The sequence below is a fragment of the Roseateles cavernae genome (assembly GCF_040187885.1).
Classification (GTDB): domain Bacteria; phylum Pseudomonadota; class Gammaproteobacteria; order Burkholderiales; family Burkholderiaceae_C; genus Roseateles_E; species Roseateles_E cavernae.
Genome location: NZ_JBDPLH010000015.1, coordinates 1 through 55,174, shown reverse-complemented (window position 1 = coordinate 55,174; position 55,174 = coordinate 1). Strand labels below are relative to the sequence as shown.

Here is a 55,174-nt window from a genome sequence, read left to right as displayed (position 1 = left end):
GCTCCCATTTGGGCTCGGCGCTGCAGACCCGCACGCCCTGGATCTGCGGGAACAGCCAGCGGGCATACCAGGGCAGCAACTCGCTGCGCAGGGTGCGGGCGATGCCCATGATGCGGCGCACCGTGGCCATGCTCAGCTGCTCGGGCGGCGTGGTCAGGCGGATGCGGCCCTGCATCTCGGCGGCGCCGCGCGGGATATTGCTGGCCAGCTCGGCCCCCTTGGCCTGTTCGGGCGGCAGCAAGGGCAGCTCGAAGCGGCCCTCGGCGTCGACCTTGATCGGCAGATAGCCCTCCTCATGGGCCACCGCCAGCTTGGGCGCGGGCTGGGCCGCGAAGGTCTTGGGCCCCAGCTTGAAGTCCATCACGATCAGGCCCTGGCCGTATTTTCTCAGCCCCTGCAGCATGGTGTTCATGCGCTCGTAAGGCATCGCGGCGGGGTCGCGCACCAGGCCGACCTGGACGGTGTCGAGCTGGGCGGGTGGCGGCGTCTGCGCCAGTGCAGCGGGCAGGGCGATGAAGTACAGCAGCCAGATCGGCTTGGTCATGGGGGACTCCCTGGTTGATCGGATGGTTTGTTGGCTCAGCGTCTGCACTTGCCACGCGCCTCGGCCAGCAGCCAGAAGGGCGCGCTCAGCAAGCCCATGCCGGCGCCGGCGAACTCGCCCTTCAGGCAGTCGCCGTCGGCGCTTTTCGCGATGTCCTGGCCCAGGCGCTGCTGGGTGGTCTCGGGCAGGGATTTCGCCCGCGCCGCCTCCGGTGCGCTCAGCGCGGCCTGGCGCACCGCGCGGCGGGTGCCCTCGCTGTCAAGCAGCGAGGGCAAGGGAGCGGAGGCGGGCGACGCGGCGGAGGGGCTGGCGGCGAGCGCGGGCGCTGGGGTGTCGGGGACCGGCGGCGCGCTGATCGTGTGGGGGGGCGTCCGTGCTACGGCGCGTGGCTGTGGGCTGCCAGTCGGTCTGCGCGCGGCCGGTGCCGGCTGTGGGCGGGTTACTGGTCTAGACAGGGGCTGCAGGCGCAGGCTGATCAGCTGCCGCTCGGGTTTGTGCACCGGTGCGGGCGAGTTCCCCTGCGTCAGCAGCAGCCACAGCAGGCCGTGGATCAGCACGACCAGCAGCAGCGCCAGCCGGGCCCGCATCGTCTTTACCCTCATGCGTCCGGCCCCTCGCCGGGCGCTTCCGGCCCGGCCTCGTAGCCCAGCAGATCGCCGGGCTGGCAGTCCAGCACCGCGCAGATGCGCGCCAGCGTCTCGAAGCGCACGCCGCGCACCTTGCCGGATTTCAGCAGCGAGAGATTGGCCTCGGTGATGCCGATGCGCTCGGCCAGCTCGCGCGAGCGCATCTTGCGCCGCGCCAGCATCAGGTCCAGGGTCACGAGAATGGGCATGCCGCTTGCCATGCTCAGATGAATTCGGCGTTTTCGTCCGCCACCCGCACCGCCTCGCGCATCACCGCAGCAATGGCCAGCAGCATCAGGCCGAACAGCAGGCACAGATAGTGTTCGGACGACAGCGTCAGCGCCAGCTGGCGCTCGCCGGGCGGGTTGCCCAGGGTCAGAGCCAGCAGGGCCAGGGTCTGGCCCAGCGGCATCGCCAGCGCCAGGCCGACCAGTGCCAGGCCCAGGCGGTGCAGATGACGCACCGGCGCCAGCGCCAGCAGCTCGCCGCGCGCATAGCAGCCGAACAGGCACCAGACCTGCCACATCGCCCAGGCGCCTACCAGGGCCGGCAGGGCCGAGGCCGCGAGTCCGGCCAGGCGGGAGCCTCCGTCCAGTTGCAGGTTGGCGGCGCTGGAGCCCCATTCCTGGCGTGCCACCCGGGCCACCCACTCCGGCTGGCTCCAGAACAGCAGGGGCAGCAGCAGCTGGGCCGCACCGCCCACCAGGGCCAGCAGGCGCACCAGCCGTATCAGGCCCTGGATGCGGCGCTGGCCGCCGAAATGGCTGGTGTGGGTGCTCATGGTGGCCATTTGTTGACAAGAAATTTACTGTAAAACAATAAAAAATAGATGTAAAGCAAAAAGTATCCGGGCGCATAGCGATCGGGGATGGCCGACCGCGACTTGCGGCACACTGCCGCCTGATCAGGCCTGCATGCCGCAGGAGCCAGGAGTAAAGAAAGATGGAATTCACCACATTGGGCCGCTCGGACTTGCGCGTCAGCCGGCTCTGCCTGGGCACGATGACCTTCGGCGAGCAGGTCGACGAGGCCGCCAGCCATGCCTTGCTGGACAGCGCCGTGGCCCAGGGCATCAACTTCATCGACATGGCCGAGATGTACCCGGTGCCGGCCCGCGCCGAGACCTTTGCCGATACCGAACGCATCATCGGCCGCTGGCTCAGCAGCCGGCCGGGCCTGCGCGAGAAGCTGGTGATCGCGACCAAGGTCAGCGGCCCCTCGCGCGGCTATGGCTGGATACGCCAGGGCTCGCCCGATCTGACGGCCGCCGACATCATCAGCGCCTGCGAGGCCAGCCTGCAGCGCCTGCAGATCGACCATATCGACCTCTACCAGATCCACTGGCCGGCCCGCCATGTGCCGATGTTCGGCGGCCAGTTCTTCGAGCCTGCCAAGGACCAGCCGGTCACGCCCATCCTGGCCCAGCTCGAAGCGCTGGGCCAGCTGGTCAAGGCCGGCAAGGTGCGCCACATCGGGCTGTCCAACGAGACGCCGTATGGGGTGGCCGAGTTCGTCCATCTGGCCGAGCAGCAGGGCCTGCCGCGCGTGGTCTCGGTGCAGAACGCCTACAGCCTGGTCAACCGCGTGCCCGAGAACGGGCTGGACGAGGCGCTGTACCGTCACCAGGTGTCGCTGCTGGCCTACTCGCCGCTGGCCTTCGGTACGCTGACCGGCAAGTACGACGCCAGCGGCCTGGCCGACCCGGCGGCCGGCCGGCTGGCCTTGTTCGAGAGCATGAAGAAGCAGCGCTGGGCCCGGCCCGAGACGCTGGCGGCCGCGCGGCGCTACAACGCGCTGGCCCTTGACCATGGGCTGACGCCCACCCGCATGGCGCTGGCCTGGTGCTATGGCCGCTGGCAGACCGCCAGCACCATCATCGGCGTCACCAGCCAGGCCCAGCTCGACGAGGACATCGCCGCCTGGGGCACGGTGCTGGCACCCGAGCTGCTGGCCGAGATCGACAAGGTCCGCTGGGAGATTCGTGACCCGGCGCAATAAGGCGGATCGCGGCGGCGCCTAGAATCCGCATCCGATGCCCAAGCGCAAGCCCTCCCTCACCCACCGCTGCACGGCCTTGCTGGCCGTGCTGGCGTTGCTGTGGGCGGCCCTGGTGCCGGGTCTTGCCCACGCGCTGCAGACCCGCTCCGACAGCGTCTGGGTCGAGGTCTGCACCGTGCAAGGCCCCGGCTTTGTGCGCCTGGACACGGCGGCCCTGGCCGAGGATCCGCTGGCGCCGCTGGAGCTGGGCAAGAAGAGCAGCGCCTGGGGCGAGCACTGCCCGCTGTGCACGCTGCCCATCGATCACGCGGCCCCGCCGCCGACCCTGCCCGCCGGCGCCTCGCCGGTGCTCGGCTTCGAGCGCCCGCTCGCTTTCTGGCGCGCCCCGCGCCTGCTCGCCGTCTGGGCCACAGCCCAGGCGCGCGCGCCCCCGCTGACGACCTGACAGTCCCTTCTTCGCTCCCACCGATTTCGCCGGCCCTGCCTTCTTGATGGCAGCGGCCGGCCTCACTGTCATGTCCGTCAATGAAAAAACATCTGATCAGCGTGCTGGCCATGCTGGCCTGCGCCCACGCCCGTGCCCATCAACATGAACAACTGCAGCCGGTCCTGGTCACCGGCAGCGCCCAGCGCAGCGACCTCGACGAGGCCGCCGGCAGCAGCTCCCGCCTGGGCCTGAGCCTGCGCGAGACCCCGGCCAGCGTGACCGTGGTCTCGCGCGACGAGATCGAGCGGCGCGCCTATGCCAACACCCAGGAGGTGCTCAAGAGCGTGCCCGGCGTGGTCTTCGCCGACCCGCCGGGTTCGGCCGGCACGGTGTTCTACCGCGGCTTCGGCTCGGGCTCGCTGTCCCAGCTCTATAACGGCATCAGCGTGCAGTACGACGCGATCGCCGCGCGGCCGCTGGACAGCTGGATGGTCGAGCGGGTCGAGGCCATCGGCGGCGCCTCGAGCTTTCTGAACGGCTCCGGCGCGGTCGGCGGCACGATCAATGTGATCAGCAAGATCGCGGACCGCAGCGGCGACATCAGCCGCCTGCGCCTGGGTCTGGGCGACCGCGGTGCCCAGGGCTCGGCCAGCCTGCAGCGCGGCGTCGGGGGCCAGGTCTTGCGTGTCGAGCTGAACCGCAACGAAGGCGCGCTGTGGACCCAGGGCCGCGAGCGCACGTCCTGGCAGGCCAGCGCCTCCTGGCTGGCGCCGCTGAGCGCCGGCCTGACCCACACCCTGGCCGTCGAGCGCCAGCATGAGAAGGTCATGCAACCCTACTGGGGCACGCCGATGCTGCGCGCGGCCGACGGCACGGTGCCTGCCGGGCAACTGAAGTTCGATGCCGCCACCTTGGGCGTCAATTACAACGCGCTCGACGGCCGCTATCAGCAGGACGTGACCTGGGCCCGCTCGATCCTGGAATGGCGCCTCAGCGAACGCACGCGGCTGAGCCACACGCTCTACCTCTACGACGCGCTGCGCGACTATGAGAACGTCGAGACCTATGTCTTCAAGAACGGCAATAGCGCGGTCGAGCGCCGCGATGCGCTGCTGCAGCGCCATGACCAGCGCGTCTGGGGCAGCCGCACCGAGCTGAGCCACGGCAGCGAGATCGCGGGCCTGCGCTCGGACTTCGCGGCCGGCATCGATTGGAGCTTCAACCGCCAGACCCGCTTCCCGCTGTCGGTGGCCGGGCCCTTCGGCAGCACCGATCCCTACCAGCCCGCCGCCAGCTACTTCTACAGCACCCCGGGCATCAAGCCCGGCTACAGCCCTGGCGCCAGCAATCTGCTGCGCACGCTGGCGCTGTTCGTCGAGAACCGCACCGTGCTGGGCGGCGGCTATGCCCTGGTCAGCGCCTTGCGCTGGGACCGCATCGCGCTGGATGTGCGCAACTACCGCACCGTGACAGCCACCAATCCGGCCCTGTTCACGACCGACTTCAAGCCGCTGACCGGCCGGCTGGGCCTGGTCAAGGACCTCAGCAAGGATTGGCAGGTCTATGCCCAGGCCAGCAGCGCCGCCGACCCGCCGTCCGGCGTGCTGGCCACGGCCGGCGCCAGTGCGCTGCGCAGCTTCGAGCTGACGCGCGGCCGCCAGGTCGAGATCGGCAGCAAGCTCGCCTTCGACCAGGGACGCGGCCAGGCCACGCTGGCGTTCTACGACCTGCGCCGCAAGAACTTCTCCATCACCGACCCGAACGACAGCACGAACGCGCTGCCGGTCGGTGCGCAGAGCAGCCGCGGCCTTGAGCTCAGCGCGCAGTGGCGGCCCAGCGCCCAGCTGCGCCTGAGCGGTCAGCTGAGCCACACCCGTGCGCGCTACAAAGCCTTCACCGAAGGCACGGTCTCGCGCGCCGGCCAGACCCCCGCCAATGTGCCGAGCTGGGTGGCCGGCGCCGCGCTGGACTGGCAGCCGCTGCAGAGCCTGGGCCTGGGCCTGGACTGGCGCCATGTCGGCAAGCGCTATGCCAATGTCGCCAACACGGTCTGGGACGGCGCCTACAACCTGGTCGGCGCCAGCGCCACGCTGAAGATTGACCGCCAGACCACGTTGCAGGCCCGCGTCGACAACCTCGGCGATGAACGCTATGTGGCCAGTCTTGGCAGCAGCCTGCCCTATCTGGGCGCGCCGCGCAGCCTCAGCCTGGCCATCGACTGGAAGTTCTGAGCATGAGACTCAAGCGTTGGCTCTATCTGCTGCATCGCTGGGCCGGTATCGCGCTGTGCCTGGTGATGGCGCTGTGGTTCCTGTCCGGCATGGTGATGATGTATGTCGGCTATCCCAAACTGACCCCCGCCGAGCAGCTGCAGGGGCTGGCGCCGCTGCCGGCCCAGGGCTGCTGCGTGCCGCTGGAACAGGCGCTGCAGGCCGCTGGTCTGGACAAGGCGCCGACGCAGTGGCGGCTGGCCACGGTGGCCGGCCAGCCGCGCTATCTGTTCAGCGACGCTCGCGGCAAGAGCGTGGCCGCAGTCGATGCGCGCAGCGGCGCGCGCATCACCGGCGTGGACGAGGCCCAGGCCGTGGCGGCGGCCGCGCACTTCGCCGGTGGCGCTGCGGCGCGCAGCCTGGGCCCGGTGCAGGAAGACGCCTGGACCCATTCGCGCGCGCTCGATGCCCACCGGCCGCTGCACCGGGTCGCGGTCGATGACGGCCGCTGGCTCTATATCAGCGGCGTCAGCGGCGAGGTGGTGCGCGATGCCAGCCTGAGCGAGCGGACCTGGGGCTGGCTGGGCGCCTGGCTGCACTGGCTCTACCTCTTTCGCGGCGGGGCGCTGAATGCCTGGTGGACCGATATCGTGATCTGGCTGTCGCTGGCCGGCGGCGTGCTGGGGCTCAGCGGCCTGGTGGTCGGCCTCTGGCGCTGGCGCTTCAAGGGCCGCTACAAGAGCGGCTCGCGCTCGCCTTATCGCGGCCGGATGGCGCGCTGGCACCACATCCTTGGCCTGCTCGGCGGCACGCTGGCGCTAAGCTGGGTGATCAGCGGCCTGCTGTCGATGAATCCCTGGAAGGTCTTCGAGGCGCAAGGGCTGAAGCCCGATCGCCAGGCCTATGCCGGCGGCCCGCTGCAGGCCGGCGCGGCGCCGCCGGCCGATCTGGTGCTGGCCCGTCTGGCCGCGCAGGGCTTCGAGGCGCGGCTGCTGGAGTGGCGCCGCATCGGTGGCTCGCACTACGTCTGGGCCCAGAGCGCCAGCGGCGCGTGGCTGCTCGATGCGCGAGGCGAGGTGGTGCCAGGTCTTGACGAAGCGAGCCTGGTGGTGGCGGCCCGCGCCATGCTGCCCGGCGCGCCGCTGCTGCAGCGCCAGTGGCTGCGCGGCTACGATGCCCACTACTACGCCCGCGAGGCCCACACGATGACCGGGCAGCGCGAGCGCCCGCTGCCGGCGCTGCGCCTGGTCTTCGGCGATGCGCTGGCCCACCACATCGTGCTGGACCCGGCCAGCGGCGCGGTGCTGCAGGTCAGCAACAGCCGCCAGCGGGCCGAGCGCTGGCTGTTCGCCTTTGCGCACAGCTTCGATCTGCCGCAGCTGCTGGCGCTGCGTCCGCTATGGGACGGCTGGATGCTGGTCTTCAGCCTGGCCGGCCTGGGCCTGAGCCTGACGGGCGTGGTGATGGGCTGGCGCCGGCTGCTTCGCCCGCCGGCGCATGCGCCAGGCCAGCAGGCCTAGACCCGCGCCCAGCAGGCCCAGGCTGCCTGGTTCGGGCACCGCAGAGACGGCGGAGAAGCTGAAGTCGTCCAGCGCGTAATAGCCTTGCACGCCGTGCACCGCCACCGCGTCCACGCGGCCGGCGTAGCCGCTGGCCAGAAAGGCGTGGCTGCCGTCGGCGCCTGGCGCCAGCGGCAGCGTGGCCGAGCGATGCACCTCGACGCCGTCGAGAAACAGCACGAAGCTGACCGGCGAGTAGCCCGACACATGGGCGCCGTCGAACACGAAGTCCTCTGCGGCGCTGATCAGCGGTCCGAGCGTCGCGAACTGGGTTGCCGGGTCGGACGGGTCGGCAAAGTCGGTGAAGATATTGCGCATGCCCGACGCGGGCTGGTAGGGGCTCCAGGGCGTGCTCGGGTCGCCGTCCGGGTACTCGTAGTCACTGTGGAACCAGCCGCTGAAGCCAAAGCCCTGGTAGCTGGCCGGCATGGCCCGGGTGCTGCCGGGCGGCAGATCGTCGAAGCTCAGTACGCCGGCATGGGCGGTGGATGCGCCCAGCAGCGCAAGGGATAGCAGCAGAGTTTTCATCGCAGCGCTCCTGATCAATCGAAGAGCACGATGCCCTGGTCGGACAGCAGCACCGGGTAGTCCGCCACCGGCAGCGCCTTGATCTGCAGCTTGTTGCCGACCGCGTCGTTGAGCGCGACCGTGTCGGAGGTGTTCAGCGCATAGACCCGGCCGTCGACCATGTCGACCAGTCGCGGGCGCAGCGTCGGGTTGCCGGCAAAACGGGGAAAGTGGAATTTGCTGCATGTGATGTCGATAGAGGCTTCGGTGGTGGGGCGCGGCAGGGCATCGACCTTGCGCCAGACCGCGATCAGATTGCGCACCACGCCACCGGGCTCGTTGCGCGTGTAGGCCTGAACGGTGTAGCCATAGGGCTTGCTGCAGCCGGCGTCCGGCACGAGCTTGAGGCGGTTGTCGAAGATGGCGGTGACGTGCTGGTAGGCACGGTAGGCCACCTTCTGGCGCTTGACGGTCTGGTCGCCGTTCAAGTAGGGGGTGTCCACATTGCCGTCCCAGGTGCCGGTCTCCAGCAGGCCTTTGACGTTCTTGGTCGCGTCGTAGTGCAGGTCGACCAGGGTGAAGATGCTGGACTCGACGCCCCGCGAGAAGTCTCCCAGCAGTCGCCGCAGCAGGTATTTGGCCTGATCTTCCTCGGTCCAGGCCAGGCCGCACAGCGCGTAGTACAGGCAGGGTCCGGACGGTGCGCCGTTCTCGTTCTGGCGGATGCGGAAACCATGCACTTCGACCATGTCCTTGAACCACTGGTACTTGGCCAATTCGCTGGGGAAGTTGTCATGGTCGACCGACGCGTAGTACGGGTGATAGGCGACCGCCACATCGGCGGCCGGCACGCCGGGGCCGCGGTTGGCGGCGAAGTAGTCGACAGCCGTCTTTGCATAAATGGAGCTCGATGTGGTCGAGCCACCCATGACGCCAGCGGTGAAGGAGCCAATGGTCAGCTTGGCCTGGGGCTGGATGCTCTTGATCAACTGGGCCACCTCGACGATCAGCTGCGCATACTGATCGACGGGCACATGTCCGTCCGGCTCGTTCCAGATCTCCCAGTCGGTGACGCGAGCGGTCGGCTGGCTGTAGCGTGTCACGGTGGCGCGCACATAGTCGAGGAACTTCTGCTTGCCGGTGCCGGTGGGCAGCGCGCCGGCCAGATTGCGGGTGCCGCAGTTCAGGCAGCCCGGGCGCTCGTTGCCATAGCCCAAGAAAACATAGGGCTCAACACCCCGGGCGAGCGCGCCATCGACGATCTTGTCGAGCTTGGCGAAGTCGTAGCTGGCAGGCTGGGTGATGACTTTCTCGATGTCGTGCCAGCCCGATTGCACGCGTACCTTCAGCGCGCCGGTGGGGCCCAGATAGCTCTTCCACAGATCGAAGCTGCTGTAGTCGCGGTCGGTGGTCTCGCCGCCGATGCCAAAGGGGTGACTCAGCCCGGCGGCGCGGATCTCGGCGGCGCTGCGCGTGCGGACCAGGCCGAGGTAGCCGAAACGGGCCGCATCCTTCGCATGGATGGGCCCGTTGGAGAGCACCTGCGGCGCCAGCGGCACGCGCGGCGGCGGCGCGGTCTGGGCCTGAGCGAGCGTCGTCAGCAGCAGGGCTGCCATTGCGGCGATTGTCGATGCCGCAAGCGCGGCGTTCTTCTTGATCATGGCTTGTCTCCAGGATTGAGTGCGAGGCAATCAGGGCGCGCTCGGCGCCCGTGGCTCAGAAGTTGTGCTTGAGCCCGAAGTCCACGACGGTGCTGCGGGTCAGCGCCTTGCCGGCGACCGTGCCTTGTTGCTTGGAGCTGCCCAGATCGCTGTAGACCGAGGTGCGCTTGCTGAGGAAGTGCTCGTAGCCGACGCCCAGCTTGGTGGTGTTGTTATTGCCGCCCTCGGGGTCCAGCCGCGCCACGGCGAACCGGGCCAGATGGTTGCCCACCGGCATGCTGGCGGCCAGCGTCAGGTTCTTCGCGGCCCGGCCGCTCACCTCGGCGCTGGTGAAGGAGACGCGGGGGCGGATGAAGCCGAAGTCATAGGCGCCGCCGATCAGTGCAACGCGGTTGTTGCTGGCCTGGCGGTCGAAGCCGGCGGCCAGATAGAGCGCACCGGCCGTGTACTCGATATTGGCGCCCACCGATCGATCGCGCACCCCTTCGCCGGCTGAAACGGCCACATTGCTGCTGAAGCCATGCAGCGTGGGCGAGCGGTAGCCGACCGAGTTGTTCGCGCGCGCATGGCCGTCGATGCGATAGGTCGCCAGCTGATGGTTCAGACTGGGCGAGCCCACGGTGTCCCAGCCCCAGGGGTCGAGCTTGAGCGCGGGCCAGAAGATCGGCACATACTCGCGGCCCAGATACACGCTGCCCAGCTCCTTGCTGTCCAGATGCACGAAGGAGCGAGCCTTCCAGAACACCGGATCGGCCACGCCGGTGTCGCCGAGAAAGCGATGCTCGATCTGGAAGCCGGCCTGCAGCCCGCCGCCCAGATCCTCGATGCCGCGAAAACCGAGCCGGTTCTCCGAGCCATGGCGCAGGTCCCAGCGATTGCCGGCCGGGCCGCTGCGGCCGTTGTTGGCCGTCAGCGCCGAAGTGCCGCTGTTCTGCTTGGTGATGCTCAGGTCCAGACGGCCGTAGATCGTCACACCGGACTGCGCCTGCGCGGCGCCGATCAGGGCCAGCAAGGCCAGCGGCAAGAGTTGTTTTGTTTGCTTCATGCTTGTCTCCTTCTATGAGGGTAGTGATAGGAAAGTGGGGCCGTCTTGGTGCGGCGAATTGAAATTCAGGGGCGGATGTAGCTGGTCTTCGTCTGCGTGAAAAATTGCCGGGCCTGTGGGCCCTGCTCACGGGGACCGAAGCTCGAGGCCTTGCTGCCGCCGAAGGGCACGTGGTGGTCGACGCCGGCGGTCGGCGCGTTGACCATCACCATGCCGGCCTGTAGCCGGCGCTGGAAGTGATGGGCCAGCTTCAGCGAGCCGGTGCAGACACCGGCCGAGAGGCCGAAGGGCGTGTCATTGGCCAGGGCCAGCGCATGCTCGGCATCGTCGGCCGCGATCAGCACCGCCACCGGGCCGAAGATCTCCTCCTGGCTGATGCGCATCGTGTTGTCGGCATCGACGAACAGGGCCGGCGCCAGGTAGTGGCCGGGCCGGCGGCGGTGCAACAGCTCGCCGCCCGCCGCCAGGCGTGCGCCTTCCTCACGGCCCAGCGCGATATAGCGCAGGTCCTGGGCCAGCTGCGCCTCGTCGACCACCGGACCGATCTGGGTGTCCGGGTCCAACGCATGGCCGACGCGCAGCGCGGCCACCCGCGCTATCAACGCATCGCGGAACTTGGTGTAGATGCCCTTGGTGACGATCAGCCGCGAGCTGGCGGTGCAGCGCTGGCCGGTCGAATAGAACGCGCCCTGGACTGCGCAGTCCAGCGCGATCTCCAGATCGGCATCGTCCAGCACCACCAGCGGGTTCTTGCCGCCCATCTCGAGCTGGTAGCGCGCCTGGCGGGCGCTACAGGCTGCGGCCACATGCTGGCCGGTGGCCACCGAGCCGGTGAAGCTGATGGCGCGCACGCGCGCGTCGTCCAGCAGGGTCTGGCCGACCTCGCGGCCGCTGCCAGGGACGAAGTTCAGCACCCCCGGCGGCAGGCCGGCGCGCTGCAGGATGTCCACCAGGGCCCAGGCGCTGGCCGGCACGCTTTCGGCCGGCTTGAGCACCACCGTGTTGCCATGGGCGAGGGCGGGCGCGATCTTCCAGGCGGGAATGGCAATGGGAAAGTTCCAGGGCGTGATGATGCCCACCACGCCCACCGGTTCGTGCCGCACCTCCACGCGCAGCCCGGCGCGGGTCGAGGCATAGAGCTCGCCCTCGGCCTGCAGCGCCTGCTGGGCCTGGAACTTGAAGATCTGCGCGGCGCGCTGCACCTCGCCCATGGCCTCGGGCAGGGTCTTGCCCTCTTCACGGGCCAGCAGCTCGCCGAGCTCGGCGCGCCGTGCCAGCAGCTCGCTGCCGGCACGGTCAAGCACCTCGGCGCGCAGCTGCGGTGACTGGTCGGCCCAGCCCGGCTGCGCGAGCGTCGCGGCGGCGACGGCGCGGCGCGCCAGTGCCGCATCGGCCAGATGAAAGCGCCCGACCCGCTCCTCGGTGTCGGAGGGGTTGATGTTCTCGTAAACCCGGTCGGTGGCGAGCCATTCGCCGTCGATCAGCAGAGGGCTGAGTGCGATGTCTGATGTCATGAATAAAGCATACGATGGATTTTATAAAATGTATAGCCTATACTTTCCAGCATGCGATGAAGTGGCCGAGAGGGCGCCGGATCGCATACCCTTCAGACAAGACATTGGAGACAAGATGAAGCGATCGATGGTGCTCAATACGGTGTTGCTCGCGGCGCTCGCCACAGCGAGCGTGCTTGGCGGCGTGGCACAGGCCTACCCGGACAAGCCCGTCACCCTGGTGGTGGGATTTGCCCCAGGCGGCGCAGCCGACACGGTGGCGCGCCAGCTGGCCGAGGAGCTCAGCAAGCAGCTGGGGCAGCGCGTCAATATCGACAACAAGAGCGGTGCAGGCGGCAATATCGCCACCCAGTCGGTGCTGGGTGCGCCGGCCGATGGCTACACGCTGCTGTTCGCCGCCATCCATCTCGCCACCAACCCCTGGCTGGCCGGCGTCAAGTACGAGCCCAGGTCGGACCTCACCATGGTCAGCCAGATCACCAGCGTGCCGGTGGTGATGTTGACGCCGGGCAGCGGCAGCTTCCAGCAGCCGGTGGACATCGTGCGTGCGGCCCACAAGACCAGCGGCGGACTCAAGGCTGGCTCGGGTGGCATCGGCACCTCCTCGCATCTGGCGCTGGAGCTGTTCTCGCGCAGCCAGAACGTGCCTTTCCTGCATGTGCCCTACCGCGGCGGCGCGCCGGCCAACCAGGCCTTGCTGGCCGGCGAGATCGATGTGATGTTCGACCTGATGTCGGGCGGGCTCAAGCAGATGGTGGACTCGGGCCGCATGCGCGCGGTGGCGGTGATGCAGGACAAGCGCGTCGCCGCGCTGCCCCAGGTCAGGAGCGCGGCCGAGCTGGGCCTGGCGCCCGAGACCTTCATCCGCAGCTGGCAGGGCATTGCCGTCAAGGCCGGCACGCCGCCCGAGGTGCTGGCCAAGCTGCACAAGGCCGTGGTCGCCGCCGCCGCCAGCCCGAGCTTCACCGGCCGCGTCGGCGACCAGCTGGGCTACACCGTGGTCACCAGCAAGACGCCGGACGAGTTCCAGAAGCACTACCTGGCCGAGCTGGGCCGCTGGGGAGCCTTGATCAAGGCCGCCAACATCAAGCCGGAGTGAAGACGATGCCTCCATGCATCACCGCGATTCATACCCATCTGATGCAGGCCGGCGGGCCGCCGCAGACCGGCTGGTCGGCCACCGGCAAGAGCGCGCTGGCCAGCAGCCGCAACTGGCTGTTCGTCACCGTGCAAACCGACGACGGCCGTGTCGGCTGCGGTGAGGGCTCGGGCTGGCCGCGCGTGGTCGCGGCGGCGGTCGAGGGCCTGGGCGACTTCCTGGTCGGCGAACCCGTGCTGTCGATCGAGCGCCTGCATCAGCGCATGCGCACCGCGCTGATGGGCCATGGTCAGGTCGGCACGGTGGGCGGCGGCGCGATCGCCGCGATCGACATGGCGCTGTGGGATCTGCGCGCCCAGACCCTGGGTGTGCCGGTCTGCCAGCTGCTGGGCGGCCCGCTGCGCGAGCGTGTGCCTTACTACACCCATGCCTCCAGCGTTGCGGCGGCGCAGGCGGCCGTGGCGCGCGGCGTGCAGGCGATCAAGGTCGGCGGCATCGCGGGCGTGGTCGAGCGAGCCCATGCGATCCGGGCCGCTGTCGGCCCCGACATCGATCTGATGGTGGACCTGCACGGCCCGCCGTGGCTCAATGCGGCCGACGCCATCGCCATCGGCCGCGAACTGGAGCCGCTGGGTCTGCTGTTCCTGGAGGAGCCGGTGGCCTCGGACGATCTGCCCGGCTGGCGCCGGGTGCGCGACAAGCTGGCGCTGCCCCTGGCCACCGGCGAGCGCCTGTCGACCCTGGCCGAGATGCTGCCCTTCATCACCGAAGGCCTGGTCGATGTGGTGCAGCCCGATACCGGTCGCTTCGGTGGCCTGACCCAGATGCGCAAGCTCGCCGCCATCGCCGAAGCGCATTCGCTGCAGTTCGCGCCGCACAGCGGCTCGCTGGGCCCGCTGGCCGAGTTCGCCGCCGTCCATCTGCTTGGCGCCTTGCCCAATGGCCTGGTGCTGGAGCGCATGGACCCCGACTGGTCCGAGCGCGACACGGTGATCACGCAAGCCCTGTCCATCGCCGACGGCCATATCGCCGTGCCCACGGCGCCGGGCCTGGGCACCGCCATTGCCGCCGAGCGCATCGCCCGGTTTCCCAGCCAGCGCAATCTGGCCATCGCCACCGGTGGCTACAACCCCGGCACCGAGGCCGAGAGCCTGACCCTCCAAGCCCGCCGCCAACGGCTGCAACTGTTCAGAAAGAACGCCTGATGAGCACCACCCACGAGTCCGCACTCGACCCCAAGACCCATGCCCGCCTGCTGGCCGCGTCCACCGCGACCCTGACCACGGTGATGTTCAAGCGTGGCTTTCGCAATGTCTTCATGCAGAACGTGCATCCGCTGAACCCGGCCAGCGCGCGCTTTGTCGCGCCGGCCTTCACCTTGCGCTACATCCCGGCGCGCGAGGACCTCGATCCGCTGAACGCCTTCGAGGACCGCGCCCATCCGCAGCGCGTCGCGGTCGAGGAGTGCCCGGCCGGCCATGTGCTGGTGATGGACAGCCGCGGCGACGCGCAGGCCGCGTCCAGCGGCAACCTGCTGGTCACCCGCCTGATGAAGCGCGGCTGCGCCGCCGTGATCACAGACGGGGGCTTCCGCGACAGCCCCGAGATCGCGGCCCTGCCTTTTCCGGCCTATCACCAGCGTGCCTCGGCACCGACCAATCTGATCCGCCACCATGCCGTCGACCTGCAGCGGCCGATTGCCTGCGGCGGTGTGTCGGTCTACCCCGGCGATGTGCTGATGGGTGACGCCGAGGGCGTGGTCGTGATCCCGCGCCATCTGGCGGATGTGGTGGCCGAGGAGGCCTATCGCCAGACCATGTACGAGGACTGGGTCAACGAGCGCATCATCGCCGGCGACGGCCTATTCGGCCTGTATCCGCTGCTGGACGAGGACAAGAAGACGGCCTACGCGGCCTGGAGCCTGGCGCAGCAGTCCCGCTATCCTCATCTCTGACATGAGCACAAAAAAACCTGTTGTCCTGCTGACCGGCGCGGCCGGTCGCCTGGCCCGCAGCATCCGCGCGCCGCTGCGCGAGGCTTGCGCCGAGCTGCGTCTGAGCGACCGTGTGGCTTTCGAGGCGCCGGGCTGTCCAGTCCATATCGGCGAGCTGGTCAATATCGGCGAGCAGCCGGAGCTGCTGGCCGGTGTCGATGCCATCGTGCATTTCGCCGGCTATCCGCGCGAGGCCGACTGGGAGACCCTGCTGCCGTCCAATGTCATCGGCACCACGCGCTTGTGGGAGGCGGCGCGCCAGCACGGAGTGAAGCGCATCATCTACGCCAGCTCCAATCATGCGGTGGGTTTCTACCCGCGCGGCCAGCGCCTGGACGAGACGGTGCCGCCTCGGCCCGATTCGCGCTACGGCCTCAGCAAGGTCTTCATGGAGGGGCTGGCCAGTCTCTATGCCGACAAGCACGGGCTGCGCGGCTTCGGTCTGCGCATCGGCCATTGCGCGCCCGAACCCAGCGACGAGCGCATGCTCTCGCACTGGATCCACCCGGAGGACCTGGCGGCCTTGGTGGGTATCGGCCTGACGGCCGACTACCTCTGCGAGATCGTCTACGGCGCCTCGGCCAACAGCCGCAGCTGGTGGGACAACCGGCGCGCCGAGGCGCTGGGCTACCGGCCGCGTCACAGCGCCGATGCCTTCGCCGAGCGGCTGCTGGGGCGGCGCAGCGACAGCCCGGTCGGCGAGATCTATCAGGGCGGCCACTTTGCCGCCGCGGAGTACGACGGTGATCCTGAACGAGCGCGCCGCGGGCGTTGAACATCGGCCGCTGGGCGAGCGGCTGAGCGTCTACCGGGTCGACAACCGGGTCGGCGAGTCGCCGCTGTGGGACGCTGCGCGCGGCTGCCTGTGGTGGATCGATGTACGCGCGCCCGAGCTGCTGAGGCTGGTGCCCGACACTGCACAGCTCTCACGCTGGACGCTGCCCGAGCCGGTCGGTGCGCTGGCGCTGCGCCAGGACGGGCGGCTGCTGCTGGCTCTGCGCAGCCAGGCCTGGCTGTTCGACCCGGCATGCCACACGCTGAGTGCCTTTGCCGATGTCGAGACCGACCGCCCACGCAACCGTCTCAATGACGGCAAGGTCTCGCCCAGCGGGCGCTGGTGGCTGGTCGGCTCGATGGACGACAGCGTGGCCGACAAGCAGCCGCATGGCGCGCTCTACCGTGTCGACGCGCAGGGGCAGGTCTTGCGCCTGCACGAGGGCCTGACGGTGGCCAACGGCCTGGCCTGGAGCCGCGACGGGCACCGGCTCTACTTCTCCGACAGTTTCAGCGGCCAGATCTGGTGGGCGCCCTGGGACGAGGGTCAGGGTCTTATGGGTGAGTCGGTCGCGTTCGCGTGCTCGCTGGAGGCCGATGGCCGGCCCGATGGGGCGCTGGTCGACGCACAGGACAACTACCTGTCGGCCGGTGTGTCGGCCGGTTGCCTGAACCGATTCGACGCAGCGGGACGGCGTCTGGGCGCCGTCCCGCTGCCCTGCCGTGCGCCGACCATGCCCTGCCATGGCGGTCCCGACGGGCAGGACCTGTTCATCACCTCGCTGCAGCGGCCGGGCTGGGCGCCGGGTGGTGCTGACGGCCAGCTCTACCGTATCGCGGGTTTTGGCGACGGGCTGCCAGCTGCGCTGATGCAGACCGGCTGAAGTAGTAAAGTGCATTTAATAAAATCAACTCCGAGTCTCGAAGACAGAGAGCAGGGACAGGAACAACAATGGCAGTCCGGCAAGCGATCAACACCCCGACCTATCTGCGGCTGCGCGAGCAGATCCGCGATGACATCGTCGCCGGTGTCTGGGCCCTGGGCTCCCACATCACGCTGGCCGAGCTGGGCGCGCATTACCAGGTCAGCAACATCCCGGTGCGCGAGGCGCTGCTGCAGCTGCAGGGCGAGGGCGTGATCGAGATGCGCATGAACCGCGGTGCGGTGATCCCCAGCGTGGATGCGAAGTTCATCGACGACACCTATCACCTGCGCGGCGCACTGCAGTCGATGTTGGCGCGGCTGGCCTGCCTGCGTGCCTCGGACGCGCAGCTGAAGGCCCTGGAGCAGCTGTCGCGGGCCTATGAGGACGCGGCCGGCGCCGGCGATGTGGCGGCCAGTGTCGCGGCCAACCGCGAGTTCCATCACCATCTGGACAGTCTGGCCGACAACGCCCAGGCGCTTGAGGTGCTGCAGGCGCGCAGCAGCCTGGTCGACGCCTTCCGTCGCGTCCATGGCTATGGCCCCGGCCGGCAGGACAAGGTGATCGCCCAGCACCGCAAGATCGTCAAGGCCATCGTCAAGCGCGATGCCGAGGCCGCCAGCGCGGCGGTGCTGGCCCACGCCGATTCGGCCCGGCAGGATCTGCTGGATCTGTTGAAGACCAGCGCCTGAAGGAAGGCGGTCGGGCCGTGGGGCTTGCAATCCAGGTCTTCGTCCCCTGATGTGCTGACATTGACTGTCTTCACGATGCCCACCATGCACCTCGTCTGCCCCGCCTGCGCCGCCACCAACCGCGTGCCCGAAGCCAAGCTCGAAGACCAGCCGGTCTGTGGCCGCTGCGGGGCTGAGCTGATGGCGGCGCGGCCGGTCGATCTGAGCGACGCCAGCTTCGCCGCCTTTGTCGGCAAGACCGAGCTGCCGGTGCTGGTGGACTTCTGGGCCGACTGGTGCGGCCCCTGCAAGATGATGGCCCCGCATTTCGCCCAGGCCGCGGCTCAGCAGCCGCTGATCCGCTTCGCCAAGCTCGACACCGAGGCCAACCGGCAGACCGCGGCGGCCTACAACATCCGCAGCATCCCGACCCTGATGCTGTTCCAGGGCGGCCGCGAGATCGCCCGCCAGGCCGGCGCGCTGAGTGCGGCCGATCTGCAGCGCTGGCTGCAGGCGCAGCTGCGCTAGCTGGCCGGCGACATCCGCCGGCAGCATGGCTGAGCGGGGCAGCGGGGCCGCTGCGCAATCCGGTACAAGCCCGACGGCCGGGCCTGGGCCAGAATTCGCCCATGAGCAAGAAGTCCTCCCCCCATGTCAGCGAGACCCCGGCCACCCAGCTGCTGCGCCAGCACAAGATCGCGTTCAGCGAGCATGTCTACGACTATGTCGAGCACGGCGGCACGGCCGAGTCGGCGCGGCAGCTGGGCGTGCCGGAGCACGAGGTCGTCAAGACCCTGGTGATGCAGGATGAGAAGGCCCAGCCGCTGATCGTGCTGATGCATGGCGACCGCCAGGTCAGCCTGAAGGAGCTGGCGCGCCAGATCCCCTGCAAAAAGGTCGAGCCCTGCAAGCCCGAGGTGGCGCAGCGCCACAGCGGCTATATGGTGGGCGGCACCTCGCCGTTCGGCACGCGCAAGGCGATGCCTGTATTCGTCGAGGCGACGATCCTGGCTTTGCCTAAGATCTGCATCAACGGCGGGCGGCGCGGCTATCTGGTCGGCATTGACCCGCGGGTTCTGCCCGACTTGCTGCCGCTGCGCAGCGTCCATTGCGCGCTGGACGCCGATGCACAATAGCGGCCCATGCAAGATACCTTCTACCCCCTGCTGGCCATCCTGGCCGGCTATCTGATCGGCTCGCTGTCCTTTGCCGTCATCATCAGCCGCGTGATGGGTCTGTCAGACCCGCGCAGCTACGGCTCGGGCAACCCAGGCGCCACCAATGTGCTGCGCTCGGGCAACAAGGCCGCCGCCGTCCTGACCCTGGTGTTCGATGCGCTGAAGGGCTATGTGCCGGTGCTGCTGGTGCTGCTGTTCGGACCGACCTGGGGCCTGGGCGACGGCACGGCGGCCCTGGTGGGGCTGGCGGCTTTTCTGGGCCATCTGTGGCCGGTGTTCTTCCGCTTCGAGGGCGGCAAGGGCGTGGCCACGGCGGCCGGCGTGCTCTTGGCCATCAACCCGCTGCTGGGCGCGGCCACGCTGGCCACCTGGCTGATCATTGCCTATTTCTCGCGCTACTCCTCGCTGGCCTCGCTGGTCGCGGCGGTGTTCGCACCGTTCTACCAGATGCTGATCTGGGGCGCCGGCCCCATCGTGCTGTGCGCCGGCCTGATGGGCCTGCTCTTGATCTGGCGCCATGCCGCCAATATCAAGAAGCTGATGAACGGCACCGAGAGCAAGATCGGGCAAAAGGCACAAGGTTCGGCCGCAGTGCCGCCGGCCGGCGCGAGCAAAAAACACCCGCACGGCGAAGGCCCCAAGCCGCGCGGTCATTCTCACCACCACCCCAAGGATAAAAAGCAATGAGCATTCAGCGATTCGACGTCGGCGCCCGCATCTCCGAGATGGCCGTGCACAACGGTGTGGCCTATCTGGCCGGCCAGGTTCCCGATGACGCCAGCCAGGACATCACCGGCCAGACCGCCCAGGTGCTGGCCGCGATCGACAAGCTGCTGGCCCGCGCCGGCAGCGACAAGAGCAAGATCCTGCGCGCCGAGGTCTTCATCAAGGACCTGGCCGACTTTGCCGGCATGAATGCCGCCTGGGAAGCCTGGGTGGCCGCCGGCAACGCCCCGCCGCGCGCCACCGTCGAGGCCAATCTGGCCCGGCCGGAATGGAAGGTCGAGATCGTCGTCACGGCGGCCGTCTGACTTGATCCTGCTCAAGCCGGCCGCCAGGCCGGCTGGCTAGAGTCCCTCCCTCTACAAGAGGGGAGGGGCGCGATGCCGACCGAACTGTTCCGCCAGGGCTCGCACCTGTGCCTGATGTTCTCCAATCTGACCCAGGAGGATGGCGAGGCGGTGCAATCGAACCAGTTCCTGCTGGTGCATGGGGCCACCGGCGCCATCCTCGACCCCGGTGGCAATCTCGCCTACAACGAGCTCTATCTGGGGCTGACCCGGCATATGCCGCCGCACAGGCTGGCGGCCATCCTGGCCTCGCACGCCGACCCCGACATCATTGCCTCGCTGGACCGCTGGATGACGGCCACGACGGCGCCGGTCTATATCTCGCGCATCTGGGAGCGCTTCGCGCCGCACTTCTGCAAGCCCGGCAAGACGGTGGGCCGCATCATCGGCCTGCCCGACGCCGGTGCCCGCCTGCGTCTGGGGCAGGGCGAGGCCGATGGCTTCGAGCTCTGGGCGCTGCCGGCGCATTTCCTGCACGCCGAGGGCAATTTCCAGTTTTACGACCCCATCAGCCGCATCCTGTTTTCCGGCGATCTGGGCGCCTCGCTGGGCGCCGATCTGCAGCCCGGCCAGACCGTCACCCGGCTGGACGGCCATATCCGCCATATGGAGGGCTTTCACCGCCGCTATATGGTCAGCAACAAGGTGCTGCGCCTGTGGGCGGCGATGGTGCGCGAACTCGATATCGCGATGATCGTGCCCCAGCACGGCGCACCGCTGGCGGGTGCGGCCGTGCCCGACTTCATCGCCTGGGCCGAGGGCCTGGCCTGCGGCATCGATCTGATGAGCGCCGGCCATTACCGGGTGCCGGCGTAGCATCGCGCGATGCTGAAGAAATCAACGCGCTCCGGTCTCGTCTCGCTGCTGCTGATCGTCGGGGCAGTGTGGGGGCTGTCGAAATGGGCCGGCTCGCGGCATGCCGACGAGCAGGCCGAGGACCTGCGCCGCTGGGCCGGGCCGCAGGACATCCTGATGCTGTCCTCGACCAGCTGCGTGTTCTGCAAACGCGCCAGCGCCTGGCTCCAGGAGCAGCAAGTGCCGCACCGCGAGTGCTTTGTCGAGCGCGACGCCAGCTGCCTGGCCGAGTACCAGGCGCGCGGCGCACGCGGCACGCCGACCTTTGTCGTGCGCGGCCAGACCATCCTGGGCTTCGACCGCGAGCGCATCCGTGCGCTCTTGCGACCGCCGGCTTGAGAGGGGGCTGGATTAAATGCGAGAATGCAAATTACTCGCATTTGCATATCCGTCATGAAATCTCTTGCCCTGCTTTTGAGCCTGGCCGTCGGCCCGGCCCTGTTGACCGCGCTGCCCGCCCAGGCCCAGACCGCCGCCGCAGCGAACGCCACGCCGGCGGCCGTCAACACCCATTACGCAGCCCTGGTCCAGGCCAACTATGCCGACACCTTGCAGGCCGCCCAGACCCTGCGCCAGCGCATCAAGGACTTCATCGCCCAGCCTTCGCCCGAGCACTTGCAGGCGGCGCGCCAGGCCTGGCTGGCGGCGCGCGAGTTCTACGGCCAGACCGAGGCTTTCCGTTTCTACGGCGGCCCGATCGACAACGACAAGGGGCCTGAGGGCCAGCTCAACGCCTGGCCGATGGATGAGAGCTATGTGGATCGCATCGAGGGCAAGAGCGCCAGCGGCCTGGTCAACAGGCGCGGCTTCAAGATCAGCAAGGCCAGCCTGGCGGCGCAGAACGAGCGCGGCGGCGAGGAAAACGTCGCCACCGGCTGGCATGCGATCGAGTTCCTGCTGTGGGGGCAAGACCTGTCCCCCACCGGACCTGGCGACCGCAGCTTCGAGGACTTCGTCGACGGCAAGGCACCCAATGCCGACCGGCGCCGCCAGTACCTGGCGGTCGTGACCGATCTGCTGATCGACGATCTGCAGGGCCTGCTCAAGGCCTGGGCGCCCGGCGCCAAGAACAACTACCGCGCGAAGTTCGAAAAGGGCGGTCAGGAGTCGCTGCGCAAGATGCTGGTGGGCCTGGGCTCGCTGTCGCGCGGCGAGTTGGCCGGCGAGCGCCTGGAAGTGGCGCTGGCCAGCCAGGACCAGGAAGACGAGCATTCCTGCTTTTCCGACAACACCCACCGAGATGCGGTCACCAATGCGCTGGGCATAGAGAACGTCTGGCTGGGCCGCTACCAGCGGGCCGACGGCACGCTGCTGCAGGGCCCGGCGCTGCGCGATCTGGTGGCCGCCAAGGATGCGGCGCTGGCTCAGCGACTGAGCGAGCAGCTGGCCGGCTCGGTGGCCGCCGCCGGCAAGATCCAGGCGCCGTTCGACCAGGAGATCCTGGGCGACAAGACGGCGCCCGGGCGCTTGCGCATCCAGGCCACGATTGACAGCCTGACGGCGCAGAGCAAGCTGCTGGTCGAGGCCGCCACGGCCATCGGCATCACCAAGCTGACCCTGGTCCAGCCATGAGAGGATGGATGCTGGCCGCCGGCGCGAGCCTGGCGGCCGTTGTGTATGGCGTGGGCGCCGCCACCAGCGACGATGCGGAGAAGACCGGCGGCGCCACCACGGTCTACGCCGATGGCCGCAATGCCTTCTCCTTCCCGGCCGCCAATCTGAGCGACGAGGAGCGCACCCGCTTCGCGATCGGCAACAGCTTCTTCCGCCGCAACTGGGTCGAGGCCCCGGCCTCGACCACCGCCCGCGACGGCCTGGGCCCGCATTTCATTGCCCGCAGCTGCGGCGGCTGTCATGTGCAGGACGGGCGCGGCGCGCCGCCGAGCTTCCGAAAAGGCCTGCATGACCAGCCGGTCGGCTTGCTGATGCGCTTGTCGGTGCCGGGCACCGATGCCCATGGCGGGCCGGCGCCGGAGCCGGTCTATGGCGGGCAGTTCAGCAATGCGGCGGTGCAGGGCGTCCGACCCGAGGGTCAGGTCTTGCTGCGCTATGAGACCGTTGCCGGCCGCTTCAAGGACGGCAGCCGCTACAGCCTGCTGAAGCCGCACTACAGCTTTGGACAGCTCGGCTATGGGGCCATGGCACCGGACGTGATGATCGGCCCGCGCATCGCGCCGCAGCTGATCGGCGTCGGCCTGCTGGAGGCGATTGCCGAGGCCGATATCCTGCGCAATGCCGCCGAGCAGGCGGCCGCGCCGGGCCCGATCAAGGGCCAGGTGAACCGGGTCTGGGACGCCTTTGCCGAGCAGCCCATGATCGGCCGCTTCGGCTGGAAGGCCAATGTGGCCACCATCGCGCACCAGAGCGCCGGCGCCTTTCTCGGCGATATGGGCATCACCTCGCCGCAGTTCCCGCAGGAAGACTGCATGCCGGCCCAGGCCGATTGCCGTGCCGCGCCGCGCGGTGCCAAGGGGCAGGGCGTCGAGATCGATGCGAAGACCCTGGCCGATGTGGTGTTCTACCAGGCCACGCTGGCGCCGCCGGCGCGCCGCAAGATCGACGATCTGCAGGTCAAAAAGGGTCAGGTCTTGTTCCAGCGGGCCCAGTGCGCGGCCTGCCACCGGCCCAGCTACACCACCGCCGAGGGCCCGTTTCCCAGCCTGAGCAGCAAGGCGCTGAACGGCCAGAAGGTCTGGCCCTATACCGATCTGCTGCTGCACGATATGGGCGAGGGCCTGGCCGATGGCCGGCCCGACTTCCAGGCCAGCGGCCGGCAGTGGAAGACGCCGCCGCTGTGGGGCATCGGCCTGATCAAGGACGTCAACGGCCACAGCCGGCTGCTGCACGATGGCCGCGCGCGCGGCGTGCTGGAGGCCGTGCTGTGGCATGGCGGCGAGGCCGAAGCGGCCAAGCAGCAGGTACTGGGCATGACGCGCGCCGAGCGCGCCGCGCTGGTGAAGTTCGTGGAGTCGCTGTGATGCTGGACCGTCGTCTGTTCCTGGCGGGCCTGGGCGTCTGCGGCCTGGCCCGCGCCCAGAGCGACTGGGCCCGCGAGGCGGTGCCGGCCTACACGCCGCTGCAGATGCTGCAGGGCCTGTATCGCCACTGGTCGCTGCCGCGCGCCGAGGCCTTTGCGCAGGCGGTGGCCCAGCTGCAGCAGCGTCTGGACCGGCCTGCCTGGGCCGGCGCGATGCTGGCCTGGGAACGGCTGGCGACGCCGGCCCTGGGTCCGGTGCTGGCGCGGCGCTCGCAGCGCCAGATCGATTTCGCGCCGAGCCGGCCGGCCCTGATCGCCAAGGCCATCGCGGCCGCGCCGGCCGATCTGAAGGGGCTGGAGCGTGTCGGCACGCCGGCCAAGGGCCTGCCGGCGCTGGAGCAGCTGCTGTGGCAGCCGCGCATGGAACTGTCGGCGCGGCGCTATGCGGCGCTGCTGGTCGAGGAGCTGGTGGCCGAGGCGCAGGCGCTGCGCCAGGGCTTTGCCGAGCTGGCGGCGCGCGAGCCCGAGGCCTGGGACGAGGAGGCCCAGCTGGCCGGCAGCGCCGAACTCTTGAACCAATGGGTCGGCGGGCTCGAACGCCTGCGCTGGGCCCAGATGGAGAAGCCGCTGCGCTCAGGCAAGGAAGCCCTGCCCCGTGCCACCAGCGGCCTGACCGCCGCCGCCTGGGCCGCGCAATGGCAAAGCCTGCGCGGCCTGGCCCTGTTCGAAGGCCGGCAGCGCGCGCCGGCGCCGGGCGAGGGCCTGGTGCCGCTGGAGAGCTGGCTGCGCGGCCGCGGCCGCAACCGGGAGGCCGATGCGCTGCGCAGCAGCGCGCTGGTCGCCGATGCCAAGCTGCAGGGTCTGAACCCGGCCCAGCCGGCGCCGGTGCTGGCCGCCGCGAAGGCGCTGGAGGCGCTCAAGCGTCTGGTCCAGGAGCAGGTGGCGCCGGCGCTGGATCTGAGCCTGGGCTTTTCGGATGCCGATGGTGATTGAGCGCCGGCAAGTCCTGACCCTGGGCGCGGGCCTGCTGGCCGGCGGGCTGGCCCGGGCGGCCGGCGGCGCCGTGCAGCTGGCCGCCGCCTGGCGCGACGAGGCCCCCAGCTACCGGGTCGGCCGGCTGGAGGCGGTCGGCGCGGCGCTGCGCATCGCGGCCAGCATCGAGGTGCCGACCCGCGCCCATGGCCTGCTGCGCGAGCGCGGCGGTTCCAGCCTGCTGGCGGTGGCGCGCCGGCCCGGCGACTGGCTGCTGCGCTTGTCGCCGCAGACCGGCCGGGCGCTGCAATGGCAGTGGATCGAGCCCGAGCGGGCTTTCACTGGCCATCTGGCGCTGAGCCCCGATGGCCGCCACCTCTACAGCGGCGAGACCGATCTGGACAGCGGTGCCGGCCTGGTCGGCCTGCGCGACGCGAAGAGTCTGCAGAAGATCGCCGAGTGGCCCAGCCATGGCGTCGATGTGCATGAGCTGCTGCCGCGCGGCGACAGCCTCTGGGTCGCCAATGGCGGCATCCAGACCCGGCCCGAGAGCGGGCGTCTGAAGCTGGACCTGGCCGCGATGGACTCGTCCCTGGTGCGGCTCGATGCCGGCAGTGGCGAGCTGCGCGGGCAATGGCGCGTGGACGATGCCCGCCTGAGCCTGCGCCATCTGGCCTGGCGGCCCGATGGCCGCTTGGGCATCGCGATCCAGGCCGAGCATGAGGACAAGGCCGCCAAGGCGGCCGCGCCCATTCTCGCGGTCTTCGATGGCCATGCGCTGCGCCTGGCTGCGCAACAGCCCGCGCTGGCCGGCTACGGCGGCGACATCGCCGCCAGCGCCGAAGGCTTTGCGATCGGCTGCCCGCGCAGCGGCGGCGTGGCCCGCTTCGATGCCCAGGGCTTGTGGCAAGGCCTGACCCCCTTGCCCGAAGCCTGCGCGCTGGCCGAGAGCCCCGATGGCCACGCGGGAATCTGGGCCGGCGGGCGCGGCCAGGTGCTGCATCTGCCGGATGGGGCGGGCAAGGCCTTGCCGGCGATGGAGCTGGACAATCATTGGATACGGCTCTGAGGGGATGAGGTTGCCCGATCCCAGAGAAGTGTTCGGCTTTGGATGTCCCGGCCCGGCCCGAAGCGTGCAGATCAAGCAACTCAGCCGACTCTATTGCCAGGTGAAGCACTTCGACGCCCTCTCGGAACGGCGCGCGCCGACTGTTGAGCGGTAAGTCGAGCCGTACCCGGCGAGCGACTCTGGGGTACGGACGCTGGAGTCGGCACGGCGGTGCTCGGTGCCAACCTCGGTCCGAGCGCAGCGGGCAAAGGCTTGGGCTCGGATGAATGTCGAGGCCCTCTTCTTTGGTGCCTTTCTTCTGGGCCAGCAGAAGAAAGGCACTCGCCCGCCGGGGCGAAATCCCGGCCTGGGCCTTGTGTGAACCACTACATCGCGCGAAGCCCAGGCCCATCAAGATCCGCATGTCGTAGTGGCAAGGCCACCGCCCCTTCCACCAAGCCGGGATGCCGCCCCGGCGGGCGGGTAACTTTTCCTGCTGGCCCAGGAAAAGTCACCAAAAGGAGGGCCTGCTTCAAGGGTTGAGCCCAAGCCATCGCCCGCTGCGCTCGAACTCCCACATGCATGGAAGCACCAGCACCCTCCATCGCTTGACCGGCCATGCACCCGCTCGCCGGGTACGGCTCGACTACGCGCTGATGGCGTTTCGGAATTCCTACGTTCGGCTCGGCCTCGTCAATGACTGGCAAGGCCTGACCACGACAGACCCTGAGAGAGGAGGTGAGGTGAGGCCGGATCGCCATCAATGCCAGCTAGATGTTGGATCTCGTGGCAACGCGGCGCATCAATACTCTCCCCGTGCCAGTCGAGACCGATGCTAGATTTGCTTGCCCTGGCTCGACTCGTATCTACCGACATGCTTCTTGCAAGAATTCAACGAGACCTGTTCGATTTCACAGAACGTGATCCCGAGGACTTTCCGGGGTTGGTCGAGTTCTGGTATCGGGCCAACAGCGAGGCGCTGTCCGCAGCGCTGACTGCCCACCGGGGGCTAAACATCATTCTGAACGTTCGGTCGTTCAAGAACTTCGAGGCGCTTGCCAAGCGCCTCTTCCTCATCGCAGACACCCTAATCCTTCGAGACACGCGAGACTGGGCGACCGATGTGGCTGGCTACCGAGACATACCTGTCCCAACGGGTGAATATCGACCCGGCTTCATACCAGAGGTTCTGGATGAACTCCGCCGACTTCGTCCACCGCCATTGACGCTGCTTCATCGTCCGGAATTCTTCTGGACGAGCGAGCACAAGACCTTGAATAACGGCCTTCACATAGCCTACGCTGGATCTTCCTTCCACCCCATCCCGTCCGAGTTTCTGGATTGGATCGGTGGCCCAGGCAGGGACTACATGAAGACGGGGCAAGTTGTCTATGCACCGTTCATCCCGCCGCTGGCTATGGAGCTTGAGTTCCTGAAAAAAGAGGTTGATTTGCCGGGTCACTTTGGTGCGAGCTCGCTTTTTCACCAAAGGCACGAGTGGCTGCCGGACGACCGTCTCCAGGCTCTGCTCAGGTTGGAGGTGCCATTTTTGGAAGGGTTGGATATTGCAACGCTCTCTGCAGTCAAGCTCGACAACTACGACGCCTTCAGTTCGTTTAGCCGCAGTCTCCTTGATGCTGTGAGCGGCATCAAGTCGGCACTGGGCACCGAGGGCTTCGCACGCGAGCTGCGGAGTATTCAGAGGAATCAGATTGACGCCACGCTTGACGAGGTCGGCAAGGTCGTCCGTCGCATTAATCAGTCGCGTGCCCTTCGGAGACAGGGCATTCTGACGGGTTTGGTTGGCCTGAATGCCGCTGCTTTCATTGGCGCTCCCGCAGCGTCGCTGGCAACGGGACTCGCCGCAGGGGCAGCGGCGTTGGTTGCCGAGCGCATAGCCCACCTTAGAGAGCAAGGCGAACTTGCTGACAAGAAGGGATACTTCCTCTGGAAGCTGAAGGGCGCCAGTACTTCCGGTATCGAATGACGCGGGTGCGGCGCGTTTTCTGCGGGACCTACGGACCAGGTTGCAGCACCGGTCGTTTAGGAACCAAGAATCCCGAACGAACGTTTCTTGGGCATGGGCTTCGCCAGCCGCAATTTCAACGACAGGTCAGGCCGAACCAGGAAGACCGGCCTGGCTCGCTTCGGCCTCTTGCGCCCGACTTCTTTGTACTGACCATGAATCAAATCGAAATCAGGTGGGAGGCCCCGACGCCCGAGGCTTTCAAGGCTCTCTACGACAGCACCGGCTGGGGCCCGATCTCGCGGGAGGCCTCGTACTACGCGGGCGCGCTGGCCGGTTCCTGGTGCACGCGAGCTGCTTATCGCGAGGGGCAACTGGTCGGTTTTGTCAGGGTCATCTCCGATGGGCATCTGCATGCCTTCATCACCGAGATGATCGTCCACCCCGACTTCCAGCGGCGCGGCATCGGCGCGAGCCTGCTGTCATCGCTGCTCGCGGCCTGCCATGAGGCCGGCATCAGCGATATCCAGCTGTTCTGCGCCAGGGGCAAGGCAGCGTTCTACCGGCGGCACGGTTTCGTGCCGAGGCCGGACGAGGGGCCGGGCATGCAGTTCGTTGCCGCGTTGAGCGGCTGACGTGGGCCGTGCTCAGGCCGGCAGGGCCTGGCGCACCACCGCGACAAACCAGCGTATGCCCAGCGGCAGCGCCGCGTCGTTGAAGTCGTAGCCGGGGTGGTGTAGCGGCCTGGAGTCGCCGGCGTGGCCCTGGCCCAGCCACAGATAGGCGCCGGGCCGCGCGCGCAGCATGAAGGCGAAGTCCTCCGAGGTGAAGGCCGGGCGGGGCGCGAGGCTGGCCTGCAGACCCGCCTCGGCGGCCGCGGCCAGCGCCAGCTCGGCCTCGGCCGCGCTGTTGATGGTGGCCGGGTAGTAGCGGGTGTAGCTCACCGCGATCTCGGTGCCGCTGCCCAGCGCGACGCCGGCGGCGCAGTCGCGCAGCGCGGCCTCGATGCGGTCCTGTGCGACCGGATCGAAGCTGCGCACCGTGCCGGTGATCTGCACCTCGGCAGGCAGCACATTGTGCGAATGCCCGCCTTCGATGCGCGTGACCGACAACACGGCCGACTCGCCGGGGGCTATGCGGCGCGCGACGATGGTGTTGAGCTGGGTCACCAGCTGGCTGGCGGCCAGGATGGCATCGGCGGTCTGGTGGGGCTGGGCCGCATGGCCGCCGCGGCCGCGCACCGTCAGGTCGAACCGGTCGGCCGCCGCCATGATGGGGCCGGGTCTGGTCTGCGCCTGGCCCAGCGGCAGATCGGGCCAGTTGTGCAGCGCGTAGACCGCGTCGCAGGGGAAACGCTCGAACAGGCCCGCGTCGACCATGGCCTTGGCCCCGCCGCGGCCTTCCTCGGCCGGCTGGAAGATGAAGACCACCGTGCCCTTGAAGCGTTCGCGATGCCGCAGCAGCTGGCGCGCTGCGCCCAGCAGCATGGCTGTGTGGCCGTCGTGGCCGCAGCCGTGGTGCACGCCGCTGTGGCGGCTGGCATGCGGCAGGCCGCTGAGCTCCTGCATCGGCAGCGCGTCCATGTCCGCGCGCAAGCCGACGCTGGGGCCGGAGCCGTTGCGCAGCAGGCCGACGACGCCGGTGCCGCCCAGGCCCTCATGCACCTCCAGCTTGAGCTCGCGCAGCGCGGCCGCGACGATGGCGGCGGTGCGGTGCTCGGCGAAGGCCAGCTCGGGGTGGGCATGCAGATCGCGGCGCAGCGCGATCAGCGCCGGCAGCAGATCGGCGACCTCCTCGTGGGCGCTCATCGACTACCTGCCTTCATCGACCGCATCGGCCAGCTGAGCCAGCGTGAAGAAGTGATAGTCGGGCTCGGTGATCTGCTTGACCTCCAGGGTGCCGCCGAAGCCGGGCTGCTGGTGGCGGCGCTCGATCCAGCAGGTCTTCAGACCCAGGCGTTTGGCCACGCCGATATCGTGGTACTGGCTTTGCGCCACATGCAGATTGTCGGCCTGGCTGTAGCCGCGCGTGCTCAGGCGGCCGCGGGCGAAGGCGAAGAAGACCGGGTCGGGCTTCTCGCACAGCGCGTCATCGGCCGTGACGCTGTCGTCGAAGGGCATCTCCAGCGTCTTCTCGAAATGCGACAGCGCCCAGCGCTGGGCATTGGTCATCGCGACCAGCTTGAAGCGCGTGCGCAGGCGCTTGAGCGCCTGCACCGAGTCGGGAAAAGCCGGCCACTGCGGCACCGAGTCGCGCAGGCCCTGGGCCAGCGCCGGCGTGTCGGGCAGGCCCAGCTCGGCGGCGATGCTGTGCCAGCAGCGCACCAGATCGTCCGGGTAGGCGATCACCTCCTTGCTGGCGCGGGCGCGGCGGTAGGCGGCCAGGAAGTCTTCGTCGCCGACGGGGCTGTCGGGCAGGGCCGCATGCAGATAGTTCAGCATGCCGCGCTCGAAGTCGATCAGCGTGCCGACCACGTCGAATGTCAGAACCTTGAAATCTTGCAAAGAGGCCATGGGGACTACCTTCAGGAGGGAATGTTGGGAGATTGGGAAGATTGGTACTGGCCCGGCGTCATGCCGCACAGGCGCTTGAAGCGGCGTGTCAGATGGCTCTGGTCGTAGAAGCCCGACTCGCTGGCCGCGCGCGCGGCCGGCATGCCCTGGCTCAGCAGGGCCTGGGCATGCTGGATGCGCAGATGATTGACATAGCGGTAGGGCGACATGCCCACCCGCTCGCGGAACACGGTGGCAAAGCGCCAGATGCTGAGCCCGCACAGCGCGGCCAGCACCTCCAGCCGCAGCGGCTCGCCCAGATGGGCCTGGATATGAGCCAGCACCGGCTCCAGCGAGCGGCGGCGCTTGTCGGCAGGGGGTGTGCAGAGCTTTGCCATGAGCCACAGCTTAGGGGCGCTGGCGCCGATGATGTGGCCGTATAGCCGCGCTGCCGCGGTAGCGAATTGCGTATGCAGGACGCGGCGGCGCAGATCCTGCTGGCATCGCTAGAAGTATTTGACCCAGGCCTTCGTCGTGCGCCGCTTGTAGGCGGCGAAAGCCCGTACCGAGGGGTACAGCAGCGGCACCATCGCCAGCCAGACCAGCCAGACGATCCAGAAGGCGTCGGCATCGACGCCGAAGCGCGTGCCCTGGTTGGGGCCGAACACGGCCAGCAGCACGCGGTAGCCGATCAGCAGCGCATAGAGGTGGACGATGTAGAAGAACATCGGCGCGCCGCCAAAGCTCGAGCACAGCCGGGTGAAGCCGTTGTCGGCCCGTTCCAGCGCGGCCAGCAGCAGCAGACCGCCGCCCAGCGTCAGCAGCACGAAGTCCAGCGAAGGCGGGTACTTGGTGAAGTTGAGCCAGGACATCGCCGTCTCGACCGCGCTGGCGCCGGCCACCCAGGGCGCGTTCTCGCCATAGATATTGAAGCCGCGCAGGACCAGCAGCGCCGCCAGGCAGGCCAGGCCGGTGGCCAGCAGAATCTGCTGGCGCCTGCGCGCCGCTACGCACGCCGCGAACACCGGCGCGAACGCATAGCCCAGCAGGATCACGCCGACCCAGGGCAGGGCCGGGTAGGTCAGCCGCACCTTCAGCGCGCCCTCGGCCACCAGCCAGCCGCGATGCAGCATCAGGGTCCACAGCGGATACCAGGCGCTGTCGGACGGGACGGTGTAGCCGGCCACCGCGTTGTGGCCGCAGACGATGAGCAGGCCCAGCGCCGCCATCAGCCCGCGCGGCAGCCCTGCCATCAAGGCCAGCACCACCATGCTGAAGCCGATCGCCCACATCACCTGCAGATACAGCGTGTGATAGGTGCCGCTCCAGGCGAAGTTGATGACGGTCAGCTCCAGCGCGATCAGCAGCAGGCCGCGCTTGAGCAGAAAGCTGCGCACATCGCGCGAGGCACCGCTGGGCGGGTGGGCGTAGAGCCAGGCCGACAGCCCGGTCAGGAACACGAAGACCGGCGCGCAGAAATGCGCAGCCAGGCGCGAGAAGAAAAGCTCGGGCGGGGTGCCCGGCAGTGTCATCGGGTCGGTGACCTGCAGATGCAGATACAGGGTCTCGCGCACATGGTCCAGCAGCATGATGATGATCACCAGGCCGCGCAGCGCGTCGATCGAGGTGATGCGCGCCGTGTGGACGGCGCTGCTGTCGCGCGTGGCGCCGAGCCCGCGGGCGGGCAGTGAGGTGGTCGACATGGTCTTGGCTCCTCTTGTTCTCTGGGTCGGCCGCGTCGGCCTATTTCTTCGCGGCGGCCGGCAGCGCCACCACCGGCAGCGCCGCCAGCCCGCCGTGCTGCACGAAGGAGACGGCGGTGTTGTAGCCCTGCAGCTGGTAGGGCTCGGCACCCTGCGGCCCGGCGCGCTCGCCGGCCGCGTCTTCCAGGTGGTAGTGGCCGATCACATAGAGCCCCTGCCAGGGCAGCGGAAAGCGCAGCCGGCCTTCGGCATCGCTGAGGGTCTCGCGCGTCCAGCCGGCGGGCGTGGACAGGACCACCTTGGCGCCCGGCAGCGGCTCGCCCTGGAAGACGATGCGGAACTCGGCGGCGCCGTCGGCCACGACGCCGGTGGGCACGATGTCCAGCGGCAGGCTGGGCGCGCGCGCACGCAGATCGGGCAGCCAGCGCGTGGCCGGTGTCCACCAGGTGCGCAGCGCCCGGCCGTCGCGCTGGGTGTCGAACATCGGGTAGCGCCTGTCGATCGCGGTCAGCGACTCCTCGTGCCCGGCCGCCGACGCGAAGCCGCTCGTCTGCTTGCTCAGCGCCAGCGCTCTGGTGCCGGCCGGCGTGAGCCGCTGCGCATCGAGCTGGACGAAACGGTCCAGCCCGCCCGGCGAGCGCTCATGCATATTCGCTTCGAGCTCGCCGTAGCGCAGCAGCAGTTGCGCCGGGTTCTGCGCATCGGGCTCGAACCACAGCTGATGCGCTTGCGCGAGGCCGGCCGACAAGGCCGCCACCAGCCCGAACGCGCCGGCCACCAGCAGGCGGCGCGGGGAGTTTTCAAGAATGGTTTTCATGATGAAAGCTCCCGGGGGCTCAGAACTTGTACTGCGCGGTCAGCGTGAATTTGCGGCCATTGCCGGGGTAGACCCAGATCTGGCTGTAGGAGCTGGCGTAGTAGCGCTTGTCGAAGAGATTGTCGATGTCCAGCGAGAGGCGCAGCTGGCTGGCCAGCTGGTAGGACGAGATCAGCTTGACGCTGGTGTAGGCCGGCAGCTTGAAGTCGTCGGCCGCGACCAGGGGCGCGACCGCCCCCTCGCGCTCGCCGACATGGTTCAGCCCCAGGCCCAGCGTCGCGGCATTGCCCGCCAGCGCAAAGCTCTTCACCAGCATCAGGTTGGCGCTGTGGCGCGGCACATTGGCCAGCTGGCGGCCGAGCAGGAAGGCGTTGTTGTCCTCGGTCACCTGCGCATCGGTGAAGGCATAGGCGGCCGACAGCCGCAGGCCCGGCATGATCTGACCCGCGATGTCGAACTCCAGGCCCTGGCTCTCGACCTCGCCGGCCGCGACCGAGAAGTTGTTCGGATCCGCCGGGTCGGGCGTCAGCACATTGTTCTTGGAGATCTTGTAGAGCGCCAGCGTGCTGCTGATCTTGCCGTCGGCCGAGTCCAGCTTGGCGCCCATCTCATAGGCCTTGCCTTTCTCGGCCGGGAAGGCGGCGAAGGCGCTGCTGACCCCGCTATTGGGGCGGAAGCTCTTGGAGGCCGTCGCATACAGCGACAGCGTCCTGCTGGGCTGGTAGACCAGGCCGATGCGCGGCGTGGTCGCACTCAGGCTCTGCTCGGTGGTGTTGCCGCTGCGGTGGTTCAGCAAGGACTGCTTGTACTTGTCGTGGCGCAGGCCCAGCAGCATCTTCCACTGCGCGCCCAGGTCGATCTGGTCCTGGGCATAAAGCGAATGCGAGCGCTGCTTTTCCTTGGTGTCGGTGGTCAAGGCCATGCTCGTCGCGACCACGCCGTAGACCGGTGCATAGATGTCGAGGTTGCCGGCATTGGCGTTGCGGTATTGCAGGCGCTCGTCGGTGAAGCGGTAAGCATCGATGCCGACCAGCAGGTTGTGAACCAGGCCCGCGCCGCGCAGCTTGCCCAGCAGCTCCAGCCGGCCGGCCATATCGCTGGCCTCGTTGTCGCGCGAACGGCGCTGGCGCACCAGCGTGCGCTGGTCGGCCTGCAGAAAGCGGCCCTCGGTGGAAATGCCTTCGAGCGAGCTGTCGCGCACGCTGAAGCCGGTCTGCAGCGACCAGTCGTCGTTGAAGTAGTGCTGGACAAAGACCTGGTGGCCGGTGGTCGCTATCACATTCCTGCCATCGCCCGGCTCACCGAGGAAACGCGAGCGCGGCAACACGCCGAGCTGGCCGTTGATGGCCAGCACGCCGCGGTCGAAATTGGCGCGCTGCCTGGAAACCTCCAGCTCGTAGGACACCGTGGTGTCGGGCGTCAGCATCCAGATCAGCGAGGGCGACAGCAGATAGCGCTCCGAGCCCAGGTGGTCGCGGTAGCTGTCGGCCTTCTCGGCGGCGGCATTGAGCCGGTAGGCAAAGCGCTCGCCGATCGGGCCGGTCAGGTCGACGGTCGCGCGCAGCGCACCGTCGCTGCCGGCCGACAGCGCCAGGGTCTGGGCCGGCTGGAACAGCGGCTTCTTGGTGGTGATATTGACCGTGCCGCCGGGCTCGCCGCGGCCGTACAGCGCCGAGGCCGGGCCTTTCAGGATCTCCACCGTGCTGGTGTTGGCGGCGTCGCGCAGGCCGTTGTAGCCGCGGCTGTAGTTGAAGCCGTTGACCATGTAGTCGGAGCCGAAGTTCGGATCGCCGGTGAAGCCGCGCATCGCATAGCTGTCCCACAGCCCGCCCAGATTGCTCTGCTTGGCGATGCCGCTGCCCAGGTCCAGCGCGTCGGCCAGCTTGCTGACGCCGGCGTCCTGCAGCATGTCGGCGCTCAGCACGCGCACGCTTTGCGGCAGGTCTTTCAGCAGCGCGTCGCTCTTGGTCGCGCCGGTGGCCGAGAGATTGCGATAGGGCTGCTTGACGCCGAGGATCTGCACGGTCTCAAGCTGGGAGGTCGTGGCCTCGGCCTTGGGCGCATCGGCGGCGACCGCCGCGAACGCGGTGCACAGAGCGGCCGGCAGGGCGGCGCGGGCGAAGAAACGGGTGGTTTGGATCTTGGACATGGTGGGTTCCTTGATTGAACTTTTCTTTGAATCCGAAGCAGAAGCGGGCACAGCGGCGCCTCAGCGCAGCGTGAAACGCAGCGCGAGGGTCAGGTTTTGCGGTGTGGTGATCACGGCCACCGCCTTGGCGCCGGCGGTGAGCGTCAGACCCTTGGCCACCAGGGCGTTGGCACCGGCCGGTGTCAGCGGCGCGCTGGTCTTCACACCGTCCTTGTTCAGCACGCTCAATTTGCCGCTGAAGCCGACGGTGTCCAGCGCCTGGCCATGGTCTTCCAGATACAGCATGGCAGAGCTGTCAAGCCCCGCCACCAGCTCGAAGCTGATTTCGTTGGCCACCTGCACGACGCCGCCGTGCTTGGGCGCGGTGTCGCCGTGGGCGAGGGCCAGCGTGCCTGCGGAGGCGAGGCACAGCGCGGCCAGGGCCTTGCTGAAACGATAGGGGTTCATCGTCTTTGGTCTCCAAGAGGGGGAGCGGCGCAGGGGCGAGCGAACGCCGCCAACCCGCGCGCGGGGGCGAGGGATCAGGCCCGGGCCTTGGGAGGGCGGCGCAGGCCTTCGATGAAGGGCGCGGCAGGCGTGGCCTCGGCGGCGACCAGCGGGGGTTCCGAGCCGGGGACCATCTGCGGGCCGATGACGCTGGCGGGCAATGGCCCGGCGCTGGCCAGGCAGCCATCGACGCCGAAGTGGTGGCTCAGCGGCGCAGCGCCGTAGCTGCCGTTCTGCTCGGGGCTGACCAGTGCCAGCTCCTCGGCAAAGGCCGTGTCGAAAGCCTCGGCCTCCTGGGTCGAGGCCAGGCTGCCGGCAAAGCTCAGCGAACCGTGGCAGTGGTGGTGATAGGCGCTGCCCACCCAGTTCAACAGCATCGCGAGCAGCAGCAGCGCGATCAAGTGAGGGGATGGTGATGAGCGGCGAATCATCGTGGCTGGATTATGAAATTCGCCCCCGCGCAGCCCCTGCCGTTTGCAGGGGTGTGCACGCAATCTTCAGTTGAAATCGGTGGTGCTGCACGGCATGGGCTGCTGAAAGGCGCCGGCTGGTGCGCGCTGTGCGCCCGTGGTGCGGTTTCCTGCACCAGCTTGGCCGCGCGTTCGAAAGCCATTGCAAAAGCCCCCTGGCCGGGCGCAAGATGCGTCGCGCGGAAGGCGCTTGCGGATCAACAGCTTCTTGGATGGAGAGTGCGATGGCCAGCTTGCAAATCAATGGACAGACGCTCAGCGTCGATGCGGCCGAGGACACGCCGCTGCTGTGGGTGTTGCGCGATCACCTCGGGATGACCGGCACCAAGTACGGCTGCGGCCTGGCCCTGTGCGGCGCCTGCACCGTGCATCTGAACGGCGAGCCGGTGCGGGCCTGCCAGACGCCGCTGTCGGCCGCGAGCGGCAAGCGCATCACCACCATCGAGGGCGTCGGCGCCTCGCGCCAGGGCAAGGCCGTGCAGGCCGCCTGGGTCAAGCTGGGCGTGCCGCAATGCGGCTACTGTCAGGCCGGGCAGATCATGAGCGCGACCGCCTTGCTGCAGCGCAAGCCCAAGCCCAGCGACGCCGACATCGACGCGGCGATGAGCGGCAACCTCTGCCGCTGCGGCACCTACACCCGCATCCGCAGCGCGATCAAGAGCGCCGCCGGCCTGCCGGGAGACGCCGCATGAACGCCCCGCATGAAATCCCTTCTTCCGGCATCAGCCGTCGCAGCCTGCTGGGTGGTGTCTCGCTGAGCGGCCTGGTGCTGGGCATCGGCCTGCCCGGCGCGGTGCAGGGCGCCGACGAGCCGGCCAAGTACGGCGGCGACGGCATGCCCCATGGCGTGCAGGACAGCCCGAAGACCTTTGTCTCGATTGCGCCCGATGGCATCGTCAGCATCCTGATCCATCGCTCCGAGATGGGCCAGGGCGTGCGCACCAGCCTGCCCAAGGTGCTGGCCGACGAACTGGAGGCCGACTGGAAGCGCGTGCGCGTCGTGCAGGCGCCGGGCGACGAGGAGAAGTTCGGCAACCAGGACACCGATGGCTCGCGCAGCATGCGCCACTGGTTCGAGCCGATGCGCCGCTGCGGCGCCAGCGCCCGCATGATGCTGGAGCAGGCCGCGGCCCAGCAATGGAATGTGCCGCTGGAGCAGGTGCAGGCGAAGCACCACGAGGTCGTCCACAAGCCCAGCGGGCGCAAGCTCGGCTACGGGGCGCTGGCCCAGGCCGCGGCCCAGCTGGAGGTGCCGGCCCGCACAAGCCTGAAGCTCAAGAACGCCAAGGACTTCCGCTATATCGGCAAGCTCGACACCCACCTGGTCGACGCCGAGGGCATCGTGACCGGCAAGTCGCAATACGGTATCGACACCCGCCTGCCGGGCCAGCTCTATGCGGTGATTGCGCGCCCGCCGGTGCTAGGCGGCAAGCTCAAGCGCTTCGATGCGGCCGAGGCACTGAAGGTGCCGGGCGTGCTGAAGGTCTTCGCGCTGGCCGGCACGCCGCCGCCGTCGGAGTTCCAGCCGATCGGCGGCGTCGTCGTCGTGGCCAAGGACAGCTGGGCCGCGATCAAGGCGCGCGGCCTCTTGAAGATCGAATGGGACGATGGCGAGCATGCCGGCTACGACTCCGCGGCCTACCGCCGCGAGCTGGAGGACGCGGTGCGCAAGCCGGGCGGCAAGGCCGTGCGCAACGATGGCGACGCCTATGCCGCGCTGGCCAAGGCGGCCAAGACGATCACGGCCGATTACTACGTGCCCCACCTGGCCCATGCCACGCTGGAGCCACCGGCCGCGACCGCGCGCATCAGCGAGGGCCGCTGCGAGGTCTGGGCCGCGGTGCAGTCGCCGCAGGCCGCGCGCGAGCGGGTCGCCAAGCGCCTGAACCTGGATTTCTCCAAGGTCACGGTCAACGTCACCCTGCTGGGTGGCGGCTTCGGCCGCAAGTCCAAGCCCGACTTCGTCGTCGAGGCGGCCCTGGTGTCGCAGGAAATGCAGGGGGCGCCGGTCAAGCTGACCTGGACCCGCGAGGACGACATCCAGCACGATTACTACCACGCCGCTTGCGCCCAGCACATCGAGGTCGGGCTGGACGGCAGCGGCAAGGTCAGCGCCTGGCTGCACCGCTCGGCCGAGCCGACCATCGTCTCGATCTTCGCGCCCGACCCCAAGCAGCTGGCGCCGTTCGAGCTGGGCCTGGGCCTGAGCAATCTGCCCTTGGCCATCCCCAATGTGCGCTTCGAGAACCCTGCCGCCACGGCCCATGCCCGCATCGGCTGGCTGCGCTCGGTCAACAACATCCAGCATGCCTTCGCGACCCAGAGCTTTGTCGCCGAGCTGGCCCTGGCCGCCGGCAAGGACCCTCGCGATTTCCTGCTCGAGCTGATCGGCCCGGCGCGCCAGATCTCGCCGCCCAAGATCGGCGATGGCTGGAACCATGGCGAATCGCCGGAGCGCTATCCGGTCGACACCGGCCGGCTGCGCCGCGTCATCGAGGTGGCCACGCGCGAGGCCCGCTGGGGCCGCAAGCTGCCGGCCGGCCAGGGCCTGGGCCTGGCCGCGCACTACAGCTTCGTCACCTATATGGCCGTGGTGGTCCAGGTCAGCGTCAATACCAAGGGCGAGCTGAGCATCCCGCGCATCGATGTCGCGGTCGACTGCGGCCCGGTGATCAACCCGGATCGCGTGCGCTCCCAGGTCGAAGGGGCCTGCGTGATGGGCCTGAGCCAGGCCCTGTACAGCGAGATCACCTTCAAGAACGGCCGGGTCGAGCAGAGCAATTACCACGACTTCGAGATCGCGCGGCTCAGCGCGGCGCCGAAGAAGATCGTCGTGCACCTGCTGCCGGCCGCCAGCTACGACATGCCGCTGGGCGGTGTCGGAGAGCCGGCGGTCGGGCCGATCGCGCCGGCGCTGATGAACGCGATCCACGCGGCCACCGGCAAGCGCATCCGGCAGCTGCCGCTGCGCGATCAGCTGGGCGTCAAGACTTAGCGGAGAAGCGGCCGATGCTGAAGGTCTCGATCGGCGTCGAGGTCTGCCCCGTCGCCAGCAGTTCGGCCATCACCTCGCCGACGCCAGGGCTGATCGCGAAGCCTTCGCCGTTGAAGCCGAAGGCGTAGTGCAGGCCGGCCACGCGCGCGCTCGGCCCGAGCACCGGGGCCCAGTCGGCCGTGTAGCCCTCGATGCCGCTCCAGACGCGCAGCAGCTGCACATTCGCGAAGGCCGGCACGAAGCGGCGCAGCTCACGCAGCTGGCGCAGCTGGTTGTCGGGCTTGGAGTAGGCACGGATCTGCTGGGCATCGGCCGGGCCCTTGAGCCCGCCGCCGAAGACGATATTGCCGCGCGCGATCTGGCGGAAGTACAGGCCCTCGGTCTCGATCGGCGAGGACAGGCCGATCGACGGGGCTATCGCATAGGGCAGTGGCTCGGTGACCCCCATCTGCGGCCCGCGCGCCTCCAGCGGCACCGGCTCGCCGAAGGCCTCGGCGAAGCGGCCCGACCAGGCGCCGCTGGTCAGCAGCAGCTGGGCCGCGCGGTACTGGCGACCGTCGGTGGTGTGGGCGATGAAATCGCCGCCCGCGCCGTCGCGCTCGATGTGGGCGACCTCGCTGTGTTCATGGATGGCCGCGCCATGACGGCGGGCCGCACGGCCGAAGGCCGGGCCGGCAATGCGCGGATTCGCATGACCGTCGACCGGCGACAGCGAGCCGGCCACCACCTCGGGGCTGAAGATGCCCCAGCGCTTGCGCAGGCCCTCGGCGTTGAAGATCTCCAGGTCCAGCCCCAGGGGCTTCACATCCCTGGCGTGCTGGGCGATCACCTCGGCCTGCTTCTCGGTGTAGCAGACGCGCAGATGGCCGTAGGGCACGAACTCCAGGTCCTCGCCCAGCAGCTCCTTGACCCGGCCCCAGACCGCGCGGGCGCGGTTGGCCAGCGGCATCTGTGCCAGATCGCGACCCTGGCGGCGCACATTGCCGAAATTGGTGCCGCTGGCCTGGCGGCCGATCAGTTCGCGCTCCAGCAAGGTGACGCTCAGCCCATGCTGCTGGCGCAGGAAGAAGGCGGTGGTCGTGCCCATCAGGCCGCCGCCGATGACCAGCACATCGCTGCGTTCGATCTTGCCGGCGCTCATGCTTGCACCTCGCGCGCACTCATCAACAGCGGCTTGACCGGTGCCTGGCCGCGCAGGCGGCCGACCTGCTCGACCGGGATGCGGGCCTCGGCCGCAATCACTTCGGCCGCCGCATGGCCGCAGAAGCGGCCCTGGCAGCGCCCCATGCCGACGCGGCTGAAGGCCTTGGCGCGGTTCACTTCCTGGCTGCCCAGCTCGCGCACACAGCGGCGCAGCTCGCCGGCGCTGACGCTCTCGCAGCGGCACACCACCGCCTCATCCGGCAGCGTCGCCGCCAGCTGCTGCGGCCAGGGGAAGGCCTGGGTCAGGCCCTGGCGGAACTGGTCCATGGTCTGCAGCGTCGTGCGCAAGGCCCCCTGCTCGGTCTCGAACAGCTGGCGGCCGGCGCTCTGCTGAAGATCGTTCAGCGCCGCCAGCGCGGCCAGCCGGCCGGCGGCCTCGGCCCCGTCGGCGCCGAGGATGCGCACGCCATCGCCGGCCAGATAGACGCCCGGCGTGCTGCTGCGGCCGTCGGCATCGATGCGCGGCAACCATTGCCGGCTCAGCGGGTCGAACACAAACTCGCAGCGCGCGATATCGGCCAGCTGCGATTCGGCACGCAGATGCCAGCCCAGGCCCACCGCATCGGCCTCGAAGCGCTGCTCGCGGCCCTGCGCGTCGCGCACGCGCACGCCACTGACGCCGGTCGCGGCGCTGCCCTCGATCTGCAGCGGCGTCACGCCGTTCAGCAAGCTCACGCCGGCACGCCGGAGCTGCGACTTCAGCTGCAAGCCTATCCACAGCAGGCGCGGCCGGCTCAGTAGCCCGCGCAAGGCTTTCAGCGGCGGCAGCGCGGATGAGGTGTCCAGCACCGCCGCCACCGTGGCGCCGGCCTTCACATACTGCGAGGCCACCAGATACAGCAGCGGGCCGCTACCCATGAAAACCACCCGCGAGCCGATGCTGCAGGCCTGGGCTTTCAGCGCGATCTGTGCGGCACCCAGGCTGTAGCAGCCGGCGTACTGCCAGCCGGGCACCGGCATCAGCCGGTCGGTCGCGCCGGAGCAGACGATCAGTGCATCGAAATCGAGCTCGGCCGTCTCGCCGCTGGCCGGCTGCACCGTGTGCAGCTGCCGCGCCGTGACGTTCCAGGCCAGCGTGTCGGGCCGGTAGTCGATCTGCTTGTCGCGCAGCAGCGCGTCGAAGCGGCCGTGCAGGGCTTGCGCCTTGGCCGCCTCGCTGCCGTAGAGCTGCTCGTAGCCGCGCTTGAAGCCTTGCGGCTGGCGCCGATAGATCTGGCCGCCGCTGCGGCTGCCCTCGTCGACGACGACGGGCCGCAGGCCCGCCTGCACCAAGGCCTCGGCGGCGCGCACGCCGGCCGGCCCGCTGCCGACGACGATCACGCGGGGAGTGTCTCGTCCGCTCATGCCTGGCGCTCCTGCACGATCTTCAGGTCCGGCGTGGCCGGCCAGTGGTGGGCGGGCGGCGCGGTGCGCACGGCCATGCCCTCCAGCACCGGCGTCGAGCAGGCGCGCAGACGCTGCCCCGTCTCGTCCCAGACCCAGCAGTCCTGGCAGGCCCCCATCAGGCAGAAGCCGGCGCGCGCCTCGCCCTCGCCGAACTCCGAGCGCCGCAGGCTGCGCCGCTGGCTCAAGAGCGCGACCAGCAGGCTGTCGCCCTGCAGCGCCTGGGCCGGCTGGCCGTCGATGCGCAGGCTGACCGGCGCGCGGCCGGTTTCGGCCAGGCGCACAAAACGCGGCGCGCCGGCCGTGGGGAGGGGTTCACTCATGGCATGGGGCGATCAGAGCGTCGGCGGGAACAGGCGCTCGATCGGGTAGTGGTTCTTGATGAAGGGGGACTTGATGACGATGAAGCTGAAGTACTTCTCGATGCCGATATTGCGTTCCAGCAGGGTCTCGATGATGGATTGGTAGTGGTTGACGCCGCGCGTCGTGAACTTCAGCAGATAGTCGTAGCCGCCGCTGACCAGATGGCATTCGATGATCTCGTCGACCTCGCGGATCGCCGCCTCGAAGCGCACGAAGTCCTCGCGGTGGTGGTCCGACAGCGTCACCTCGGTGAACACGGTCAAGGTATCACCGAGCTTTTCCAGGCGCAGCTGCGCGCCATAACCGGCGATGTAACCGGCCTGCTCCAGCCGCTTGACGCGGATCAGGCAGGGGCTGGGCGACAGGCCGACGGCGTCGGCCAGGTCGACATTGGTGATGCGGCCGTTTTTCTGCAGCTGGCTGAGGATGCGCAGGTCGAGACGATCAAGCTTGAGTGGGCCCACGGTGTACTCGTCACAAAGTCCAGGAACGGTTTGATTTTGCGTCGACGGCGTTCGCGCGAAGTAAGTCCTTCTACTCGACCTGGGTCTGCGTCGGTCAGGACTTCAGCGCGGCGCGCACATCGGGCGCGGCCAGGATCTCGTCCAGCGTTTTCTTCAGCCGCTGGGCCATGATGGCGAACTCGTCCTCGCTGAAGCACAGCGCCGGCGCGAAGCCGAGGATGTGGTCGCCGAAGGAGCGGAACACCAGGCCGTTGCGGTAGCCGGTCTCGAACAGCCGGTCCGACAGGCCGAGCGCCGGGTCGAAGCCGCGCTTGCCGGTCTTGTCGCTGACCAGTTCCAGCGCGCCCAGCAGACCGCGGTGGCGCGAGTCGCCGACCAGCGGGTGATCGCGCAAGCCATCCAGCACGGCGGCGAAATGCGGGGCCACGTTTTGCCCGTTGGCCAGGATGCCGCCCTCCTCGTACAGGCGCATCACCTCCAGCGCGACGGCCGCGCTGACCGGGTGGGCCGAGTAGGTGGCGCCATGGCCGATCAGCGCGCCGGCCGGCGCACCGTCGGCGATACCGGCATAGACCTGCTCGGACATCAGCATCGCGCCCATCGGCGCATAGCCGGCCGTCAGGCCCTTGGCCAGTGTCATCAGATCGGGCTGCACGCCCTCGGCCTCGCAGGCGAACATAGGCCCGGTGCGGCCGAAGCCGGTGATCACCTCGTCGACGACGAAGAGGATGTCCAGTGCGCGCGCCGCCTCGCTCATTGCCTTCAGCCAGCCTTTGGGCGGCACGATCACGCCGCCGGAGCCCTGGATAGGCTCGCAGAAGAAGGCCGCCACGTTGTCGGCGCCCAACTCGGCCACCTTGACGCGCAGCGCCGCCACCGAGGCGGCGATCTGGCCGGCCTCGTCCAGGCCGCTGCGGTAGCGATACGGCGAGGCGATGTAGTGCTGGGTCGGCAGCGGCATGTCGAAGCCGCGGTGGAAGGCCGGCAGCGCCGTCAGCCCCGCGCCGGTGGACGAGGATCCGTGATAGCCGCGCTCCAGCGCGATGAAGTGCTTCTTGCTCGGCCGGCCCGTGTTGTTGTAGTACTGCGTGATCAGCCGGATCGCCGCGTCGATGGCCTCCGAGCCGCCCAGGGTCAGGTAGACGCGCGTCAGCGAGGCGGGGGTGATCTGCACCAGCTTGTCGGCCAGCCGGATGGCCGGTTCGCTGCCGAAGTGGAAGTAGCCGGTGGCATAGGGCAGCTTGCGCATCTGCTCGGCCGCGGCCTGAACCACGCTCTCATGCCCGTAGCCGATATTGACGCACCACAGGCCGGCGAAAGCGTCGAGCAGCTGGTGACCGCTGGCGTCCGTCAGCCAGGCGCCTTGGCCCGACTCCAGCACCGTGACGCCGCGCTGCTCATGCTTGCGCCAGGGTGCGACCGGATGGATCAGATGCGCGCGGTCGAGGGCGATCAACGCGTCGAGATTTTGCTTGCCGGGGCGTGCGTGGGACTGCATGGGGCGCTCTTCCATTCATCGTCTTGAAGAGGCTCCAGCTTAGGGCGGGAGGCACAGCGGGTGGTGCTGCAATCGGGGCCGCGACGAGGCCGGCCGCGCTGTTATTGGGGTGGGGACGGCAGAAGATTCTGCCGGGCTGATGCGCAGTGACTCAGTACCCCAAGCCCCGATCCACCAGCCCCACCATCTCCTCGCCCGCCTCAAACCGCCTGATGTTCTCCAGCACCACCTCCGCCGCCGTCTCCGGCTGCGTCATGCTGGCGATATGGGGCGTCAGCCAGATTTGCGGGTGCTGCCAGAAGGCGTGAGAGGAGGGCAGGGGCTCGGGGTCGGTGACATCGAGGATGGCGTGCTTGAGCCGGCCGCTGGCCAGCGCGGCCAGCAGGTCGGCATCGATCAGTTGCGGGCCGCGGCCCACATGGATGAGGCTGGCGCCGGCCGGCAGCTGGGCGAACAGCTCGGCGTTCAGGAAGCCGCGCGTCGCCTCGGTCAGCGGCAGCAGGCAGATCAGCAGCTCGCTGCGGCCCAGAAAAGCGCCCAGCTCCTCGGCGCCGGCAAAGCACTGCACGCCGTCGACCACGTGGCGCGAGCGGCTCCAGCCGGCGCAGTCGAAGCCGAAATTGCGCAGCTGGCCCAGCACCGCCTGGCCCAGCGAGCCCAGGCCCAGCACGCCGACGCGGCGCTTGGCCGCTGGCCGCACCTGGATAGGCATCCAGCGGCTGTGCTCGCGCTGCTGGCGCTGATAGCTGGGCATGTCACGGTGCAGGCTCAGCACGGCCCAGCTGACGTACTCGACCATGCCCTGGATGATGCCGGGCTCGACCATGCGCACGATGGGCAGGTCGGCAGGCAGCTGATCGAACTTGAACTGGTCGACACCAGCGCCCGAGGAGAACAAGACCCTGAGATTCGGGAAGGTGGCGCGGATATCGGCCGGCGGCTCCCAGGCGGCCAGGTAATGCACCTCGGCCGGATCGCCGATCTCGGGCCAGAGGCGGAAGTCGAGCTGCGGCCCGGCCTGGCGCGCAAAGATCTCGGCCCAGACCCGGCCGCGCACCGGGTCGGCCTTGTAGACGAAGGCGCTCATCCCAGGGCCTGGGTGGCCAGCGAGAACAATCGCGCCTCCGGCCGCTTGGCCAGCGGGCCGCCGCGCACCATCTCGGTCGGTGCGTCGACGCGCAGCAGGCCCAGGGTCTCCAGCCATTCGGTCAGGCCGCTGTCGAAGTCGACATCGATGCGCACGAACTTGCCGGCGCTCAGGCCCACCAGATGGGCGATCAAGGCCTTGGCGCCCTCGGCGTCGGGCGCGACGACCGGGCCGATGATCAGGCCGCGACCGAAGCGGCGCAGCATGCCGAAGCCTCGGGCCTGGCCCTCGTGGTCCAGCAGCACGGTATCCGCGTGGCCCAGCAGCTCGGTGATCAGGGCCTCGCGCGGCATGCCGCGCGCCTGGGCGTCGAGCTCGATCAGGCTGCTCACATCGTTGTGGTCCGAGGGGCGCAGACGCCAGCCCTCGTCCAGCGCCACCAGCGGCGCCGAACCGGCGGTGCCCTGGTGCTGGCGCACCTCGCCCGTGCGCACAAAGCCCAGACGCTCATAGAGGCCGCGGCCCTCGGCGGTGGCATGCAGCAGCACGCAACAGGCCTCGCCGAGCTGGGCCAGCGCGGCCTGCATCAGCCGGTAGCCGATGCGCCGGCCCTGGCAGCGCGGGTCGACGATGACCAGGCCCAGCGTCGCATGGGCCGGGCCCCAGGGCCAGACCAGGGTGGTGCCGACCAGCTCGCCGTCGCGCTCGGCCACCAGGCCGCCACCCAGCGCGAACGCGGCCTGCCAGTCGGCCAGCCGGTGCGGCCAGTGCACGGCCAGCGACAGCGCGTGCGCGGCCTCCAGATCGCCGGCTTGCATCGCGCGCAGCACGACGCCATCGGCCGAGGCCGCAGGCATCGCGGCGACATTGGATTCGTAGCTCAAGGGGTTCTCTCCATATCGCGGGTGTGGCCCCATGGTTGCAAGCTTGCCCACGCGGCGCTAGGACGATCTTGCTGCTTTGGCCCATTCGGCAGCTTCGGCTGTACGAGCCGCGCGACTTGCAATTTACTGCGCTGTGCCGAGCGCCTACGCAAACACATTCCGTACCACCCTGCCTAGCATCGGTGCTGCCGATTTGAACCCAAGGAAGCCCGTGCAAACATTTGACCCCGACCTGATCGCTGTGCCCAATGGTCACTACCTCGATGGCCGGTTGGTCAGCGGCGCCGGCGGCCTGGAGGTGCGCCGCCCCTCCGACGGCCAGCCCTATGCCGATCTGCCGCTGGGTGATGCGGCCCTGGTGGACCGCGCGGTGCAGAGCGCCTGGGCCGCCTGGCGCGGCAGCGACTGGGCCCGCCGGGCGCCGCGCGAGCGCGCCCGCGTGCTGCGCCGCTGGGCCGATCTGGTCGAGGCCGATGGTGCGGTGCTGGGGCCGCTGGAGGCGCTCGGCTCGACCCGGCCACTGCAGGACGTGCTGGCCTGGGATCTGCCGTTCACGGCCGAGGGCCTGCGCTTTTTCGCCGAGTATGCCGACAAGCTGGGCGGCGAGGTGGCCGCGACGCAGAGCGACAAGCTGGGCATGACCATCACCGAGCCCTATGGCGTGGTCGGCGCGATCACGCCCTGGAACTTCCCGCTGGTGATGGTGTCCTGGAAGGTCGGCGCGGCGCTGGCGGCCGGCAACGCGGTGGTGCTCAAACCCTCGGAGCTGACGCCGTTTTCGGTGCTGCGCCTGGCCGAGCTAGCCACGCAGGCCGGCGTGCCGGCCGGCATCTTCAATATCGTGCAGGGCGATGGCCGCGTCACCGGCGACGCCTTGAGCCGCCACCCGCGCATCGCCAAGATGACCTTCACCGGCAGCACCCGCACCGGCGCGGCTATCATGGCCGCCTGCGCCCAGCACGGGCCGAAGCCGGTGACCTTGGAGCTGGGCGGCAAGAGCCCGCAGCTGGTGTTCGACGACGCGCCCGACCTGGCCCGGCTGACCGGCCTGATCGCCAATGCCATCACCGGCAATGCCGGCCAGGTCTGCGTGGCCGGCTCGCGGCTGATCGTCCAACGCGGCATCGCGCCGGCGTTGATCGAGGGCCTGGCGCGGCGCTTCGCGGCCGCCCGTCCCGGCGCCACCTGGGACGGCGAGGCTACGCTGCCGCCCATCATCTCGCGCCCGCAGGCGCAGCGCATCGACGACATCGTGCAGCGCGCGGCCCGGGCCGGCGGCCGGGTGCTGGGCGGCGGCCTGTGCAGCACGATCTGCGGCGACGGGGCCTATTACCTGCCCACCCTGATCGAAGAGGTCGGTGCCGGCAACCCGGCCGTGGTCGAGGAAATCTTCGGCCCCGTGCTGACCGTGCAGACCTTCGACAGCGAGGAGGAGGGCCTGGCGCTGGCGGCGCACGAGCACTACGGCCTGGCCGCCGGCGTGCACACGGCCGATATCGGCCGGGCGCTGCGCATGATGCGCGGTCTCTCGGCCGGCACCGTGTGGATCAACCGCTACGGGCGCAGCAACGACTTCGTGATCCCGACCGGCGGCTACCACCAGTCCGGCATCGGCAAGGACCTGGGCCGCCAGGCCGTCGAGGCCAATCTGCGCATCAAAAGCGTGCTGATCGACTTCGCGGCGCCGCAATGATGTGCACGCCCGCCCAGGGCTGGCGCACGCCGCACGCTATGCCGCAGGCGGGCACCCAAACCACAGTTTTGTGTGCGCCCCCCGGCCAATACCCTGCATATCTGTTCACTTCACATGCTTCAATGAAATCCAGATGACAGCAGCGTGTGCAGGTGGTTTTTGACACCCGCTTGACCCGACCAAGGAATGACTGATATGGCTATCTTCCGTCCCAAATACATCACCTTCGACTGCTACGGCACGCTGACGCGCTTCCGCATGGGCGAGATGACCCGCGACATCTTTGCCGACCGCATCAAGCCCGAGCAGATGGACGCCTTCATCGCCGACTTCTCGGCCTACCGCTTCGACGAGGTGCTGGGCGACTGGCAGCCTTACGAGGTGGTACTGAAGAACGCGGTGCGCCGCCTGTGCAAGAAATGGGGCATCCAGTACTTCGACCACGAGGCCCAGCAGTACTACGATGCCGTGCCCACCTGGACCCCGCACGAGGATGTGCCGGCCGGCCTGGCCAAGATCGCCAAGGAGATCCCGCTGGTGATCCTGTCCAACGCCTCGGACAACCAGATCCAGAAGAATGTGGCCCTGCTCGGCGCGCCCTTCCACCGCGTCTACACGGCCCAGCAGGCCCAGGCCTACAAGCCGCGCCTGAAGGCGTTTGAATACATGCTGGACTCGCTGAACGCGAATCCCGAGGACCTGCTGCACGTCTCGTCCAGCCTGCGCTACGACCTGATGTCGGCCGACGACCTGGGCATCAAGAACAAGGTCTTCGTCAACCGTGGCCACGGCCCGGGCAACCCGGCCTACAACTATGTGGAGATCGCGGACATCGGCGGCCTGCCGGGCGTCGTCGGTCTCTGAACACCCCAGCCGCCATGAAGCTCGATTCCTTCTGGACCGATTCGGCGCCGGCTTTCACGCCGGCCGCGGCCGAGCTGCCGGCGAACGCCGATGTGGTGATCGTCGGCGGCGGCTTCACCGGCCTGTCGGCCGCGCGCAGCCTGGCCCAGCGCGGCGCCAAGGTGATCGTGCTGGAAGCCTGTGACCGGGTCGCCAAGGAGGCCTCGGGCCGCAACGGCGGCCACGTCAACAACGGCCTGGCGGTCGACTATGCGGCGGCGGCCGAGCAGTACGGCGTCGACAAGGCGCGCGCCTGGTACCGCGAGTTCGATGCCGCGGTCGACACCGTGGCGCGCCTGGTGCAGGAGGAGCAGATCGACTGCGACTTCCAGCGCAACGGCAAGCTCAAGCTGGCCACCAAGCCGGCGCATTACGAGGCGCTGGCGCGCAGCTGCGAGCGGCTGGCGCGCGAGGTCGACCCCGATGTGGAGTTGCTGGACGCGCGCCGGGTGCGCGACGAGGTGGCCAGCGAGCGCTTCGTCGGCGGCCTGCTGCAGAAGAAGAGCGCGCAGATGCATATGGGCCGCTTTGCCGCGGGCCTGGCCCAGGCGGCCCAGCGCAGCGGCGCGCAGATCCATCTGAATACGCCGGTGCTGAAGCTGCAGCGCCAGGGCCAAAGCGAGGCGCACCTCGTCCACACGCCGCGCGGCACGGTGCGCGCCAAGCAGGTGCTGGTGGCCACCGGCGCCACGCTGCACGGCGGCTACGGGACCTTTGGCTGGCTGCGCCGGCGCATCGTCGGCATCGGCAGCTTCATCGTCGTGACCGAGCCGCTCGGCGCCGAACGTGCCCAGGCCCTGCTGGCCGGCCGCCGCACCTATGTGACGGTGGCCAATATCCATCACTACTTCCGCATGACGCCGGACCACCGCCTGGTGTTCGGCGGCCGGGCGCGCTTCGCGATCTCCAGCCCGACCTCGGACCAGAAGAGCGGCGAGATCCTGAAGCGCGGCATGGTCGAGATCTTTCCGCAGCTGGCCGATGTGCGCATCGACTACTGCTGGGGCGGCCTGGTCGACATGAGCCAGGACCGCCTGCCCCATGCCGGCGAGCGCGACGGCCTGTACTACTCGCTGGGCTATAGCGGCCATGGCACGCAGATGTCGGTGCACATGGGCCAGCGCATGGCCGAGACCATGCTGGGCAATGCGGGCGCCAACCCCTGGCGCGACCGGCCCTGGCCGGCCATCCCGGGCCATCTGGGCCCACCCTGGTTTTTGCCCGCGGTAGGGCTTTACTACCGCCTCAAGGACATGGTGTCCTGAGTTGTTCCTTCCGTCCCGTCTTTCTGTCCGTCTCCTCTTCCACCCCGGAGAAAAATCATGAACGAGAGCAAGAAGCTGCAAACCCTGATCGGTCCCCAGGAAAGCACCCGTGTGATGGATGCGATCCAGCGTGGCGCGACGCGCCGCGACATCCTGTCCATGTTGATGGCCGGCGGCATGCAGCTCGGCCTGGCCGGCGGCCTGGCGGGCACCGCGCTGTCGGCCCATGCGCAGACGCCCAAGCGGGGCGGCAAGATCCGCGTGGCCGGCGCCACCGCCGCGATCACCGACACGCTGGACCCCGCCAAGATGTCCAACCAGACGGACTACTCGCGCGGCACCATGCTCTACAACGGCCTGACCTCGCTGGACGGCAGCCTGACGCCGCAGCCGGCCCTGGCCGAGGAGTTCGTGACCAAGGACGCCAAGGTCTGGGTCTTCAAGCTGCGCAAGGGCGTGGTCTTCCATGACGGCAAGGCCCTGACCCCCGCCGACGTGGTGTTCTCGATTGCCCGCCACAAGGACGCCGCCACCGCCTCCAAGGCCAAGGCCCTGGCCGACCAGATCGACACGGTCAAGGCGACCGGCGCCAACGAGGTGACCATCACCTTGAGCGCGCCCAACGCCGATCTGCCGGTGATTCTCGGCACCTTCCACTTCATGATCGTCAAGGACGGCACGACCGATTTCACGACCGGCATCGGCACCGGCCCCTACAAGCTGAAGGAATTCAAGCCCGGCGTGCGCTCGATCGCGGTGCGCAACGAGGCCTACTGGAAGCCCGGCCGGCCCTATCTGGACGAGATCGAGTTCGTCGGCATCGGCGACGAGGGCGCGCGCGTCAATGCCCTGCTGTCCGGCGATCTGGACCTGGTCGGCGCGGTCAACCCCCGCTCGGTGGACCGGGTCAAGGGCACACCCGGCTATGCGATCTTCACGACCCAGTCGGGTCAGTATTCGGACCTGATCATGCGCCGCGATATGGGCCCGGGCGCGAACCCGGACTTCGTGCTGGCGATGAAGCATCTGTTCGACCGCGAGCAGATGAAGAAGTCCATCGCCTTGGGCCATGCGGTGATCGCCAACGATCAGCCGATCGACCCGACCAACCGCTTCCACTTCGCCGGCCTGCCGCAGCGCCCCTACGATCCGGAGAAGGCCAGGTTCCATCTGAAGAAGGCCAATCTGGGCAGCGCGGCCATACCGGTCGTGGTGTCGCCGGCCGCGATGTACTCGGTCGAGACGGCCCTGGTGCTGCAGCAGGCGGCCCAGCGCGTCGGCCTGAACCTGGACGTCAAGCGCATGCCGGCCGATGGCTACTGGGCCAACCACTGGCTGAACAGCCCGGTGGGCTTCGGCAATATCAACCCGCGCCCCAGCGCCGACGCGCTGCTGACCCTGCTGTTCAAGTCGGACGCGGCCTGGAACGAATCGCGCTGGAAGAACGAGAAGTTCGACCAGCTGCTGATCGGTGCCCGCGCCGAGACCGACCTGGCCAAGCGCAAGCAGATGTATGCCGATATGCAGACCATGATCCACCAGGACGCCGGCATCGGCATCCCGCTGTTCCTGGCCAGCATCGACGGCCACAATGCCAAGCTCAAGGGCCTGTCGCCGATCCCGCTGGGCGGGCTGATGGGCTACTCCTTCGCCGAGCATGTCTGGCTCGACGCCTGATTGATCGCTCACCCCTGAAGCCATCATGAACCTGCTGATCCTGCGACTCATCGTCAACCGCGTGGCGCTGGCCCTGGTCTCGCTGCTGGTGGTGTCCGCGGTCGTGTTCACGATCACGGCCCTGCTGCCCGGCGATGCGGCGCAGGCCCAGCTTGGCCAGGAGGCCACGGCCGAATCGCTGGCCGCGCTGCGCGAGCAGATGGGCCTGAACGTGCCGGCCCATCTGCGCTACTGGGAATGGCTGTCGGGCATGGTCCAGGGCAATCCCGGCCTGTCGGTCGTCACGCACCTGCCGGTGGCCGACATGATCTCCAGCCGCCTGCCCAACTCGGTCAAGCTGGCGGCCATCACCGCCGCCATCGCCGTGCCGCTGGCCCTGGCCCTGGGCATCGCCTCGGCGATGTGGCGCGGCTCCTGGTTCGACCGACTCGCCAGCTCGGGCGCGGTGGCCGTGGTCTCGGTGCCGGAGTTCCTGGTTGCGACCCTGGCGGTGCTGATCTTCGCGGTCGAGCTGCGCTGGCTGCCGGCGCTCTCCTACAGCAGCAGTGTCGACTCGATAGGCCAGATGCTGCGCGCCTTCGCGATGCCGGTGCTGAGCCTGTGCTGCGTGACGATGGCGCAGATGATGCGCATGACCCGCGCGGCCGTGGTCGACCAGCTGCGCGCGCCCTATATCGAGATGGTGCGGCTCAAGGGCGCCTCGCCGACGCGCATGGTGCTGGCCCATGCGCTGCCGAATGCGATCGGCCCGATCGCCAATGCGGTGGCGCTGTCGATGTCCTATCTGCTGGGCGGCGTCATCATCGTCGAGACCATCTTCAACTACCCCGGCATCGCCAGCCTGATGGTGGACGGCGTCAGCCAGCGCGACATGCCGCTGGTGCAGACCTGCGCGATGCTGTTCTGCGCCGTCTACCTGCTGCTGGTTACCCTGGCCGACATCTGCAGCATCGTCGCCAACCCCCGCCTGCGCCATCGCTGAACAAGGCCCATCCCATGTCCACCCTGACCCCCACCACGGCAGAGCCCGCCGCCCCGCGCGCGCGGCGGCGCCTGCTGCCTTCGATGAGCTGGCCCGGCCTGCTGGGCCTGGCCGTGCTGCTGGCCTGGATGCTGGCCGCCCTGATCGGACCCAGCCTGATGGGCCAGGGCGGCGCCGATATGGGCGCGGGCGATGTGTTCGCCGGCATCAGCGCCAAGCACTGGCTGGGCACCGACTACCTGGGCCGCGACATGCTGGCCCGCGTGATCGAAGGCGCGCGCTACACGGTCGGCGTGGCCCTGCTGGCCACGCTGGCGGCCAGCAGCACCGGCACCGTGCTGGCCCTGCTGGCGGCCTCCAGCGCGCCCTGGCTGGACGGCGCCCTGAGCCGCGGCATCGACACCCTGACCTCGATCCCGTCCAAGATGCTGGCCCTGATCATGGTCGCGGCCTTCGGCTCCTCGCTGCCGATGCTGATACTGACCGCGGCCATCATCTATGTGCCCGGCGCCTACCGCATCGCCCGCTCGCTGGCCGTCAATATCAACGCGATGGACTATGTGGTGGTGGCCCGCACGCGTGGCGAAGGGCGCCTGTACATCATGCTGCAGGAGATCCTGCCCAATATCGTCAACCCGATGCTGGCCGATCTGGGTCTGCGCTTTGTCTACGTGGTGCTGCTCTTGGCCTCGTTGAGCTTTCTGGGTCTGGGCGTGCAGCCGCCGGCGGCCGACTGGGGTTCGCTGGTGCGCGAGAACATCGGCGCGCTGCCGACCGGCGGCGCCGCCATCATCGCGCCGGCCCTGGCCATCGCCAGCCTGACCATCGCGGTGAATCTCTTGATCGACAATCTGCCGGGCCGTGCGGCTCGCGAAGGCGGGGTGCACTGATGGGCGCGCCGGTCACAGTCCGCGATCTGCGCATCGTCGTCGACAAGGCGAATGGCGGCGGCGAGCATGCCATCGTCGACAAGCTGAACTTCTCCATCGCCCCGGGCGAGGTGCTGGCCCTGATCGGCGAGTCCGGCTCGGGCAAGACCACCACCGCGCTGGCGCTGATGGGCTATGCCCGCCACGGTTGCCGCATCGCCGGCGGCAGCATCACGATAGGCAGCACCGATGTGCTGGCGCTGTCCGAGCCGCAGCAGCGTGCGCTGCGCGGCCGCACGGTGGCCTATATCGCGCAGAGCGCCGCCGCCTCGTTCAACCCCTCGCGGACCATCATGGACCAGGTGGTCGAGCCGGCCCTGATCCACCGGCTGATGCCGCGCGCCGCGGCCGAGGCCAAGGCTGTCGAGCTGTTCCGCGAGCTGGCCCTGCCCGATCCCGACACCATCGGTTCGCGCTACCCGCACCAGGTCTCCGGCGGCCAGCTGCAGCGCCTGATGGCGGCGATGGCCCTGATCAGTGACCCCGATCTGGTGATACTCGACGAGCCGACCACGGCGCTGGACGTGACGACGCAGATCGAGGTGCTGCGCGCTTTCCGCCGCGTCGTGCGCGAGCGGCGTGCCACCGCCGTCTATGTCAGCCACGACCTGGCCGTCGTGGCCCAGATGGCCGACCACATCCTGGTGCTGCGCGACGGCACGATGCGCGAGATCGGCGCCACCGAGCAGATCATCACGGCCCCGGCCAATGACTACACCCAGTGCCTGCTGGCCGCCGCGCGGCCGCGCGAGCGTGCGGGCGGCCAGTGCTCGGCCCAGGCCGGCAGCAGCCAGCCGCTGCTGGAGGTCAGAGGCCTCTCGGCCGGCTACGGCCCGCTCGACAAGCAGGGCAAGCCGGCCATCCTGATCCTGGAAGACATCAATCTGAAGCTCTACCGCGGCCAGGCCATCGGCGTGATCGGCGAGTCGGGCTCGGGCAAGACCACCCTGGCGCGCGCCATCGCCGGCCTGATCGCTCCAGCCAAGGGCCAGATGCTGTTCAACGGCAAGGCCATGCCGCCGACCCTGGCCGAGCGCAGCAAGGACGAGCTGCGCCGCGTGCAGATCGTGTTCCAGATGGCCGATACCGCGTTGAACCCCAGCCACAGCATCGAGCGCATCCTGGCCCGGCCGCTGCAGTTCTACAAAGGCCTGACCGGCGCGGCGCTGCAGAAGCGCATCGCCGAGCTGCTGGACCTGGTCAAGCTGCCGGCCGCCAGCGCCCAGCGCCTGCCCGGCGGTCTGTCGGGCGGGCAGAAGCAGCGCGTCAATCTGGCGCGCGCGCTGGCCGCCGAGCCCGACCTGATCCTGTGCGACGAGGTCACCTCGGCGCTGGACACGGTGGTCGGCGCCGCGGTGCTGGACCTGATCGCCGAGCTGCGCCGCGAGCTCGGTCTGTCCTATCTCTTCATCAGCCACGATCTGCACACGGTGCGCTCGGTCTGCGACGAGATTGTCGTGATGCAGCACGGCCGCAAGCTGGCCCAGGTGGCCCGCGCCGACTACGAGCGTGGCCCGCACCATCCCTATTACGAGCTGCTGGCCCGCTCGGTGCCCGAGCTGCGCCAGGGCTGGCTCGACGAGCAGCAGCCGGCGGCTGCACAACACTCCTGAATCGGAACGAGAAAACCCATGAAGACCTACAAGATCGCGGTGATTCCCGGCGACGGCATCGGCAAGGAAGTGATGCCCGAGGGCCTGCGCGCGCTGCAGGCCGCGGCCCAGCGCTTTGGCTTCCAGCNGACCTACAAGATCGCGGTGATTCCCGGCGACGGCATCGGCAAGGAAGTGATGCCCGAGGGCCTGCGCGCGCTGCAGGCCGCGGCCCAGCGCTTTGGCTTCCAGCTGGCACTGACCCACATCGACTGGGCCAGCTGCGACTACTACGCCCAGACCGGCGCGATGATGCCCGACGATTGGAAGGCCCAGCTCGAAGGCATGGACGCCATCCTGTTCGGCGCGGTCGGCTGGCCGGCCACCGTGCCCGACCATGTCTCGCTGTGGGGCTCGCTCCTGAAGTTCCGCCGCGAGTTCGACCAGTACGTCAATCTGCGTCCGGTGCGCCTGTTTGACGGCGTGCCCTGTCCCCTGGCGGGCCGCAAGGCCGGCGAGATC

General features: G+C 68.8%; 54 protein-coding genes and 1 pseudogene (1 of these 55 cut by a window edge). 32 read left to right on the top strand and 23 right to left on the bottom strand.

Features of this window, described 5'->3' with window-relative positions:
* The 4 genes in view from ABGI63_RS24225 to ABGI63_RS24210 are tightly spaced (at most 35 nt apart) and all read right to left on the bottom strand, a layout consistent with a single transcriptional unit that may run on beyond the window.
* A protein-coding gene (locus ABGI63_RS24225; protein WP_349745125.1) for a hypothetical protein crosses the window boundary here: on the bottom strand, positions 1-544 show its 5' portion. It extends 206 nt beyond the left edge of the window; 544 of the gene's 750 nt are visible here — the first part of the coding sequence; the start codon lies at positions 542-544; its stop codon lies beyond the left edge, outside the window.
* A gap of 35 nt (positions 545-579) precedes the next feature.
* On the bottom strand, positions 580-1,146 hold the full coding sequence (locus tag ABGI63_RS24220; RefSeq protein WP_349745124.1) for a hypothetical protein: 567 nt from the start codon (positions 1,144-1,146) through the stop codon (positions 580-582).
* The gene (locus ABGI63_RS24215; protein ID WP_137945174.1) at positions 1,143-1,379 is read right to left on the bottom strand and encodes a helix-turn-helix domain-containing protein; all 237 of its coding nucleotides are present in this window, start codon (positions 1,377-1,379) and stop codon (positions 1,143-1,145) included. The genes ABGI63_RS24220 and ABGI63_RS24215 overlap by 4 nt, the downstream gene beginning before the upstream one ends.
* Positions 1,380-1,393: 14 nt before the next feature.
* A complete protein-coding gene (locus ABGI63_RS24210) occupies positions 1,394-1,951 on the bottom strand; it encodes a DUF2975 domain-containing protein (RefSeq protein WP_349745123.1) in 558 nt (185 codons plus the stop codon).
* Between the two features lie 161 nt (positions 1,952-2,112).
* On the opposite strand from ABGI63_RS24210, the gene ABGI63_RS24205 reads away from it, so the two are divergent.
* From ABGI63_RS24205 to ABGI63_RS24190, 4 genes are all read left to right on the top strand, one after another.
* Positions 2,113-3,168: an aldo/keto reductase gene (locus tag ABGI63_RS24205; RefSeq protein ID WP_349745122.1), complete on the top strand. Its 1,056-nt coding sequence runs from the start codon at positions 2,113-2,115 to the stop codon at positions 3,166-3,168.
* 34 nt (positions 3,169-3,202) lie between these two features.
* On the top strand, positions 3,203-3,613 hold the full coding sequence (locus ABGI63_RS24200; RefSeq protein WP_349745121.1) for a DUF2946 family protein: 411 nt from the start codon (positions 3,203-3,205) through the stop codon (positions 3,611-3,613).
* Positions 3,614-3,693: 80 nt separating this feature from the next.
* Positions 3,694-5,826 carry a TonB-dependent receptor gene (locus ABGI63_RS24195; protein ID WP_349745120.1) on the top strand — a complete coding sequence of 711 codons (2,133 nt, stop codon included), beginning with the start codon at positions 3,694-3,696 and terminating at the stop codon, positions 5,824-5,826.
* 2 nt (positions 5,827-5,828) lie between these two features.
* The gene (locus ABGI63_RS24190) at positions 5,829-7,325 is read left to right on the top strand and encodes a PepSY domain-containing protein (RefSeq protein WP_349745119.1); all 1,497 of its coding nucleotides are present in this window, start codon (positions 5,829-5,831) and stop codon (positions 7,323-7,325) included.
* Here ABGI63_RS24190 and ABGI63_RS24185 read toward each other — a convergent pair.
* From ABGI63_RS24185 to ABGI63_RS24170, 4 genes and pseudogenes are all read right to left on the bottom strand, one after another.
* Positions 7,323-7,682: pseudogene (locus ABGI63_RS24185) on the bottom strand (hypothetical protein); the annotation flags it as partial. The gene ABGI63_RS24190 and the pseudogene ABGI63_RS24185 overlap by 3 nt on opposite strands.
* A gap of 224 nt (positions 7,683-7,906) precedes the next feature.
* Complete coding sequence (locus tag ABGI63_RS24180; RefSeq protein ID WP_349745118.1) at positions 7,907-9,532, bottom strand: hypothetical protein; 1,626 nt, start codon at positions 9,530-9,532, stop codon at positions 7,907-7,909.
* Positions 9,533-9,587: 55 nt separating this feature from the next.
* Positions 9,588-10,577, bottom strand: coding sequence for a porin (locus ABGI63_RS24175; RefSeq protein WP_349745117.1), 990 nt, complete (start codon positions 10,575-10,577; stop codon positions 9,588-9,590).
* Positions 10,578-10,642: 65 nt separating this feature from the next.
* A complete protein-coding gene (locus ABGI63_RS24170; RefSeq protein ID WP_349745116.1) occupies positions 10,643-12,091 on the bottom strand; it encodes an aldehyde dehydrogenase family protein in 1,449 nt (482 codons plus the stop codon).
* A gap of 115 nt (positions 12,092-12,206) precedes the next feature.
* On the opposite strand from ABGI63_RS24170, the gene ABGI63_RS24165 reads away from it, so the two are divergent.
* The 18 genes from ABGI63_RS24165 (at position 12,207) to ABGI63_RS24080 (ending at position 28,252) form a co-directional block, all read left to right on the top strand.
* Positions 12,207-13,190, top strand: a complete 984-nt coding sequence (locus tag ABGI63_RS24165) for a Bug family tripartite tricarboxylate transporter substrate binding protein (RefSeq protein WP_349745115.1) — start codon at positions 12,207-12,209, stop codon at positions 13,188-13,190.
* 5 nt (positions 13,191-13,195) lie between these two features.
* Positions 13,196-14,395, top strand: coding sequence for a mandelate racemase/muconate lactonizing enzyme family protein (locus tag ABGI63_RS24160; protein ID WP_349745114.1), 1,200 nt, complete (start codon positions 13,196-13,198; stop codon positions 14,393-14,395).
* Entirely contained in the window at positions 14,395-15,144 is a 750-nt protein-coding gene (locus ABGI63_RS24155; RefSeq protein WP_349745113.1) for a ribonuclease activity regulator RraA, read from the top strand. Before ABGI63_RS24160 ends, ABGI63_RS24155 begins: the two co-directional genes overlap by 1 nt.
* A gap of 1 nt (position 15,145) precedes the next feature.
* Positions 15,146-15,958, top strand: coding sequence for an NAD-dependent epimerase/dehydratase family protein (locus ABGI63_RS24150; protein ID WP_349745112.1), 813 nt, complete (start codon positions 15,146-15,148; stop codon positions 15,956-15,958).
* Positions 15,927-16,841, top strand: a complete 915-nt coding sequence (locus ABGI63_RS24145) for an SMP-30/gluconolactonase/LRE family protein (protein ID WP_349745111.1) — start codon at positions 15,927-15,929, stop codon at positions 16,839-16,841. The genes ABGI63_RS24150 and ABGI63_RS24145 overlap by 32 nt, the downstream gene beginning before the upstream one ends.
* A 68-nt stretch (positions 16,842-16,909) precedes the next feature.
* Positions 16,910-17,572 (top strand): GntR family transcriptional regulator, encoded by a 663-nt coding sequence (locus ABGI63_RS24140; protein ID WP_349745110.1) that lies wholly within the window; start codon positions 16,910-16,912, stop codon positions 17,570-17,572.
* An 84-nt stretch (positions 17,573-17,656) separates the two neighbouring features.
* Positions 17,657-18,079: a thioredoxin TrxC gene (gene trxC / locus ABGI63_RS24135; protein WP_269840657.1), complete on the top strand. Its 423-nt coding sequence runs from the start codon at positions 17,657-17,659 to the stop codon at positions 18,077-18,079.
* 101 nt (positions 18,080-18,180) lie between these two features.
* The gene (ybaK, locus tag ABGI63_RS24130; protein WP_349745109.1) at positions 18,181-18,687 is read left to right on the top strand and encodes a Cys-tRNA(Pro) deacylase; all 507 of its coding nucleotides are present in this window, start codon (positions 18,181-18,183) and stop codon (positions 18,685-18,687) included.
* Positions 18,688-18,693: 6 nt separating this feature from the next.
* On the top strand, positions 18,694-19,416 hold the full coding sequence (plsY, locus tag ABGI63_RS24125) for a glycerol-3-phosphate 1-O-acyltransferase PlsY (protein WP_349745108.1): 723 nt from the start codon (positions 18,694-18,696) through the stop codon (positions 19,414-19,416).
* Positions 19,413-19,760, top strand: a complete 348-nt coding sequence (locus ABGI63_RS24120; protein WP_349745107.1) for a RidA family protein — start codon at positions 19,413-19,415, stop codon at positions 19,758-19,760. Before plsY ends, ABGI63_RS24120 begins: the two co-directional genes overlap by 4 nt.
* Positions 19,761-19,832: 72 nt before the next feature.
* Entirely contained in the window at positions 19,833-20,615 is a 783-nt protein-coding gene (locus tag ABGI63_RS24115; protein ID WP_349745106.1) for an oxygen-binding di-iron domain-containing protein, read from the top strand.
* Between the two features lie 9 nt (positions 20,616-20,624).
* Positions 20,625-20,993: a glutaredoxin family protein gene (locus tag ABGI63_RS24110; protein ID WP_349745105.1), complete on the top strand. Its 369-nt coding sequence runs from the start codon at positions 20,625-20,627 to the stop codon at positions 20,991-20,993.
* Between the two features lie 54 nt (positions 20,994-21,047).
* Positions 21,048-22,226 carry an imelysin family protein gene (locus ABGI63_RS24105; protein ID WP_349745104.1) on the top strand — a complete coding sequence of 393 codons (1,179 nt, stop codon included), beginning with the start codon at positions 21,048-21,050 and terminating at the stop codon, positions 22,224-22,226.
* Positions 22,223-23,632 carry a di-heme oxidoreductase family protein gene (locus tag ABGI63_RS24100; protein WP_349745103.1) on the top strand — a complete coding sequence of 470 codons (1,410 nt, stop codon included), beginning with the start codon at positions 22,223-22,225 and terminating at the stop codon, positions 23,630-23,632. Before ABGI63_RS24105 ends, ABGI63_RS24100 begins: the two co-directional genes overlap by 4 nt.
* The gene (locus ABGI63_RS24095; RefSeq protein WP_349745102.1) at positions 23,632-24,624 is read left to right on the top strand and encodes an imelysin family protein; all 993 of its coding nucleotides are present in this window, start codon (positions 23,632-23,634) and stop codon (positions 24,622-24,624) included. The genes ABGI63_RS24100 and ABGI63_RS24095 overlap by 1 nt, the downstream gene beginning before the upstream one ends.
* Complete coding sequence (locus ABGI63_RS24090; protein ID WP_349745101.1) at positions 24,608-25,672, top strand: DUF1513 domain-containing protein; 1,065 nt, start codon at positions 24,608-24,610, stop codon at positions 25,670-25,672. The genes ABGI63_RS24095 and ABGI63_RS24090 overlap by 17 nt, the downstream gene beginning before the upstream one ends.
* An 853-nt stretch (positions 25,673-26,525) precedes the next feature.
* Positions 26,526-27,638: a hypothetical protein gene (locus ABGI63_RS24085; RefSeq protein WP_349745100.1), complete on the top strand. Its 1,113-nt coding sequence runs from the start codon at positions 26,526-26,528 to the stop codon at positions 27,636-27,638.
* Positions 27,639-27,832: 194 nt separating this feature from the next.
* Entirely contained in the window at positions 27,833-28,252 is a 420-nt protein-coding gene (locus ABGI63_RS24080) for a GNAT family N-acetyltransferase (RefSeq protein ID WP_349745099.1), read from the top strand.
* 12 nt (positions 28,253-28,264) lie between these two features.
* On the opposite strand, the gene ABGI63_RS24075 is transcribed toward ABGI63_RS24080, so the two are convergent.
* The 8 genes from ABGI63_RS24075 to ABGI63_RS24040 all read right to left on the bottom strand — a co-directional run bounded on the left by ABGI63_RS24075 (position 28,265) and on the right by ABGI63_RS24040 (position 35,695).
* Positions 28,265-29,425, bottom strand: a complete 1,161-nt coding sequence (locus tag ABGI63_RS24075; protein WP_349745098.1) for an amidohydrolase — start codon at positions 29,423-29,425, stop codon at positions 28,265-28,267.
* Positions 29,426-29,428: 3 nt separating this feature from the next.
* On the bottom strand, positions 29,429-30,130 hold the full coding sequence (locus tag ABGI63_RS24070; protein WP_349745097.1) for an HAD-IA family hydrolase: 702 nt from the start codon (positions 30,128-30,130) through the stop codon (positions 29,429-29,431).
* 11 nt (positions 30,131-30,141) lie between these two features.
* Positions 30,142-30,507: a helix-turn-helix domain-containing protein gene (locus ABGI63_RS24065; protein WP_349745096.1), complete on the bottom strand. Its 366-nt coding sequence runs from the start codon at positions 30,505-30,507 to the stop codon at positions 30,142-30,144.
* A gap of 108 nt (positions 30,508-30,615) precedes the next feature.
* Entirely contained in the window at positions 30,616-31,812 is a 1,197-nt protein-coding gene (locus ABGI63_RS24060; RefSeq protein WP_349745095.1) for an acetyltransferase domain-containing protein, read from the bottom strand.
* A gap of 40 nt (positions 31,813-31,852) precedes the next feature.
* Entirely contained in the window at positions 31,853-32,629 is a 777-nt protein-coding gene (locus tag ABGI63_RS24055; protein WP_349745094.1) for a DUF4198 domain-containing protein, read from the bottom strand.
* Positions 32,630-32,648: 19 nt separating this feature from the next.
* Positions 32,649-34,778, bottom strand: coding sequence for a TonB-dependent siderophore receptor (locus tag ABGI63_RS24050; protein WP_349745093.1), 2,130 nt, complete (start codon positions 34,776-34,778; stop codon positions 32,649-32,651).
* A gap of 60 nt (positions 34,779-34,838) precedes the next feature.
* Positions 34,839-35,225 carry a hypothetical protein gene (locus ABGI63_RS24045; RefSeq protein WP_349745092.1) on the bottom strand — a complete coding sequence of 129 codons (387 nt, stop codon included), beginning with the start codon at positions 35,223-35,225 and terminating at the stop codon, positions 34,839-34,841.
* 74 nt (positions 35,226-35,299) lie between these two features.
* The gene (locus ABGI63_RS24040; protein WP_349745091.1) at positions 35,300-35,695 is read right to left on the bottom strand and encodes a hypothetical protein; all 396 of its coding nucleotides are present in this window, start codon (positions 35,693-35,695) and stop codon (positions 35,300-35,302) included.
* A 263-nt stretch (positions 35,696-35,958) separates the two neighbouring features.
* Here ABGI63_RS24040 and ABGI63_RS24035 point away from each other — a divergent pair, with 263 nt between their 5' ends.
* Together ABGI63_RS24035 and ABGI63_RS24030 are read left to right on the top strand one after the other, a co-directional pair.
* Positions 35,959-36,426, top strand: coding sequence for a (2Fe-2S)-binding protein (locus ABGI63_RS24035; protein ID WP_349745090.1), 468 nt, complete (start codon positions 35,959-35,961; stop codon positions 36,424-36,426).
* The gene (locus ABGI63_RS24030; protein WP_349745089.1) at positions 36,423-38,729 is read left to right on the top strand and encodes a xanthine dehydrogenase family protein molybdopterin-binding subunit; all 2,307 of its coding nucleotides are present in this window, start codon (positions 36,423-36,425) and stop codon (positions 38,727-38,729) included. The genes ABGI63_RS24035 and ABGI63_RS24030 overlap by 4 nt, the downstream gene beginning before the upstream one ends.
* Here the strand turns inward: ABGI63_RS24030 and ABGI63_RS24025 are convergent.
* From ABGI63_RS24025 to ABGI63_RS23995, 7 genes are all read right to left on the bottom strand, one after another.
* Positions 38,719-39,870: an NAD(P)/FAD-dependent oxidoreductase gene (locus tag ABGI63_RS24025; protein ID WP_349745088.1), complete on the bottom strand. Its 1,152-nt coding sequence runs from the start codon at positions 39,868-39,870 to the stop codon at positions 38,719-38,721. The two genes, ABGI63_RS24030 and ABGI63_RS24025, sit on opposite strands and share 11 nt — an antisense overlap.
* On the bottom strand, positions 39,867-41,276 hold the full coding sequence (locus tag ABGI63_RS24020; protein WP_349745087.1) for an FAD/NAD(P)-dependent oxidoreductase: 1,410 nt from the start codon (positions 41,274-41,276) through the stop codon (positions 39,867-39,869). Before ABGI63_RS24020 ends, ABGI63_RS24025 begins: the two co-directional genes overlap by 4 nt.
* Positions 41,273-41,638 (bottom strand): (2Fe-2S)-binding protein, encoded by a 366-nt coding sequence (locus ABGI63_RS24015; protein ID WP_349745086.1) that lies wholly within the window; start codon positions 41,636-41,638, stop codon positions 41,273-41,275. The genes ABGI63_RS24020 and ABGI63_RS24015 overlap by 4 nt, the downstream gene beginning before the upstream one ends.
* A gap of 12 nt (positions 41,639-41,650) precedes the next feature.
* Positions 41,651-42,142, bottom strand: coding sequence for an Lrp/AsnC family transcriptional regulator (locus ABGI63_RS24010; protein ID WP_137945205.1), 492 nt, complete (start codon positions 42,140-42,142; stop codon positions 41,651-41,653).
* A 94-nt stretch (positions 42,143-42,236) separates the two neighbouring features.
* Positions 42,237-43,640 carry an aspartate aminotransferase family protein gene (locus tag ABGI63_RS24005; protein WP_349745085.1) on the bottom strand — a complete coding sequence of 468 codons (1,404 nt, stop codon included), beginning with the start codon at positions 43,638-43,640 and terminating at the stop codon, positions 42,237-42,239.
* Between the two features lie 151 nt (positions 43,641-43,791).
* Positions 43,792-44,727: a 2-hydroxyacid dehydrogenase gene (locus ABGI63_RS24000; protein WP_349745084.1), complete on the bottom strand. Its 936-nt coding sequence runs from the start codon at positions 44,725-44,727 to the stop codon at positions 43,792-43,794.
* Entirely contained in the window at positions 44,724-45,584 is an 861-nt protein-coding gene (locus tag ABGI63_RS23995; protein ID WP_349745142.1) for a GNAT family N-acetyltransferase, read from the bottom strand. The genes ABGI63_RS24000 and ABGI63_RS23995 overlap by 4 nt, the downstream gene beginning before the upstream one ends.
* Positions 45,585-45,822: 238 nt before the next feature.
* Here ABGI63_RS23995 and ABGI63_RS23990 point away from each other — a divergent pair, with 238 nt between their 5' ends.
* The 8 genes from ABGI63_RS23990 to ABGI63_RS23955 all read left to right on the top strand — a co-directional run.
* Complete coding sequence (locus ABGI63_RS23990; RefSeq protein ID WP_349745083.1) at positions 45,823-47,304, top strand: aldehyde dehydrogenase family protein; 1,482 nt, start codon at positions 45,823-45,825, stop codon at positions 47,302-47,304.
* A 195-nt stretch (positions 47,305-47,499) separates the two neighbouring features.
* On the top strand, positions 47,500-48,168 hold the full coding sequence (locus ABGI63_RS23985) for a haloacid dehalogenase type II (RefSeq protein WP_137945211.1): 669 nt from the start codon (positions 47,500-47,502) through the stop codon (positions 48,166-48,168).
* Between the two features lie 14 nt (positions 48,169-48,182).
* Positions 48,183-49,472: an NAD(P)/FAD-dependent oxidoreductase gene (locus tag ABGI63_RS23980; protein WP_349745082.1), complete on the top strand. Its 1,290-nt coding sequence runs from the start codon at positions 48,183-48,185 to the stop codon at positions 49,470-49,472.
* Between the two features lie 57 nt (positions 49,473-49,529).
* Positions 49,530-51,149: an ABC transporter substrate-binding protein gene (locus ABGI63_RS23975; RefSeq protein ID WP_349745081.1), complete on the top strand. Its 1,620-nt coding sequence runs from the start codon at positions 49,530-49,532 to the stop codon at positions 51,147-51,149.
* Positions 51,150-51,174: 25 nt separating this feature from the next.
* A complete protein-coding gene (locus tag ABGI63_RS23970) occupies positions 51,175-52,131 on the top strand; it encodes an ABC transporter permease (protein ID WP_349745080.1) in 957 nt (318 codons plus the stop codon).
* A 14-nt stretch (positions 52,132-52,145) separates the two neighbouring features.
* A complete protein-coding gene (locus ABGI63_RS23965; protein ID WP_349745079.1) occupies positions 52,146-53,021 on the top strand; it encodes an ABC transporter permease in 876 nt (291 codons plus the stop codon).
* On the top strand, positions 53,021-54,673 hold the full coding sequence (locus tag ABGI63_RS23960) for an ABC transporter ATP-binding protein (RefSeq protein ID WP_349745078.1): 1,653 nt from the start codon (positions 53,021-53,023) through the stop codon (positions 54,671-54,673). The genes ABGI63_RS23965 and ABGI63_RS23960 overlap by 1 nt, the downstream gene beginning before the upstream one ends.
* Before the next feature lie 72 nt (positions 54,674-54,745).
* A partial coding sequence (locus ABGI63_RS23955) for an isocitrate/isopropylmalate family dehydrogenase (protein WP_349745141.1) occupies positions 54,746-55,174 on the top strand: 429 nt, incomplete at its 3' end.

Coding starts and splice junctions, on each gene's coding strand:
- ABGI63_RS24220 (WP_349745124.1), bottom strand. CDS start 1,146: ATGAGGGTAAAGACGATGCGGGCCCGGCTGGCGCTGCTGCTGGTCGTG.
- ABGI63_RS24215 (WP_137945174.1), bottom strand. CDS start 1,379: ATGCCCATTCTCGTGACCCTGGACCTGATGCTGGCGCGGCGCAAGATG.
- ABGI63_RS24210 (WP_349745123.1), bottom strand. CDS start 1,951: ATGAGCACCCACACCAGCCATTTCGGCGGCCAGCGCCGCATCCAGGGC.
- ABGI63_RS24205 (WP_349745122.1), top strand. CDS start 2,113: ATGGAATTCACCACATTGGGCCGCTCGGACTTGCGCGTCAGCCGGCTC.
- ABGI63_RS24200 (WP_349745121.1), top strand. CDS start 3,203: ATGCCCAAGCGCAAGCCCTCCCTCACCCACCGCTGCACGGCCTTGCTG.
- ABGI63_RS24195 (WP_349745120.1), top strand. CDS start 3,694: ATGAAAAAACATCTGATCAGCGTGCTGGCCATGCTGGCCTGCGCCCAC.
- ABGI63_RS24190 (WP_349745119.1), top strand. CDS start 5,829: ATGAGACTCAAGCGTTGGCTCTATCTGCTGCATCGCTGGGCCGGTATC.
- ABGI63_RS24180 (WP_349745118.1), bottom strand. CDS start 9,532: ATGATCAAGAAGAACGCCGCGCTTGCGGCATCGACAATCGCCGCAATG.
- ABGI63_RS24175 (WP_349745117.1), bottom strand. CDS start 10,577: ATGAAGCAAACAAAACAACTCTTGCCGCTGGCCTTGCTGGCCCTGATC.
- ABGI63_RS24170 (WP_349745116.1), bottom strand. CDS start 12,091: ATGACATCAGACATCGCACTCAGCCCTCTGCTGATCGACGGCGAATGG.
- ABGI63_RS24165 (WP_349745115.1), top strand. CDS start 12,207: ATGAAGCGATCGATGGTGCTCAATACGGTGTTGCTCGCGGCGCTCGCC.
- ABGI63_RS24160 (WP_349745114.1), top strand. CDS start 13,196: ATGCCTCCATGCATCACCGCGATTCATACCCATCTGATGCAGGCCGGC.
- ABGI63_RS24155 (WP_349745113.1), top strand. CDS start 14,395: ATGAGCACCACCCACGAGTCCGCACTCGACCCCAAGACCCATGCCCGC.
- ABGI63_RS24150 (WP_349745112.1), top strand. CDS start 15,146: ATGAGCACAAAAAAACCTGTTGTCCTGCTGACCGGCGCGGCCGGTCGC.
- ABGI63_RS24140 (WP_349745110.1), top strand. CDS start 16,910: ATGGCAGTCCGGCAAGCGATCAACACCCCGACCTATCTGCGGCTGCGC.
- trxC (WP_269840657.1), top strand. CDS start 17,657: ATGCACCTCGTCTGCCCCGCCTGCGCCGCCACCAACCGCGTGCCCGAA.
- ybaK (WP_349745109.1), top strand. CDS start 18,181: ATGAGCAAGAAGTCCTCCCCCCATGTCAGCGAGACCCCGGCCACCCAG.
- plsY (WP_349745108.1), top strand. CDS start 18,694: ATGCAAGATACCTTCTACCCCCTGCTGGCCATCCTGGCCGGCTATCTG.
- ABGI63_RS24120 (WP_349745107.1), top strand. CDS start 19,413: ATGAGCATTCAGCGATTCGACGTCGGCGCCCGCATCTCCGAGATGGCC.
- ABGI63_RS24115 (WP_349745106.1), top strand. CDS start 19,833: ATGCCGACCGAACTGTTCCGCCAGGGCTCGCACCTGTGCCTGATGTTC.
- ABGI63_RS24110 (WP_349745105.1), top strand. CDS start 20,625: ATGCTGAAGAAATCAACGCGCTCCGGTCTCGTCTCGCTGCTGCTGATC.
- ABGI63_RS24105 (WP_349745104.1), top strand. CDS start 21,048: ATGAAATCTCTTGCCCTGCTTTTGAGCCTGGCCGTCGGCCCGGCCCTG.
- ABGI63_RS24100 (WP_349745103.1), top strand. CDS start 22,223: ATGAGAGGATGGATGCTGGCCGCCGGCGCGAGCCTGGCGGCCGTTGTG.
- ABGI63_RS24095 (WP_349745102.1), top strand. CDS start 23,632: ATGCTGGACCGTCGTCTGTTCCTGGCGGGCCTGGGCGTCTGCGGCCTG.
- ABGI63_RS24090 (WP_349745101.1), top strand. CDS start 24,608: ATGCCGATGGTGATTGAGCGCCGGCAAGTCCTGACCCTGGGCGCGGGC.
- ABGI63_RS24085 (WP_349745100.1), top strand. CDS start 26,526: ATGCTTCTTGCAAGAATTCAACGAGACCTGTTCGATTTCACAGAACGT.
- ABGI63_RS24080 (WP_349745099.1), top strand. CDS start 27,833: ATGAATCAAATCGAAATCAGGTGGGAGGCCCCGACGCCCGAGGCTTTC.
- ABGI63_RS24075 (WP_349745098.1), bottom strand. CDS start 29,425: ATGAGCGCCCACGAGGAGGTCGCCGATCTGCTGCCGGCGCTGATCGCG.
- ABGI63_RS24070 (WP_349745097.1), bottom strand. CDS start 30,130: ATGGCCTCTTTGCAAGATTTCAAGGTTCTGACATTCGACGTGGTCGGC.
- ABGI63_RS24065 (WP_349745096.1), bottom strand. CDS start 30,507: ATGGCAAAGCTCTGCACACCCCCTGCCGACAAGCGCCGCCGCTCGCTG.
- ABGI63_RS24060 (WP_349745095.1), bottom strand. CDS start 31,812: ATGTCGACCACCTCACTGCCCGCCCGCGGGCTCGGCGCCACGCGCGAC.
- ABGI63_RS24055 (WP_349745094.1), bottom strand. CDS start 32,629: ATGAAAACCATTCTTGAAAACTCCCCGCGCCGCCTGCTGGTGGCCGGC.
- ABGI63_RS24050 (WP_349745093.1), bottom strand. CDS start 34,778: ATGTCCAAGATCCAAACCACCCGTTTCTTCGCCCGCGCCGCCCTGCCG.
- ABGI63_RS24045 (WP_349745092.1), bottom strand. CDS start 35,225: ATGAACCCCTATCGTTTCAGCAAGGCCCTGGCCGCGCTGTGCCTCGCC.
- ABGI63_RS24040 (WP_349745091.1), bottom strand. CDS start 35,695: ATGATTCGCCGCTCATCACCATCCCCTCACTTGATCGCGCTGCTGCTG.
- ABGI63_RS24035 (WP_349745090.1), top strand. CDS start 35,959: ATGGCCAGCTTGCAAATCAATGGACAGACGCTCAGCGTCGATGCGGCC.
- ABGI63_RS24030 (WP_349745089.1), top strand. CDS start 36,423: ATGAACGCCCCGCATGAAATCCCTTCTTCCGGCATCAGCCGTCGCAGC.
- ABGI63_RS24025 (WP_349745088.1), bottom strand. CDS start 39,870: ATGAGCGCCGGCAAGATCGAACGCAGCGATGTGCTGGTCATCGGCGGC.
- ABGI63_RS24020 (WP_349745087.1), bottom strand. CDS start 41,276: ATGAGCGGACGAGACACTCCCCGCGTGATCGTCGTCGGCAGCGGGCCG.
- ABGI63_RS24015 (WP_349745086.1), bottom strand. CDS start 41,638: ATGAGTGAACCCCTCCCCACGGCCGGCGCGCCGCGTTTTGTGCGCCTG.
- ABGI63_RS24005 (WP_349745085.1), bottom strand. CDS start 43,640: ATGCAGTCCCACGCACGCCCCGGCAAGCAAAATCTCGACGCGTTGATC.
- ABGI63_RS24000 (WP_349745084.1), bottom strand. CDS start 44,727: ATGAGCGCCTTCGTCTACAAGGCCGACCCGGTGCGCGGCCGGGTCTGG.
- ABGI63_RS23995 (WP_349745142.1), bottom strand. CDS start 45,584: ATGCCTGCGGCCTCGGCCGATGGCGTCGTGCTGCGCGCGATGCAAGCC.
- ABGI63_RS23985 (WP_137945211.1), top strand. CDS start 47,500: ATGGCTATCTTCCGTCCCAAATACATCACCTTCGACTGCTACGGCACG.
- ABGI63_RS23980 (WP_349745082.1), top strand. CDS start 48,183: ATGAAGCTCGATTCCTTCTGGACCGATTCGGCGCCGGCTTTCACGCCG.
- ABGI63_RS23975 (WP_349745081.1), top strand. CDS start 49,530: ATGAACGAGAGCAAGAAGCTGCAAACCCTGATCGGTCCCCAGGAAAGC.
- ABGI63_RS23970 (WP_349745080.1), top strand. CDS start 51,175: ATGAACCTGCTGATCCTGCGACTCATCGTCAACCGCGTGGCGCTGGCC.
- ABGI63_RS23965 (WP_349745079.1), top strand. CDS start 52,146: ATGTCCACCCTGACCCCCACCACGGCAGAGCCCGCCGCCCCGCGCGCG.
- ABGI63_RS23960 (WP_349745078.1), top strand. CDS start 53,021: ATGGGCGCGCCGGTCACAGTCCGCGATCTGCGCATCGTCGTCGACAAG.